This is a genomic window from Bradyrhizobium sp. Ken51 (assembly GCF_055807435.1).
Genome location: NZ_JBVVPB010000018.1, coordinates 1 through 55,318 on the forward strand (window position 1 = coordinate 1; position 55,318 = coordinate 55,318).

Annotated in this window: 58 protein-coding genes, 1 tRNA gene and 1 pseudogene (1 of these 60 cut by a window edge); 24 read left to right on the forward strand and 36 right to left on the reverse strand. The window is 62.4% G+C overall.

Annotated elements, in window-relative coordinates:
- Positions 1 to 261 (reverse strand): annotated as a pseudogene (locus tag AC0L27_RS26795) (ABC transporter permease); the annotation flags it as partial.
- A gap of 109 nt (positions 262 to 370) precedes the next feature.
- Entirely contained in the window at positions 371 to 1,174 is an 804-nt protein-coding gene (locus AC0L27_RS26800; protein ID WP_354205872.1) for an ABC transporter ATP-binding protein, read from the reverse strand.
- Between the two features lie 105 nt (positions 1,175 to 1,279).
- Between AC0L27_RS26800 and AC0L27_RS26805 the strand changes: the two genes are divergently transcribed.
- Both AC0L27_RS26805 and AC0L27_RS26810 read left to right on the forward strand, forming a co-directional pair.
- Positions 1,280 to 2,590 carry an ActS/PrrB/RegB family redox-sensitive histidine kinase gene (locus AC0L27_RS26805; protein WP_354064539.1) on the forward strand — a complete coding sequence of 437 codons (1,311 nt, stop codon included), beginning with the start codon at positions 1,280 to 1,282 and terminating at the stop codon, positions 2,588 to 2,590.
- Between the two features lie 103 nt (positions 2,591 to 2,693).
- Entirely contained in the window at positions 2,694 to 3,248 is a 555-nt protein-coding gene (locus AC0L27_RS26810; protein ID WP_007598178.1) for an ActR/PrrA/RegA family redox response regulator transcription factor, read from the forward strand.
- A 156-nt stretch (positions 3,249 to 3,404) separates the two neighbouring features.
- Here the strand turns inward: AC0L27_RS26810 and AC0L27_RS26815 are convergent, their stop codons facing one another.
- Positions 3,405 to 3,893 (reverse strand): MmcB family DNA repair protein, encoded by a 489-nt coding sequence (locus AC0L27_RS26815; protein WP_354206428.1) that lies wholly within the window; start codon positions 3,891 to 3,893, stop codon positions 3,405 to 3,407.
- Positions 3,894 to 4,170: 277 nt separating this feature from the next.
- On the opposite strand from AC0L27_RS26815, the gene AC0L27_RS26820 reads away from it, so the two are divergent.
- Positions 4,171 to 5,868, forward strand: a complete 1,698-nt coding sequence (locus AC0L27_RS26820) for an alpha-amylase family protein (protein ID WP_354205869.1) — start codon at positions 4,171 to 4,173, stop codon at positions 5,866 to 5,868.
- Between the two features lie 162 nt (positions 5,869 to 6,030).
- Here the strand turns inward: AC0L27_RS26820 and AC0L27_RS26825 are convergent, their stop codons facing one another.
- The gene (locus tag AC0L27_RS26825; protein WP_354205867.1) at positions 6,031 to 7,629 is read right to left on the reverse strand and encodes an alpha-amylase family glycosyl hydrolase; all 1,599 of its coding nucleotides are present in this window, start codon (positions 7,627 to 7,629) and stop codon (positions 6,031 to 6,033) included.
- Positions 7,630 to 7,801: 172 nt separating this feature from the next.
- Between AC0L27_RS26825 and AC0L27_RS26830 the strand changes: the two genes are divergently transcribed.
- A complete protein-coding gene (locus tag AC0L27_RS26830; RefSeq protein ID WP_354064534.1) occupies positions 7,802 to 8,482 on the forward strand; it encodes an MBL fold metallo-hydrolase in 681 nt (226 codons plus the stop codon).
- A gap of 3 nt (positions 8,483 to 8,485) precedes the next feature.
- Here AC0L27_RS26830 and AC0L27_RS26835 read toward each other — a convergent pair whose 3' ends face one another.
- Positions 8,486 to 8,866, reverse strand: coding sequence for a winged helix-turn-helix transcriptional regulator (locus AC0L27_RS26835; RefSeq protein ID WP_354205864.1), 381 nt, complete (start codon positions 8,864 to 8,866; stop codon positions 8,486 to 8,488).
- 132 nt (positions 8,867 to 8,998) lie between these two features.
- Here AC0L27_RS26835 and AC0L27_RS26840 point away from each other — a divergent pair, with 132 nt between their 5' ends.
- Entirely contained in the window at positions 8,999 to 9,301 is a 303-nt protein-coding gene (locus AC0L27_RS26840) for a hypothetical protein (RefSeq protein ID WP_354205862.1), read from the forward strand.
- Position 9,302: 1 nt separating this feature from the next.
- Here the strand turns inward: AC0L27_RS26840 and AC0L27_RS26845 are convergent, their stop codons facing one another.
- Complete coding sequence (locus AC0L27_RS26845; protein ID WP_354205860.1) at positions 9,303 to 10,469, reverse strand: extracellular catalytic domain type 1 short-chain-length polyhydroxyalkanoate depolymerase; 1,167 nt, start codon at positions 10,467 to 10,469, stop codon at positions 9,303 to 9,305.
- A gap of 554 nt (positions 10,470 to 11,023) precedes the next feature.
- On the opposite strand from AC0L27_RS26845, the gene AC0L27_RS26850 reads away from it, so the two are divergent.
- A complete protein-coding gene (locus AC0L27_RS26850; protein WP_354205858.1) occupies positions 11,024 to 12,259 on the forward strand; it encodes an LLM class flavin-dependent oxidoreductase in 1,236 nt (411 codons plus the stop codon).
- Positions 12,260 to 12,322: 63 nt separating this feature from the next.
- Positions 12,323 to 13,699 (forward strand): cytochrome P450, encoded by a 1,377-nt coding sequence (locus AC0L27_RS26855; protein ID WP_473320818.1) that lies wholly within the window; start codon positions 12,323 to 12,325, stop codon positions 13,697 to 13,699.
- Between the two features lie 117 nt (positions 13,700 to 13,816).
- On the opposite strand, the gene AC0L27_RS26860 is transcribed toward AC0L27_RS26855, so the two are convergent.
- Entirely contained in the window at positions 13,817 to 14,656 is an 840-nt protein-coding gene (locus AC0L27_RS26860) for an SDR family NAD(P)-dependent oxidoreductase (protein ID WP_354205854.1), read from the reverse strand.
- A gap of 195 nt (positions 14,657 to 14,851) precedes the next feature.
- Between AC0L27_RS26860 and AC0L27_RS26865 the strand changes: the two genes are divergently transcribed.
- From AC0L27_RS26865 to AC0L27_RS26905, 9 genes are all read left to right on the forward strand, one after another.
- Positions 14,852 to 15,817 (forward strand): sensor histidine kinase, encoded by a 966-nt coding sequence (locus AC0L27_RS26865; RefSeq protein WP_275168660.1) that lies wholly within the window; start codon positions 14,852 to 14,854, stop codon positions 15,815 to 15,817.
- Positions 15,818 to 16,025: 208 nt separating this feature from the next.
- Positions 16,026 to 17,762, forward strand: coding sequence for a putative bifunctional diguanylate cyclase/phosphodiesterase (locus AC0L27_RS26870; protein ID WP_354064520.1), 1,737 nt, complete (start codon positions 16,026 to 16,028; stop codon positions 17,760 to 17,762).
- Positions 17,763 to 17,982: 220 nt separating this feature from the next.
- Positions 17,983 to 19,167: a substrate-binding domain-containing protein gene (locus AC0L27_RS26875; protein WP_354205851.1), complete on the forward strand. Its 1,185-nt coding sequence runs from the start codon at positions 17,983 to 17,985 to the stop codon at positions 19,165 to 19,167.
- A 164-nt stretch (positions 19,168 to 19,331) separates the two neighbouring features.
- Positions 19,332 to 20,108, forward strand: a complete 777-nt coding sequence (locus AC0L27_RS26880) for an ABC transporter ATP-binding protein (RefSeq protein WP_275168664.1) — start codon at positions 19,332 to 19,334, stop codon at positions 20,106 to 20,108.
- The gene (locus AC0L27_RS26885; protein WP_275168666.1) at positions 20,105 to 20,827 is read left to right on the forward strand and encodes an ABC transporter ATP-binding protein; all 723 of its coding nucleotides are present in this window, start codon (positions 20,105 to 20,107) and stop codon (positions 20,825 to 20,827) included. The genes AC0L27_RS26880 and AC0L27_RS26885 overlap by 4 nt, the downstream gene beginning before the upstream one ends.
- Entirely contained in the window at positions 20,824 to 21,834 is a 1,011-nt protein-coding gene (locus AC0L27_RS26890) for a branched-chain amino acid ABC transporter permease (RefSeq protein WP_027566072.1), read from the forward strand. The genes AC0L27_RS26885 and AC0L27_RS26890 overlap by 4 nt, the downstream gene beginning before the upstream one ends.
- Positions 21,831 to 22,916, forward strand: a complete 1,086-nt coding sequence (locus tag AC0L27_RS26895; RefSeq protein WP_473320820.1) for a branched-chain amino acid ABC transporter permease — start codon at positions 21,831 to 21,833, stop codon at positions 22,914 to 22,916. The genes AC0L27_RS26890 and AC0L27_RS26895 overlap by 4 nt, the downstream gene beginning before the upstream one ends.
- Before the next feature lie 136 nt (positions 22,917 to 23,052).
- Complete coding sequence (locus AC0L27_RS26900; protein ID WP_473320821.1) at positions 23,053 to 26,163, forward strand: bifunctional diguanylate cyclase/phosphodiesterase; 3,111 nt, start codon at positions 23,053 to 23,055, stop codon at positions 26,161 to 26,163.
- 262 nt (positions 26,164 to 26,425) lie between these two features.
- Positions 26,426 to 26,502, forward strand: a tRNA-Arg gene (locus AC0L27_RS26905).
- A gap of 562 nt (positions 26,503 to 27,064) precedes the next feature.
- Here AC0L27_RS26905 and AC0L27_RS26910 read toward each other — a convergent pair.
- The 5 genes from AC0L27_RS26910 to AC0L27_RS26930 all read right to left on the reverse strand — a co-directional run bounded on the left by AC0L27_RS26910 (position 27,065) and on the right by AC0L27_RS26930 (position 29,778).
- Positions 27,065 to 27,319, reverse strand: a complete 255-nt coding sequence (locus AC0L27_RS26910) for a hypothetical protein (RefSeq protein WP_473320822.1) — start codon at positions 27,317 to 27,319, stop codon at positions 27,065 to 27,067.
- 25 nt (positions 27,320 to 27,344) lie between these two features.
- Positions 27,345 to 27,605, reverse strand: coding sequence for a hypothetical protein (locus tag AC0L27_RS26915; protein ID WP_473320823.1), 261 nt, complete (start codon positions 27,603 to 27,605; stop codon positions 27,345 to 27,347).
- 754 nt (positions 27,606 to 28,359) lie between these two features.
- A complete protein-coding gene (locus AC0L27_RS26920) occupies positions 28,360 to 28,623 on the reverse strand; it encodes a hypothetical protein (RefSeq protein WP_473320824.1) in 264 nt (87 codons plus the stop codon).
- The gene (locus tag AC0L27_RS26925) at positions 28,620 to 29,162 is read right to left on the reverse strand and encodes a hypothetical protein (RefSeq protein WP_473320825.1); all 543 of its coding nucleotides are present in this window, start codon (positions 29,160 to 29,162) and stop codon (positions 28,620 to 28,622) included. Before AC0L27_RS26925 ends, AC0L27_RS26920 begins: the two co-directional genes overlap by 4 nt.
- 307 nt (positions 29,163 to 29,469) lie before the next feature.
- Positions 29,470 to 29,778: a hypothetical protein gene (locus AC0L27_RS26930; protein WP_473320826.1), complete on the reverse strand. Its 309-nt coding sequence runs from the start codon at positions 29,776 to 29,778 to the stop codon at positions 29,470 to 29,472.
- A 78-nt stretch (positions 29,779 to 29,856) separates the two neighbouring features.
- On the opposite strand from AC0L27_RS26930, the gene AC0L27_RS26935 reads away from it, so the two are divergent.
- Together AC0L27_RS26935 and AC0L27_RS26940 are read left to right on the forward strand one after the other, a co-directional pair.
- Complete coding sequence (locus tag AC0L27_RS26935) at positions 29,857 to 30,102, forward strand: helix-turn-helix domain-containing protein (protein WP_304550148.1); 246 nt, start codon at positions 29,857 to 29,859, stop codon at positions 30,100 to 30,102.
- A gap of 180 nt (positions 30,103 to 30,282) precedes the next feature.
- Entirely contained in the window at positions 30,283 to 30,840 is a 558-nt protein-coding gene (locus AC0L27_RS26940; RefSeq protein WP_473320828.1) for a thermonuclease family protein, read from the forward strand.
- Between the two features lie 595 nt (positions 30,841 to 31,435).
- Here AC0L27_RS26940 and AC0L27_RS26945 read toward each other — a convergent pair.
- Complete coding sequence (locus AC0L27_RS26945) at positions 31,436 to 32,212, reverse strand: hypothetical protein (RefSeq protein WP_473320829.1); 777 nt, start codon at positions 32,210 to 32,212, stop codon at positions 31,436 to 31,438.
- Between the two features lie 58 nt (positions 32,213 to 32,270).
- Here AC0L27_RS26945 and AC0L27_RS26950 point away from each other — a divergent pair, with 58 nt between their 5' ends.
- Both AC0L27_RS26950 and AC0L27_RS26955 read left to right on the forward strand, forming a co-directional pair.
- Positions 32,271 to 32,894 (forward strand): hypothetical protein, encoded by a 624-nt coding sequence (locus AC0L27_RS26950; RefSeq protein ID WP_473320831.1) that lies wholly within the window; start codon positions 32,271 to 32,273, stop codon positions 32,892 to 32,894.
- 9 nt (positions 32,895 to 32,903) lie between these two features.
- Positions 32,904 to 33,767, forward strand: coding sequence for a DUF4339 domain-containing protein (locus tag AC0L27_RS26955; RefSeq protein ID WP_473320832.1), 864 nt, complete (start codon positions 32,904 to 32,906; stop codon positions 33,765 to 33,767).
- A 1-nt stretch (position 33,768) separates the two neighbouring features.
- Here AC0L27_RS26955 and AC0L27_RS26960 read toward each other — a convergent pair whose 3' ends face one another.
- The 7 genes from AC0L27_RS26960 to AC0L27_RS26990 form a co-directional block, all read right to left on the reverse strand.
- Complete coding sequence (locus tag AC0L27_RS26960) at positions 33,769 to 34,032, reverse strand: HGGxSTG domain-containing protein (protein ID WP_473320834.1); 264 nt, start codon at positions 34,030 to 34,032, stop codon at positions 33,769 to 33,771.
- On the reverse strand, positions 33,944 to 34,477 hold the full coding sequence (locus tag AC0L27_RS26965; protein WP_473320836.1) for a hypothetical protein: 534 nt from the start codon (positions 34,475 to 34,477) through the stop codon (positions 33,944 to 33,946). Before AC0L27_RS26965 ends, AC0L27_RS26960 begins: the two co-directional genes overlap by 89 nt.
- Before the next feature lie 152 nt (positions 34,478 to 34,629).
- Entirely contained in the window at positions 34,630 to 35,640 is a 1,011-nt protein-coding gene (locus tag AC0L27_RS26970; RefSeq protein ID WP_473320838.1) for a tail fiber protein, read from the reverse strand.
- Positions 35,641 to 36,045, reverse strand: coding sequence for a ribbon-helix-helix domain-containing protein (locus AC0L27_RS26975; protein WP_473320840.1), 405 nt, complete (start codon positions 36,043 to 36,045; stop codon positions 35,641 to 35,643).
- Between the two features lie 225 nt (positions 36,046 to 36,270).
- Entirely contained in the window at positions 36,271 to 37,011 is a 741-nt protein-coding gene (locus tag AC0L27_RS26980; RefSeq protein ID WP_473320841.1) for a sulfite exporter TauE/SafE family protein, read from the reverse strand.
- Between the two features lie 204 nt (positions 37,012 to 37,215).
- On the reverse strand, positions 37,216 to 37,539 hold the full coding sequence (locus AC0L27_RS26985) for a YnfA family protein (RefSeq protein WP_473320843.1): 324 nt from the start codon (positions 37,537 to 37,539) through the stop codon (positions 37,216 to 37,218).
- A gap of 60 nt (positions 37,540 to 37,599) precedes the next feature.
- Positions 37,600 to 38,316 carry a hypothetical protein gene (locus tag AC0L27_RS26990; protein ID WP_473320844.1) on the reverse strand — a complete coding sequence of 239 codons (717 nt, stop codon included), beginning with the start codon at positions 38,314 to 38,316 and terminating at the stop codon, positions 37,600 to 37,602.
- 88 nt (positions 38,317 to 38,404) lie between these two features.
- Here AC0L27_RS26990 and AC0L27_RS26995 point away from each other — a divergent pair, with 88 nt between their 5' ends.
- Positions 38,405 to 38,857 carry a MerR family transcriptional regulator gene (locus AC0L27_RS26995; protein ID WP_473320846.1) on the forward strand — a complete coding sequence of 151 codons (453 nt, stop codon included), beginning with the start codon at positions 38,405 to 38,407 and terminating at the stop codon, positions 38,855 to 38,857.
- Positions 38,858 to 38,918: 61 nt separating this feature from the next.
- Here the strand turns inward: AC0L27_RS26995 and AC0L27_RS27000 are convergent, their stop codons facing one another.
- The 9 genes from AC0L27_RS27000 to AC0L27_RS27040 all read right to left on the reverse strand — a co-directional run bounded on the left by AC0L27_RS27000 (position 38,919) and on the right by AC0L27_RS27040 (position 47,835).
- Entirely contained in the window at positions 38,919 to 39,128 is a 210-nt protein-coding gene (locus AC0L27_RS27000) for a GDCCVxC domain-containing (seleno)protein (RefSeq protein ID WP_473320848.1), read from the reverse strand.
- A 725-nt stretch (positions 39,129 to 39,853) separates the two neighbouring features.
- Positions 39,854 to 40,228, reverse strand: coding sequence for a hypothetical protein (locus AC0L27_RS27005; protein ID WP_473320850.1), 375 nt, complete (start codon positions 40,226 to 40,228; stop codon positions 39,854 to 39,856).
- Between the two features lie 1,117 nt (positions 40,229 to 41,345).
- Entirely contained in the window at positions 41,346 to 44,141 is a 2,796-nt protein-coding gene (locus AC0L27_RS27010) for a DUF927 domain-containing protein (protein WP_473320852.1), read from the reverse strand.
- On the reverse strand, positions 44,141 to 44,452 hold the full coding sequence (locus AC0L27_RS27015) for a hypothetical protein (protein ID WP_473320854.1): 312 nt from the start codon (positions 44,450 to 44,452) through the stop codon (positions 44,141 to 44,143). Before AC0L27_RS27015 ends, AC0L27_RS27010 begins: the two co-directional genes overlap by 1 nt.
- The gene (locus AC0L27_RS27020) at positions 44,449 to 44,640 is read right to left on the reverse strand and encodes a hypothetical protein (protein WP_473320855.1); all 192 of its coding nucleotides are present in this window, start codon (positions 44,638 to 44,640) and stop codon (positions 44,449 to 44,451) included. Before AC0L27_RS27020 ends, AC0L27_RS27015 begins: the two co-directional genes overlap by 4 nt.
- 85 nt (positions 44,641 to 44,725) lie before the next feature.
- Positions 44,726 to 44,980: a hypothetical protein gene (locus AC0L27_RS27025; protein ID WP_473320856.1), complete on the reverse strand. Its 255-nt coding sequence runs from the start codon at positions 44,978 to 44,980 to the stop codon at positions 44,726 to 44,728.
- Between the two features lie 134 nt (positions 44,981 to 45,114).
- The gene (locus AC0L27_RS27030; protein WP_473320858.1) at positions 45,115 to 46,014 is read right to left on the reverse strand and encodes a hypothetical protein; all 900 of its coding nucleotides are present in this window, start codon (positions 46,012 to 46,014) and stop codon (positions 45,115 to 45,117) included.
- An 88-nt stretch (positions 46,015 to 46,102) separates the two neighbouring features.
- Positions 46,103 to 47,371 carry a tyrosine-type recombinase/integrase gene (locus AC0L27_RS27035; RefSeq protein WP_473320859.1) on the reverse strand — a complete coding sequence of 423 codons (1,269 nt, stop codon included), beginning with the start codon at positions 47,369 to 47,371 and terminating at the stop codon, positions 46,103 to 46,105.
- A gap of 254 nt (positions 47,372 to 47,625) precedes the next feature.
- Positions 47,626 to 47,835 (reverse strand): hypothetical protein, encoded by a 210-nt coding sequence (locus AC0L27_RS27040; RefSeq protein WP_275168672.1) that lies wholly within the window; start codon positions 47,833 to 47,835, stop codon positions 47,626 to 47,628.
- Positions 47,836 to 47,957: 122 nt separating this feature from the next.
- Here AC0L27_RS27040 and dinB point away from each other — a divergent pair, with 122 nt between their 5' ends.
- Entirely contained in the window at positions 47,958 to 49,058 is a 1,101-nt protein-coding gene (dinB, locus tag AC0L27_RS27045) for a DNA polymerase IV (RefSeq protein ID WP_354254640.1), read from the forward strand.
- Between the two features lie 112 nt (positions 49,059 to 49,170).
- On the opposite strand, the gene AC0L27_RS27050 is transcribed toward dinB, so the two are convergent.
- Together AC0L27_RS27050 and AC0L27_RS27055 are read right to left on the reverse strand one after the other, a co-directional pair.
- Positions 49,171 to 49,464, reverse strand: a complete 294-nt coding sequence (locus tag AC0L27_RS27050) for a hypothetical protein (protein ID WP_007598221.1) — start codon at positions 49,462 to 49,464, stop codon at positions 49,171 to 49,173.
- 213 nt (positions 49,465 to 49,677) lie between these two features.
- Positions 49,678 to 50,364: a DNA-3-methyladenine glycosylase I gene (locus tag AC0L27_RS27055; protein WP_354254642.1), complete on the reverse strand. Its 687-nt coding sequence runs from the start codon at positions 50,362 to 50,364 to the stop codon at positions 49,678 to 49,680.
- 219 nt (positions 50,365 to 50,583) lie between these two features.
- Between AC0L27_RS27055 and AC0L27_RS27060 the strand changes: the two genes are divergently transcribed.
- Complete coding sequence (locus tag AC0L27_RS27060) at positions 50,584 to 51,411, forward strand: metallophosphoesterase family protein (RefSeq protein WP_354205820.1); 828 nt, start codon at positions 50,584 to 50,586, stop codon at positions 51,409 to 51,411.
- Here AC0L27_RS27060 and AC0L27_RS27065 read toward each other — a convergent pair.
- From AC0L27_RS27065 to AC0L27_RS27085, 5 genes are all read right to left on the reverse strand, one after another.
- Complete coding sequence (locus tag AC0L27_RS27065) at positions 51,350 to 51,835, reverse strand: Crp/Fnr family transcriptional regulator (protein ID WP_354205818.1); 486 nt, start codon at positions 51,833 to 51,835, stop codon at positions 51,350 to 51,352. The genes AC0L27_RS27060 and AC0L27_RS27065 overlap by 62 nt on opposite strands.
- A gap of 58 nt (positions 51,836 to 51,893) precedes the next feature.
- Entirely contained in the window at positions 51,894 to 52,439 is a 546-nt protein-coding gene (locus AC0L27_RS27070; protein ID WP_354205816.1) for a GNAT family N-acetyltransferase, read from the reverse strand.
- Positions 52,440 to 52,560: 121 nt separating this feature from the next.
- Positions 52,561 to 53,301 (reverse strand): di-trans,poly-cis-decaprenylcistransferase, encoded by a 741-nt coding sequence (locus AC0L27_RS27075; protein ID WP_354064492.1) that lies wholly within the window; start codon positions 53,299 to 53,301, stop codon positions 52,561 to 52,563.
- A gap of 32 nt (positions 53,302 to 53,333) precedes the next feature.
- A complete protein-coding gene (locus AC0L27_RS27080; protein ID WP_354064490.1) occupies positions 53,334 to 53,708 on the reverse strand; it encodes a transcriptional regulator in 375 nt (124 codons plus the stop codon).
- Positions 53,695 to 54,312, reverse strand: coding sequence for a hypothetical protein (locus AC0L27_RS27085; RefSeq protein ID WP_354064488.1), 618 nt, complete (start codon positions 54,310 to 54,312; stop codon positions 53,695 to 53,697). The genes AC0L27_RS27080 and AC0L27_RS27085 overlap by 14 nt, the downstream gene beginning before the upstream one ends.
- A gap of 201 nt (positions 54,313 to 54,513) precedes the next feature.
- Here AC0L27_RS27085 and AC0L27_RS27090 point away from each other — a divergent pair, with 201 nt between their 5' ends.
- On the forward strand, positions 54,514 to 55,318 hold the 5' portion of the coding sequence (locus AC0L27_RS27090) for a S1C family serine protease (protein WP_354205813.1). Its footprint extends 440 nt past the window's final position; the window shows 805 of its 1,245 coding nt (coding positions 1–805); its start codon is at positions 54,514 to 54,516; its stop codon lies beyond the right edge, outside the window.

The following is a 55,318-nucleotide window of genomic DNA, read 5'->3' on the forward strand; positions in this document are numbered from 1 at the left end:
GATCGAAAAGCCGAGCTGCCCGCGAAACAGGATGTCCCAGAGGATGACGGCGCCGATCAGCGTGCCGCCGGCACGCGCGAAGAAGTTTGCATTCTGCGCGATATAAAGCTGAAGAAAGCCCCAGGTGATGACTTGCAGCGCCGGCCAGTAGAGCAGCTCGAGCAGCCGCGGCCAGGACGACAGCAAGAGGTACCAATAGCGCAGGATCATCGCGCCGATGCGATGCAGGGAGATGCCGCGGTGAACGGTGAGCTCGCTCATGGCGGCCTCCCGTAGCCCGGATGGAGCGTAGCGCAATCCGGGGCCGGTCGGGCCAGATGCGCGAATCCCGGATTACGCTGCGCTCCATCCGGGCTACGAATGCAGTCACTCATCGTGCGTCCTCCTGCGCGCCGTTCACCCGGCCGCGCGCGACGTCCAGAAACACCTCTTCCAGCGTGGTGCGGTTGTAGCGCGCCATGATGGCTTCGGGCGTATCGTCGTCCTCGATGCGGCCGCGCTTCATGATGATGACGCGGTCGCAGAGCCGCTCGACTTCGAGCATGTTGTGCGAGGCCAGGAGGATGGTGGCGTTGTTCGCCTTGCGATAACGCTCCAGATGACCCCGAACCCAGTCGGCGGTGTCGGGATCGAGCGAGGCGGTCGGCTCGTCCAGCAACAGCAGCTCGGGCTGGTTGATCAGCGCCTTGGCAAGCGCAACGCGCGTCTTTTGTCCTGCGGAGAGCTTGCCGTTAGCGCGGTCGATGAACTCGGTGAGATCGAGATCGTCGGCGAGCTCAGCGATGCGCTCGGAGAGGTTCTTCACCGCATAGAGCTTGCCGAACACGGTGAGGTTCTGACGCACCGTGAGCCGCATCGGCATGTCGACATAGGGACTCTCGAAATTCATCCGCCCCAGCACGGAAGCACTTTCCTCCGGCATTCGATGCCCGAGCACCTGCACGCGGCCGGAGGTCGGCAGCACGAGGCCCATGATCGTCGCGATGGTCGTGGTCTTGCCGGCGCCGTTGCCGCCCAGCAGCCCCGTGATGCTGCCGCGCGGAAGCGAAAAGGAGATGTCGTCGACGGCGCGGGTCTGCTTGTACACCTTGACGAGGTGATCGACCGCGATTGCCGCGGAGAGGCTGCGATCCGCGACAGTCGGCCAGCTTGAAGCTTTGTCATTCTCGGTCATGCTGGGCGTTCTTCTGCTATTGCAGCAGAGAGCGCAAGGCTTGTAATCCGGTGGTTCCGTGAGCCGCGCGCTTGTGATCGAGAAGGCACCGCCCCATTGGCCGAAATGACCGAACTTGCCGCTTCCGACTTTCGCCCCGCGCAGCGGCATATCCGCCTGGATACCATCCTGCGGCTGCGCTGGCTCGCGGTGCTGGGCCAGCTCGCCGCGATCTTCATCGTGGCGCAGGGGCTGGAATTCAACGTCGAGATCGTCCCCTGCGTCAGCATCATCGCGCTGTCGGCGGCGCTCAATCTGGGGCTCCAGACCGTGTCCAATCCGCTGCAGCGGCTGGAGCCGATGCAGGCGGCCGGACTGCTCGCGCTCAACATCGTGGAGCTGGCCGGTCTCCTGTTTTTCACCGGCGGACTCCAGAACCCGTTCTCGTTCCTGTTCCTCGCACCCGTGCTGATCTCGGCGACCGCGCTGCCGGCCCGCTTCACCTTCGGCCTCGGCGTGCTCGCTGTCGCCTGCGCCTCGGTCCTGTTCTTCTTCCATCTGCCGCTGCCCTGGGATTCCGACGATCCGCTGGTGCTGCCGCCGATCTATCTCGTCGGCGTCTGGCTCTCGATCGCGCTCGCGATCGGCGTCACCAGCCTCTACTCGTTCCAGGTCACCGAGGAGGCGCGCAAGCTCGCCGACGCGCTGGCCGCGACCGAGTTGGTGCTGACGCGCGAGCAGCATCTGACCCAGCTCGACGGCCTGGCCGCCGCCGCAGCGCACGAGCTCGGCACGCCGCTCGCGACGATCTTCCTGATCTCGCGCGAGCTGGAGAAGACAGTGAAGGAGCCCAATTTTGCCGCCGACCTGAAGACCCTGCGCGAGCAGACGCAGCGTTGCCGCGACATATTGAGCAAGATCACCCAGCTCTCCTCCACCGGCGCACCGTTCGACCGCATGAAGCTGTCGGAGCTGATCGAGGAGGTGGTGGCGCCGCACCGCGATTTCGGGGTCGATATCAAGGTGCGCATCGCCGTTGCCATCGTGGCCGAGCCGGTCGGCTCGCGCAATCCGGCGATCCTCTACGGCGTCGGCAACATCGTCGAGAACGCGGTCGATTTCGCCCGCACCACCGTCGAGGTGAATGCGTGGTGGAACAAGGACACGATCGAGCTCGTGATTTCCGACGATGGTCCAGGCATTCCGCCTGACATCCTGAACCGGATCGGCGAGCCCTATTTGTCGCGGCGGCGCAACCGGGACGAAGGCGGCGGCCTCGGACTCGGCGTGTTCATCGCGCGCACCTTGCTGGAGCGCACCGGCGCCAAGGTCTCGTTTACCAACCGGACCTTTCCGGATCATGGCGCAGTGGTCCAGATCACGTGGCCGAGAGAGCGTTTTGAGACTATCGAGACCTTCGAAGAAACAATAGGATAGGCCGCGACCTTGCGTCGCACAACGGGGCCGATCGACTATTGGCGCACTTGGCACCGCCCGATTGCGCCGCCATATGTAGACGCGCTGGAGAGAGGACGACACCTTGAACGCCATCGCCGAACTGAACGAACAGACCGACCGCTCGCTTCTGATCGTGGAGGACGACAAGCCGTTTCTGGAGCGGCTGTCGCGCGCCATGGAAACGCGCGGCTTTGCGGTGACGTCATGCGACACCGTCTCGGACGGTCTGGCGCAGATCGGCAAGGCGGCGCCGGCATTCGCCGTGGTCGATCTGCGGCTCGGCGACGGCAACGGTCTCGACGTGGTCTCGGCGCTGAAGAAGAAGCGTCCCGACGCCCGCGCCATCGTGCTGACCGGTTATGGCAACATCGCCACTGCCGTCACCGCGGTGAAGATGGGCGCGGTCGATTATCTCTCAAAGCCCGCGGATGCCGACGACGTCGTCGCGGCGCTGCTGTCGACCGGCTCGGACAAGTCCGAATTGCCGGCGAATCCGATGTCGGCCGACCGCGTGCGCTGGGAACACATCCAGCGCATCTACGAGATGTGCAACCGAAACGTCTCGGAAACCGCGCGCCGGCTCAACATGCATCGGCGTACGTTGCAGCGGATCCTGGCCAAGCGCGCGCCGCGCTGATAGTCATGCCTTCCGTGCCCCGGACGCTGCGCAGCACGAAGTGATGCGCTGCTGAGCCGGCGGGGCCCATGCCTCAGCTCGAATCGTCGCCTGCTGGGTCCCGGCTCTGCGCAGCAACGCTGAAGCGTTGCAGCGCGTCCGGGACACGAGACCGGCCTATTCCCAAAACTCCGCATGCCCCTGCGGATCGACCAGCCGGTTGATCCGCAACGCCGCCGCCATGGCGAAACGCACCGTCATCTGCTTGCGCGTGGCCGCAGCGAGCTTGTGCTCGGGCGCCTCGCATTGCAGGTGCGCGCCATAGGCGTCCGCGATGATCAGGCCGGTATCTTGCGGAAAGATCTCGCAAGGCAGGTCCTGCGTGAAGGCGAAGAACAGCCGGTCGCAATGCGCCCGGTATTCGTGCCATTTCTGATCGGCACGCAAATCCTCCACCGACGACTTAATCTCGACGATCCAGATCTCGCCGCGCTCGTTCAGCGCGACGAGATCGGCGCGCCGCCCCGAGGGCAGCGGCAATTCGCTGATGCAGGTGAAGCCGAGCGAGCGCAACAATCGCGCAGTGCCGCGCGCGATCGCCAGCGCCGTCTCGGATTGACGGCGGTCGGGTGGTGGCACGAGGGCAATGCGGGCGGGATTGTCCATGGCGGGAGGATAGCCGATTCCTCCGAACGCGGACACCTTGCTCCATTCTCAAATGTCGTCCCGGCGAAGGCCGGGACCCATAATCACGGAAAGGAGTTTAGCGAAGGCTAATGGTTGCGGCCCGCGGTACGTGCACCGCGCCTCACGGAGAAATCACCCGGTATGGGTCCCGGCCTTCGCCGGGACGACACCTGAGTAAAAGCGGGGAACCTCAGGTCTCCCTCGCACTTATCACGCAGCCGCCACACCTCGGCGGAACCACCGAGGCTGCGCGCGCATGATCGACGATCTCTGGTACAAGAACGCCATCATCTATTGCCTGTCCGTCGGCACCTATATGGACGCCAACGGCGATGGCATCGGCGATTTCAAGGGCTTGCTGCGCCGGCTCGATTATCTGCACGGCCTCGGCATCACCACGATCTGGCTGATGCCGTTCCAGACCTCGCCCGGCCGCGACGACGGCTACGATGTCGCGGATTATTACAGCGTCGATGCCCGCTACGGCACGCTCGGAGATTTCGTCGAGTTCACCCATGGCTGCAAGCAGCGCGGCATTCGCGTCATCATCGATCTCGTCGTCAACCACACCTCCGACCAGCATCCCTGGTTCAAGGCGGCGCGGAGCGACAAGAACTCGCCCTACCGCGACTGGTATGTCTGGTCCGACAAGAAGCCAGCCAACGCCAATCAGGGCATGGTGTTTCCCGGCGTTCAGAAATCGACCTGGACGCGCGACAAGGAAGCCGGCGCCTGGTACTTCCACCGCTTCTACGATTTCCAGCCCGATCTCAACACCTCGAACCCGCGCGTGCAGGCCGAGATTCTGAAGATCATGGGCTTCTGGATCCAACTCGGCGTCTCAGGCTTTCGCATGGATGCCGTGCCTTTCGTCATCTCGACCAAAGGCGCCAAGGTGAAAAAGCCGGCCGAGCAATACGACATGCTGCGGACGTTTCGTGAATTCCTGCAATGGCGGCAGGGCGATGCCATCATTCTCGCCGAGGCCAACGTGCTGCCAAAGACGGACATGGAATATTTCGGCCGGGATGCCGACCGCATGCATATGATGTTCAATTTCCAGGTCAACCAGCATCTGTTCTATGCGCTGGCCTCGTCCGATTCACGCCCGTTGGGGAAAGCGCTGAAGGCGACCAAGCCGCGGCCCGCCTCGGCGCAATGGGGCCTGTTCCTGCGCAATCATGACGAACTCGATTTGGGGCGGCTGACCAAGGCGCAGCGCGAAATCGTGTTCAAACGCTTCGGTCCCGACAAGGACATGCAGCTCTACGACCGCGGCATTCGCCGTCGCCTGGCACCGATGCTGGGTGGCGACCGCCGGCGGCTCGAGCTCGCCTACAGCCTAATGTGCACGCTGCCGGGGACGCCGGTGATCCGCTATGGCGACGAGATCGCAATGGGCGATGATCTTTCGCTGCCGGAACGCAATTGCGCGCGGACGCCGATGCAATGGTCGACCGAGCCGCATGGCGGATTCACCACCAGCGACAAGCCGGCCCTGCCCGTCATCGACGAGGGACCTTATGGTTTCGAGCACCTCAATGTCGCAAAACAACGGCGCGATCCCAACTCCATGCTGAACTGGACCGAGCGCATCGTCCGCATGCGCAAGGAGGTGCCGGAGATCGGCTGGGGCGATTTTACAGTCATTCCGACGCGCGATCCCGCCGTGTTCATCATGCGTTACGACTGGCGCAACAATTCCGTGCTGTTCGTGCACAATTTCGACGAGAAGCCGCGCGAGATCGCGTTCTCGGCGGGGCTGCCGGGCGAGGCCGGCAAGCACCTGATCAATCTGCTCGCGGAAGACCACAGCCATGCCGACAAGCGCGGCCAGCATCGTGTCGTGCTGGAGCCCTACGGCTATCGCTGGTACCGCGTCGGCGGATTGGATTATCTGCTGAAGCGGAGCGATATCGACAAAACGATACGGGGCAACAAGCATCCGGGGTGATGTGGAGATGCTGGAGTTGCGCCGCTTCCACGATCGTCATTGCGAGCGCAGCGAAGCAATCCAGACTGTCACCGCGGGAACATTCTGGATTGCTTCGCTGCGCTCGCAATGACGAGGAAAGTGCGTCGCCCATCTCTGCGCTTCGCTTGTCCAGGACGACGGTCATGGCGGCGTGATGATCACGCCCTCGTTGCCGCGCAAATCCAGCACGCCTTCGAGCCGCTCGCCCTCGCGATCCAGGAATGTCGACAGCAGAATCTCGCTGCCAAACTTGATCGCGCTGGTGGTGACCGGGATCGGCTCAGGGCCGAGATTGAGCACCACGATCACCGCCCTGCCCTCGGCCTCGCGGCGATAGACCAGGAGATCGCCTTGCGCCGCGATCGGATGATAGTCGCCCGCAACCAGCGGCGGACACCCCTGCCGCAACGCGATCAGGCGCTTGTAGAGCGTGAGGATCGAACGTGAATCGGCTTCGAGATCGACGACGTTGTTGTGGATGTGATCCTCCGGCAGCGGCAGCCATGGCCTGACGTCCGAGAAGCCGGCGAAGTTGGAGGAATCCCACTGCATCGGCGTGCGGCAGCCGTCGCGACCGACACCGATGCCGGGTACGTTCTTCTCGAAGGGGTCGCGCACGAACTCGGGGGCGATCGCGAGCTGATGCATGCCGATCTCGTCGCCGTAATAGAGCGTCGGCGTGCCGCGCAGCGTCAGCAGCAGCATGGCGGCGATTCGGGCCTGCTCCGGCCCGACGCGGCTTGCGACGCGCGGGCGATCGTGATTGCCGAGCACCCAGTTCGGCCATGCGCCCTTCGGCAGCGCCTTCTCGTAATCCTCGACAATCTTCTCGATCGATCGCGCGCTCCAGAAGGTCGAGAGCAGCGCGAAATTGAACGGCATCTGCGCGCCGGTGAGATCGTTGCCGTAATAGGCCATGAGGCGGTGCAGCGGCAGATAGATCTCGCCGATCAGGACGCGGGCAGCATAGGCATCCGTGACGCGGCGCATCTCGGCGATGACGTCGTGCACCTCCGGCTGGTCGGTGGAATATTGCGTCAGTATCTTTTCGTTCGGCGGCCGGCTTTCGACATAATGCGGATTGGGCGGGTTGTCGCGGAAATCGGCGTCCTTGATCAGATGCCAGATCACGTCGACGCGAAAGCCGTCGACGCCCTTCTCCAGCCAGAACCGCATCACGTCATAGATCGCCGCGCGGACATCGGGATTGCGCCAGTTGAGGTCCGGCTGCTGGGCGAGGAAGGCGTGATAGTAGTACTGACCGGTCGTCTCGTCGAACTGCCACGCGCTGCCGCCGAACTCGGACAGCCAGTTGTTCGGCACGCCGCCACCCCCGCCCGGGTCGCGCCAGATGTACCAGTCGCGTTTGGGATTGTCGCGCGAGGAGCGGCTTTCGACGAACCAGGGATGCTGGTCCGAGGTGTGGTTCGGCACCAGGTCGAGGATCAGCTTGAGGCCATTGTCGTGCGCGGCGGCAAGAAGCGCATCGAAATCCGCCATCGTGCCGAACAGCGGCTCGATGCCGGTATAGTCGGAGATGTCGTAGCCGAAATCGGCCATTGGCGAGGGGAAGATCGGCGACAACCAGATCGCGTCGACGCCGAGCGACTTCACATACGGCAGCCGCTGCAAAATGCCGGCGAGATCGCCGACACCGTCGCCGTTTGAATCCTGAAAGGAGCGCGGGTAGATCTGATAGAAGATGCCGTCGCGCCACCAATTGCTGCCGCTCTGAGCCATGCGGGAAATCCATCCAAAAACTGCTTCTCGCGCGGGAGAACGCGGAAGGAGCGCCCCGGTTCAAAACAGCAGGCGAATTGGGACAGCTGTGTGACGATGTCCGCGACTGTTCCCGAGCCATGGGGACAAATCTTTTGCTTGGCGACATGGCAAAAATCGGCATTGTGGCGCCATGACCGAGCAAAACGAGACACAGGCCCAAGCCGGCGCGAAAGCGGGCGCGATCATCGTTCCCGTGACGCTGTTTGAGCAGAATTGCACCATCATCTGGGACGAGCCTTCCAAGAAGGCCGTGGTGATCGATCCCGGCGGCGACGTGCCGAAGATCCTGGATGCCATCAAGCAGACCGGCGTCACCGTGGAGAAGATCTGGCTGACTCACGGCCATATCGACCATGTCGGCGGCGCGGACGAACTCCGCGACGCGCTGAAGGTGCCGATCGAGGGCCCGCATCTCGCGGACAAATTCCTGCTCGACAACGTGGTCGAGAGCGGCGCGCGCTTCGGCATGACGGGGGTGCGCAATTTCGAGCCGGACCGCTGGCTCGATGAAGGCGACAGCGTGGCGATCGGCGATCTCCAGTTCGAGATCTATCATTGCCCCGGCCACTCGCCCGGCAGCGTGGTGTTCTTCAACAAGGATCTGCGCTTCGCCCATGTCGGCGACGTCCTGTTCGCCGGCTCGGTCGGACGCACCGATCTGCCCGGCGGCAGTCACGCGACGCTGATCGACTCGATCAAGACCAAGCTGCTGCCGCTCGGCGACGATGTCGGCTTCATCTGCGGCCATGGCGCCGGCTCGAGCATCGGCCAGGAGCGGATGACCAATCCGTTCATCACCGGCGAGATGTAGGCCCTACTCGGCGGCGTCCGCCAGCACTTGGGGCGCACTCAGGTTACGGTCGCCCCAGTCGCGGATCGCCGCCACGACCGGCACGAAGCTCTTGCCTTTGCGGGTGAGGCGATATTCGACCTTCGGCGGCACCTCGCCAAAATCCTTGCGATCGATCAGGCCGCTCGCCGTCAGCGCCTTCAACTCGCGACTCAGCACGCGCGGGGTGATCTCCGCGCTGCCTTCCATGCCGCGCAACAGGCCGGTCCTGATCTCGCCATAGCGGCGCGGACCGTCCTTGAGGTCCCAGACGATGCGCAGCTTGTACTTGCCGCTGATCATCTTCTGAAAGGCCGCGACCGGGCAGCTGCGCGCTGGAACTGTCTTTGTCCTTTCCTTGGCCATGTCGCTTCCTCCATGTGCGAGATGAAGAATAAGAGCGGCGCCGAAAAAGTCCATACTATCAATTTTGTCCATACTTGCGGGATCGCATCCAGCACGCAGATGATGACGCACAATGCCAACAGGGAGCGTCACATGAAGCACTTCATGATCCGGTACGAATTCAAGAACGGCACGACGGAGGCCTGGCACCAGGAGGTCGGCCGCTTCATCAAGGCGATCGACGGCGATCCGGAACTGAAAGGACGGATCGGCTATCGCGTCCTGAAGAACCGCGACAATGGCAGCTATTTCCATCTCGCCAGCGTCAGCGACGATGCCGCGCAAAAGGCGCTGCAATCGCGCGACTTCTTCAAGGCCTATCAGGAGATGACGCGCAAGGTCGCCGGCGGCGAGGTGACGGCGATGCCGATCGAATGGATCGGCGCGACCGCCTGAGTTACTTCATCAATCCCGCGGCCGTGAGCGCGCGCGTGATGATCTGGCCGAGATCGAAGCCGCGGGTCTCCTCGCGCTTCGGCTCGGCCGGCTGTTCGGCGACCGCGGCGCGGATCGAGCGTGCGAGATGCGGCGCGGACGAGCGGGCCGGCGTCGGCTTTGGCTCGACCTTCTTCGCCGCGTCCGGAATCCAGCCGGTGAGGCCGAAGAATTTTGCGATGTGATAGGACGAGGAGATGCCGGCCTCGATCAGGAACGCGCCTTCCACGCCATAGCGCTGGTCGTTGTCGGCCAGGCCGAGCGGCGTGCCGTGGGCCATGTCGGTGATGGCGTAGGACTCGACGAGCGTCTCGCCGTCCTTGTTCCACCAGGCCTGGCGCGGATAGCCGTCGATGTCGGTTTCCGCCATCGGCGCCTCGGGCAGATCGTGCAGGTCGAGCCATTGCTTGACGATCTCGTTGGCATTGCCGGGATTGACTGTGCGATCGGCGCTGCCGTGCCACACCGAGATCCGCGGCCAGGGCCCGCGATGAGTCGAGGCCCGACGCACCAGATCGCCAAGTTCGCGCGCCGGCCGCTCCGGGGAATGAAACATGCCGTCGAGCGCCTCGCGCAGATTGGTCGCGATGCCGTAGGGCAGTCCAGCGATGACCGCGCCGGCCGCGAAGATTTCAGGGTAGGTCGCGAGCATCACCGACGTCATGCCGCCGCCCGCCGACAAGCCAGTGATGAAGATACGCCGGGGATCGACGCGATGCGTTTCGATCATGTGCGCGATCATCTCGCGAATCGAACACGCCTCGCCGCTGTCCCGTGCCGTGTCTTCCGGATTGAACCAGTTGAAGCAGGTGTTGCTGTTGTTGATGCGCTGCTGCTCGGGCATCAGCAGCGCGAAGCCGTAGTGCTCGGCGAGCGTCGACCATCCGGCGCCGAGGTCGTAGCTTGCCGCGGTCTGGCCGCAGCCGTGCAGCACGACGACGAGCGCGCGCGGCTTCTGCAGTTGCGGCGGCACGAACGCGAACAGGCGCAGATTGCCGGGATTGTCGCCGAAGCCCGTGACCTCTTGCAACGGACTGGACGCATCGGCGCTCCGGCCAAACTCGGCGAAGCGCAATCCGTCCAGCTTTGGCAGACGTCTCAAGAGATCGACATTTCTGGTTAACGACACGGCAGCTCCTGGCAGGCGACGTTCAACGTCCACCCAAACCAAATAGTTGCTGCAGCGCAAAATAAAAAGACCGTGTGCTGTCGATGACGCGCTAAATCGCGAGAAAAGCTGCAGAAATCCGCACGTATTCACCGCAATGCCTCAACTTCGTGCAGATGAACGGCGCATCCACGCCGGGAATGCGGCGCAGATCATGATTAACGTTAGGAACCGCGCGAGCGAGACGAGCATTCCTGCGCGCGCCGATTGCACCGCTTCGACGGCAAAGTCAGGGCGAAGCCGGAGCAGGCCGGCCAGAAGGACGTTTTGGTGCCCGGATGTCGCTCACCAGCTCGCGCGATGAATCGATCTGCTTTGTGACGGTTTGATGCATCGGCACGCGAACGCGCGATGACCTGCGAGCACGAATCGCGAGGCCTTACGTCTTCCACGAGAGAGCGCTCCATCGCATGGCTGCATTCCACCGCGCGGGACATCGCGTGATTGCGCTCGCTGCGTTCAGCACGTAGCTTCGCGCCACAAACAAACAAAAAATGTAAGCTGGAGAGAATGCCATGGCGCGCCTGAAGTTCGGAGCCTTCCTTGCCCCGCATCATCCGATCGGGGAGCATCCGATGCTCCAGTTCCGGCGCGACCTCGATCTGGTCGAGCAGCTCGATGCGCTCGGCTATGACGAGTTCTGGTGCGGCGAGCATCATTCCTCCGGCTGGGAGATGATCGCCTCGCCGGAGATGTTCCTGGCTGCGGCCGGCGAGCGCACCAAGCGGATCAAGCTCGGCACCGGCGTGGTGTCGCTGCCCTATCATCATCCCTACAACGTCGCGCAGCGCATGGTGCAGCTCGACCACATGACCGGCGGCCGCGCCATCTTCGGCTCCGGCCCCGGCGCGCTCGCCTCCGACGCGCATACGCTCGGCATCGATCCGATGACGCAGCGCGATCGCCAGGACGAGGCGATCGGCGTGATCCGCCGTCTCTTCGACGGCGAGCGCGTCACCGCGAAGAGCGACTGGTTCACCATGAACGACGCCGCGTTGCAGCTCCTGCCGTTGCAGGAAGAGATGCCGTTCGTGGTGGCCTCGCAGATCTCGCCCTCCGGCATGACGCTCGCCGGCAAATACGGCATCGGCATCATCTCGCTGGGTTCGATGACGACGCAGGGGCTGATGTCGCTGCAGCAGCAATGGCAGTTCGCCGAGGACGCGGCGAAAAAGCACGGCACCAAAGTCGATCGCGCAAACTGGCGCGTGCTGCTGACCTGGCACATCGCCGAGACCCGCGAGCAGGCCCGCCGCGAGGCCGGCGCCGGTCTGATGCGCTGGCACAACGAATATAATGTCGGCACGCTGCAACGGCCGGGCCTGACGGCGTTCGCCTCGCCGGACGAGGCCGTGGACAAGACCGCTTTCGTCGACGGTGCGGCCTCCGTCATCGGCACGCCCGACGACCTCGTCAAGATGATCAAGAACGTGATGCAGGTGTCCGGCGGCGTCGGCGCCGTCATCGGCTTCGTGCACGACTGGGCCAATCCGGAAAACACGCGGCGGAGCTGGGACCTTGTCGCGCGCTACGTCGTGCCCGAGATCAACGGCTACATCGACGGCTTGCGCAAGTCGCAAAAATTCGTGATCGAGAACCGAGCGATCTTCGAACGCGCGGGCCAAGCCGTGATGGCCAAGATCATGGAAAACGAGAAGGCCGCCGAGGCGCTGAAGGTGACCGGCGCCGGCCGCGTCGCGATTCCGGCCGTCAACGCCCCGGATTTGCAGAAGGAAGCGGCGAAGCGGTAGCGCGGAGTCATCGTCACCGGATTGTGCTATGTTGGCCGGGTCCAGCCAACCGGAGCAATCGACATGTCGATGCAGAATGTGGCCGCCCCTGTGCTCGGCTTCACTCCGCCCAAGCGCAACGAGCTGACACATATCCCCGGCGACGAAGGCTGGCCGATCATCCGCAAGACCTTCCAGGTGCTCGCCGACCCCAAGGGGCACATCGAGGCGAACGGCGCCAAATACGGCCTGATCTATCGCACGCACTTCTTCGGCGAGACCAATGTCGTGCTGCTCGGCCCCGAGGCCAACGAGCTCGTGCTGTTCGACCAGCAAAAGCTGTTCTCCTCGACCCATGGCTGGAACAAGGTGCTCGGCCTGCTGTTTCCGCGCGGATTGATGCTGCTGGATTTCGAGGAGCACCGGCTGCACCGCAAAGCGCTATCGGTCGCGTTCAAGTCCGGCCCGATGAAATCGTATCTGAGCGATCTCAACCGCGGCATCGGCGCCCGCGTCGCGCAGTGGAAGGCCAAGCCCGGCGAGATGCAGCTTTATCCGGCGATGAAGCAGCTCACGCTCGATCTCGCCGCCGCGTCCTTTCTCGGCGCCGACATCGGCCCGGAGGTCGACGAGATCAACCGCGCCTTCGTCGACATGGTCGCCGCCGCCGTCGCCCCGATCCGCCGACCGCTGCCCGGCACGCAGATGGCGGCCGGCGTCAGGGGACGCAAGCGCATCGTCACTTATTTCCGCGAGCAGATTCCGCTGCGACGCGGCAATCACGGCGGCGATGACCTGTTCTCGCAGCTCTGCCGTGCAACCCACGAGGACGGCGCGCTGCTCTCGGAACAGGACATCATCGACCACATGAGCTTCCTGATGATGGCGGCGCACGACACGTTGACCTCGTCGCTGACGTCGTTCATCGGCGAGCTCGCGGCAAATCCCGACTGGCAGGACAAGCTTCGCGCGGAGGTCATGGCGCTGGGGCTCGCCCCTAATGCGCCGAGCAGCTTCGACGATCTCGAAAAGATGCCGCTGTCGGAGATGGCGTTCAAGGAAGCGCTGCGGATCAAGCCGCCGGTGCCCTCGATGCCGCGCCGCGCCATGCGCGATTTCACCTTCAAGGGCTTTTCGATTCCGGCCGGCACCGCGATCGGCGTCAATCCGCTCTATACGCACCACATGAAGGAGATCTGGCCGGAGCCGAATCGATTCGATCCGCTGCGCTTCACCGAGGAGGCCCAGCGCAACCGTCACCGCTTCGCCTGGGTGCCGTTCGGCGGCGGCGCGCATATGTGCCTCGGCCTGCACTTCGCCTACATGCAAGCCAAATGCTTCGCGCGGCACTTCTTGCAGAACATCGAGGTATCGCTGGAGCCCGGCTACAAGCCGGACTGGCAGATGTGGCCGATCCCGAAACCGCGCGATGGATTGCGGGTGCGGGTGAAGGCGGTGTGAGCATCGCTCTCGTAGGGTGGGTTAGCCGAAGGCGTAACCCACCTCTCGGTGTCCGCAGTGACAGAAGTGGTGGGTTACGCTTCGCTAACCCACCTACGGCTTCGTCGCCCGTGGCGCCTACGCCCTCTGATCGAACGCCTTGCGCAGAGCCACGTAGCCCTGCTGCTGCTGGCTCCAGTTGCGGCCGCCGGTCATCGCGCCGTCGATGACGAGGTCATGGCCGTTGATGAAGCTGGACTCGTCGCTGGCCAGGAACACGGCGGCATGGGCGATGTCGTCGGGAAGGCCCGCGCGCGGGATCGGCTGCGCAGTCTTGTAAACCTCGCGCATCACCGCCGGCGTCTTCTCCGCCGCGTCGGTCGAAAGCCCGAGCGCCTTGCCGAAAATGCCGGTCGCGATGGCGCCAGGCGAGATCGAGTTGACGCGGACGTTGGATTCGCCGAGCTCCATCGCCACGCATTTGGTGAGATGAATCACCGCCGCCTTGGCCGCACCATAGACCATCGAGGACGAGAAGCCGGCGAGACGGCCGGCGATGCTGCCATTGTTGATGATGCTGCCAAAGCCCTGCTTCTTCATGTGGGGCGCGGCGTGCTTCATGCCGAGCATGACGCTGCGCAGCAGGGTCGCCATCGCCGCGTCGAAGCGCTCGACCTCGAGGCCTTCGATGCCGCCGGTCTGCGCCGGACCGCCGGCATTGTTGAACAGGCAGTCGATGCGGCCGAATTTGTCCACCGCGAGCGCGATCAGCGCCTGCATCTGCGCTTCGACCGTCACATCCGTCTGGCGGAAGACGCAATTCGGCCCGAGCTGCTTCGCCAGCGCCTCGCCTTCCGGTATGCGCCGGCCCGCGATCACAATTTTGGCACCTTCGGCAACGAAGACTTCAGCAGTCCGCAACCCGATCCCGCTCGTCGCGCCCGTGATCACCGCGACCTTGCCATCCAGCCTGCCCATGGAATGTCCCTGTTTTCGAACCCCTTGACGCCAAATGGCGGACACCAATCGACGACTGCGCCGCGACGGTCGGCGCCGCAGCAGGCATTATTCCTGCCGACTTCCGACAAGGCAAGCTTTGCTTGGGGCCGGCGACATGCGTAACATTCCTGGCGACCGCTCGATTGTCGAACGCATATCGCGACCGGACTGCGCATGGGGAAGCTGATCGACGAATTCCGCAAGGGCTGGCACGGCGCAGCACCGCCGTCGCTCGGCCTGAGCCTTGCGTTTGCGGTCGCCTGCCTGCTGGTTGCGACGCTGGCGCGCTGGGCTCTCGCCCATGTGCGGCCCGACGTCTATTTCACGCCGTATTTCCCGGCCGTGTTCTTTGCGGCCGCGTTCGGCGGCTTCCGCATCGGCATCATCACGGCGCTGGTCGGCGGCGTGCTCGGCGTCGTCGTGAATTTCGGCGATGCCTTTGCCGATAACGCGCGATTCGCCCTGCTGGCGCTGTATTGGACGGTCTGCGCGCTCACCATCTGGGGCGTCGAGCACTATCGCTCGCTCCTCGTCGAGCAGCGCCGGATTTCCAGGCGCCTGATCGAGGAAGAAGACTACCGCAAGCTGCTGGTCGACGAGCTCCAGCACCGGCTGAAGAACAAGCTGTCGACGGTGCATGCTGTGCTGCATCAGGTGCTGCACGATCAGCCGCAAATCTGGGCCCGGATCGATCCGCGGCTGCGGTCGCTTGCCGCGACCGACGATTTGATCTCGCGGATCGACAAGGCCGGCTGCGACATTCGCGACCTCCTGATCTCCGAGCTCGGCCCTTATGGCCATGTCCGCTTCACGCTCAACGGCGAACGGCTGTTCCTGCCGCCGAAGCTTGCGGTCACGCTGTCGCTAATGTTTCACGAGCTCGCCACCAACGCAGGCAAATATGGCGCGTTCTCCGCGCCGCGCGGGTTGTTGCAGGTGTCATGGACCGTCAGCGACGACCGTCTGACCGTGACCTGGGATGAAACCGAGGGCCCGAGCGTCGACAAGGTCTCCGAGCCAGGTTTCGGCACCAAGCTGTTGAAGTCGGCGCTGTCGGCCTTCGACGGCAAGACGGAGGTCTCCTATCTCAGGACCGGACTCCATTGCACCATGCAATGCCGTATCCCCAAGGACGGTTAGACACGGCGCAAACGAAACCCGTTCGCGCGCGTCGTTCGCGGTTTCGCCGAGCGCGTTGACGCCCTGTTAATGACGATGGGCTGCGCGCGTCGCATCGCCGCAAAACACCACCGTAATTCTCCGGACCCCTTAACCAAACTTAAGAGGGAACCGCGCAAGATCGCGGCCATTGCAAAGTCGCGCTGAAACAACAAGATTCATGACTTCTATGAACGACAACAAATATTCCGGCGCGAGTGAAGCCGAACTCGGATTCCTCAAGGAAATCGTTAGAATGCTGCCTGCCGGCTTGACCGTGCAGGACGCGCAGGGCGAACTTCTCCTGGTCAACGATGTCGCGGCCGCCCAGCTCGGCATGGACGGCAGCCGCCCCTCGCGCGATCTCGCATCGCGCCTGGAAGCCTGCCGGCAGGCCCTGAGCTCCGGCCAGGCGGTCGTCGCCGAGGAAGCGCTCCACGACGGAGCCGCACGCCAGGTGCTGCTGACCACTCATCGTCCGATCCGCCTCGACGGACGCGAGCTGCTGATCTCGGCCTCCTCCGACATCACTGAGCAGAAGAATTTCGAGGACCAGCTGTTCCGCTCGGCCTATTTCGACGAGCTGACCGGCCTGCCCTCGCGGCGCGTTATCGAACATCGCGCCACCAGCCTGCTCGCGCAGGGTCGCGTCGGCGAGCGCTTTGCGCTCGCCTTTCTCGACGTCGACAATTTCAAGCACATCAACGACTATTACGGCCACGCGGTGGGAGATGCGCTGCTGGTCGAGCTGTCGAAGCGGCTTGGACGCGGCTTGCGCGATTCGGACATGCTGTCGCGCATCTCCGGCGACGAATTCCTGCTGCTGCTGTCGCCGATCCAGAGCCAGGAGGAAGTCGCCGAATTTATGCAATCGACGCTGGAGCGGCTGACGGCGCCGTTCTTCATCGACAATTCGGAAGTGTTCGCCTCAACCTCCGTCGGCATCAGCCTCTACCCCGATCACGGAAGTAGCTTCGAGACACTGCGTCAGAACGCCGACATCGCGATGTACCGCATCAAGAATGACGGCAAGGGATCGGCGGCCTTCTTCGACTCCAGCATGGAGCGCGAGGCGCTGGCGCGAATGAAGATCGAGCAGTCGCTGCGGCTCGCCATCCTCGAGAAACGCTTCTGCTGCGCCTTCCAGTCCAAGGTCGACATCCGCACGCAGGACGTGAAGGGGATCGAGGCTCTGGTACGGCTGCGCGACGACGAGGGCGTGATCCAGGCGCCGGGCTCGTTCATCAATCTTGCCACCGAACTCGGATTGATCGACGAGCTGACTCATCTCGTGCTCGCCGAGATCGTCAAGTCGATCGACCTGATCAACGAGACGTTCGGTGCGGAAGCGACCATCAGCATCAACGTCGCGGCCAAGCAGGCCGGCAACCCCGAATTCATGCGCAGCTTCGCCCAGGCGCTCGACGACACCGGCTTTCCGCAGCGCTTCATGATCGAGGTGACGGAAGACGCCTTCGTCGCCAAGAATCATTTCCAGGCCGAGATCCTGCCGATGTTCCGCAAGCTCGGCGTCGCCATCTCGATCGACGATTTCGGCACCGGCTATTCCTCGCTCTCGGCGCTGGCCGACATCACCGCGGACGAGATCAAGATCGACCGGTCCTTCATCACCGATATCCATAAGCGCCCACGCAACCAGGGCATCCTGCGCGCGATCGAATCCCTGAGCGAAGCGCTCGGCATGACCGTGATTGCCGAAGGCATCGAATCCTACGAGGAGCTCGCCTACCTCCAGGCTGCGACCAAAATCCGGTACGCGCAGGGCTATTATTTCTCACGGCCGATCTTCCTGGAGGAGCTGAAGCTCGCAACGCCCATCTCCAGCGAAGCACGCGCCGGCGTCACAAACCGCTCGACCCAACAGAACCGGCAGGGCTATTCCCGGGCGAACGGATACAGGCGGTAAGCCCCGGCCTTGATCGTTGATTTCCAAAGCTTGAGCAGCCCGTTCCACGGGTGAGGTCAACAATTGCATCTGCCGATTTCCTCGGCAGAAGCGATCCGGCGCGGCCGGGCGGGACAATGTCACACATGCCCTTCGCGTGGTCCCGCCGGAAGGTGGAATTGCAATGTCTGCACGGTTGTGCAAATCGCTATGGCCAAAGAATTTACCAGGAGGGACCATCGTGCGCCGCTCGCTCATCTTAACAACAACCATCCTCGCCCTCGCCGCGGGCACGTCCGCACAGGCCGACGATCTCAAGGTCGCGCTGATCTATGGCAAGACCGGCCCGCTCGAGGCCTATGCCAAGCAGACCGAGACCGGCCTGCAGATGGGTTTTGAATACGCCACCAAGGGCACCATGACGCTCGACGGGCGCAAGATCGTCGTCATCACCAAGGACGACCAGGGCAAGCCGGATCTATCCAAGGCCGCGCTCGCGGAAGCCTATCAGGACGACAAGGCCGACATCGCGATCGGCACGACCTCGTCGGCCGCGGCGCTCGCGATCCTGCCCGTCGCCGAGGAAAACAAGAAGATCCTGATCGTCGAGCCCGCGGTCGCGGATCAGATTACCGGCGAGAAGTGGAATCGCTACATCTTCCGCACCGCGCGCAACTCGTCGCAGGATGCGATCTCGAACGCGGTCGCGATCGGCAAGCAGGGCGTCACCGTCGCGACGCTGGCGCAGGACTACGCCTTCGGCCGCGACGGCGTAGCCGCCTTCAAAGAGGCGCTCGGCAAGACCGGCGCGACGCTCGCCGCCGAAGAATATGCCCCGACTTCGACCACGGACTTCACGGCGGTCGGCCAGCGCCTGTTCGACGCGCTGAAGGACAAGCCGGGCCGCAAGGTGATCTGGGTGATCTGGGCCGGCGCCGGCAATCCGCTGGCAAAACTCCAGGACATGGATCCGAAGCGCTACGGCATCGAACTGTCCACCGGCGGCAACATCCTGCCGGCGCTCGCCGCCTACAAGGGCCTGCCCGGCATGGAAGGCGCGACCTATTATTTCTACGAGATCCCGAAGAACCCGGTGAATGACTGGTTCGTCGCCGAGCACCAGAAGCGCTTCAATGCACCGCCGGACTTCTTCACCGCGGGCGGTTTCGCCGCCGCGATGTCCGTCGTCGCCGCGGTCACCAAGGCGAAATCGACCGACACCGAGAAGCTGATCAGCGCCATGGAAGGCCTGGAGTTCGACACGCCGAAGGGCAAGATGATGTTCCGCAAGGAAGACCATCAGGCGCTCCAGAGCATGTATCACTTCAAGGTCAAGGTCGATCCGAATGTCGCCTGGGCCGTGCTCGAGCCGGTGCGCGAGCTGAAGATCGAGGACATGAACGTTCCGATCAAGAACAAGCGGTAGGTGCTTCTTCACCTCTCCCGCTTGCGGGAGAGGCCGGGAGAGGGCTCTGTCCTCTTGGGGGCTCTCGATTGCGGAGACACCCTCTCCCCACCCCTCTCCCGCAAGCGGGAGAGGGAGCGCGGCGCGATCGCGGAAATATTCCTCTCTCACCATTTGCTAGACCCATGACGCTGACCCTTGAAACCCGCGACCTCACTATCCGCTTCGGCGGCCATGTCGCGGTCAACAGCGTCACCTGCAGTTTCCGGCCGGGCGAGCTCACCGCCATCGTTGGGCCGAACGGCGCCGGCAAGACCACTTATTTCAACTTGATCTCCGGTCAGCTCCGCGCATCGAGCGGCAGCATCCTGTTCGACAGCACCGACATCACCCAGCATTCCGCGCCGATGCGGACGCGTGCCGGCCTGGGGCGCGCCTTCCAGCTCACCAATCTCTTTCCCAATCTCTCGGTGGAGGAAAACGTCCGCCTCGCCGTGCAGGCCGCCGACGGCACTCACTACGACATGCTGCGGCCATGGATGGTCCGCCGCGATCTGATCGCCCGCGCCGATGCTATTCTGGATCAGGTCGCGCTTGGCGGCCGCCGTGGCGTCGCCGCGACCGCACTGTCGCATGGCGATCAGCGCAAGCTCGAGGTCGCGCTGATGATGGCGCTCGAACCGAAGGTGTTCATGTTCGACGAGCCGACCGCAGGCATGAGCATCGACGAGGTGCCGGTCGTGCTGAACCTGATCGCGCAGCTTAAGCAGGACAAGAGCAGGATCATTCTCCTGGTCGAGCACAAGATGGATGTGGTGCGATCGCTCGCCGACCGCATCATCGTGCTGCATAACGGGCAGCTTGTTGCGGACGGCAGGCCTGCCGAAGTGATCGCGTCACCGATCGTGCAGGAGGCCTATCTCGGTGTCGCGCCCAAGAATGTTGCAGGGAGCGCCGCGTGACCGATCTATTGAGGCTCTCCGGGGTGCACACCCATATCGGCCGCTATCACATCCTCCAGGGTATCGATCTCGCTGTCGCGCAGGGGCAGACCACGATGCTGCTCGGCCGCAATGGCGCCGGCAAGACCACGACACTGCGCACCATCATGGGCCTCTGGAAGGCCTCTTCCGGCGAGATCAGTCTCGCCGGCGAGCGCATCGAGAGCCGTGCGACGCCCGACATCGCGCGGCTCGGCGTCGGCTACGTGCCGGAGAGCATGGCGGTGTTCTCCGACCTCACGGTGAAGGAAAATCTCGTGCTGGCGGCGCGCGACGGACCGCTCGACGACGCCCAGCTCGACTGGATTTTCGGCTTCTTCCCCGCGCTGCGCCGGTTCTGGCTGTCCCGCGCGGGAAGTCTCTCGGGCGGACAGAAGCAGATGTTGTCGATTGCCCGTGCCATCGTCGAACCGCGCAAGCTCCTGCTGATCGACGAGCCGACCAAGGGCCTGGCTCCGGCAATCGTGATGGCGTTGATCGAGTGCCTGAAGGAGATCAAGCGCAAGGGCGCCACCATCCTGATGGTCGAGCAGAATTTCTTTGCCGCCCGCGAGCTCGGCGACGACGTGCTGGTGATGGACAACGGCACCATCGTTCATCGCGGCGAGATGGCGGCCTTGGCCTCCGACGTGCCGCTGCAGGAGCGACTGCTCGGTCTGAGCCTGGAGACGCATCAATGACCGAGCTCGCCGCAACCGATCCGCTGCCGAAGCCGAAGCGCGACATCGCGCCGATCCTGCTGCCGATCGCCGTCGCCCTCGTGATGATCCCGCTGATCGGCTCACCCAGCACTTGGCTGACGCTGACGGCCGCGAGCCTCGCGATGGGCATGATGATCTTCATCATGGCCTCGGGGCTCACGCTCGTGTTCGGCCTGATGGACGTGCTCAATTTCGGCCATGGCGCCTTCATCGCGGTCGGGGCCTATGTCGCGACCCTGGTGCTGGCGCCGTTCGCGGCCTCCCTCCAGGCTGATTCGCTGTGGATCAACCTCGCGGTGCTGGCGCCGGCGGCCTTGCTGTCGATGGCAGTGTCCGGCGCGCTCGGCCTGATCGTCGAGCGGGTGCTGATCCTGCCCGTCTACGGCCAGCATCTGAAACAGATCCTGATGACGACGGGCGGCCTGATCGTCGCCGAGCAGACGCTCTATGCGGTGTGGGGGCCACAGATCATCCCGACACCGCTGCCGACGTCGCTGCGCGGCTCCTTCATCCTCGGCGACGTCGCGATCGCGAAATACCGCGTGCTGGCGACGCTGATCGGCCTCGCCGTCTTCATCGCGATCCAGCTCGTGCTCAACCGGACCAAGCTTGGCCTTCTGATCCGTGCCGGCGTCGAGAACCGCGAGATGGTCGAGGCGCTCGGCTATCGCATCCGCCGTCTGTTCCTCGGCGTGTTCATGACGGGATCGGCGCTGGCCGGCCTCGGCGGCGTGATGTGGGCGCTGTATCGCGAGCAGGTCCACGCCTCCATGAGCGACGACCTCACCGTCCTGATCTTCATCGTCGTCATCATCGGCGGCCTCGGCTCGATCGGCGGCTGCTTCATCGGCGCGATCCTGGTGGCGATGATTGCCAATTACGGCGGCTTCCTGGTGCCGAAGCTCGCCCTCGTCTCCAATATCCTGCTGATGGTCGCCATTCTGATGTGGCGGCCGCGCGGCCTCTATGCGGTGACCAGCCGATGATGATCCTGTCAGGCGATCCGCCGCGCAGCCGCGTGCTCGCGCTCGTTCTCGTCGTCATCATCCTGGCGCTGGTGGCGACGCCGTTCCTGTTTCCCGGGGCGAAGGCACTGAACGTTGCGGCCAAGATTTGCGTCTTCGCCGCGCTCGTCGCCTCCTACGATTTGCTGCTCGGCTATACCGGCTCGGTGTCGTTCGCACACACCATGTTCTACGGGATCGGCAGCTACGCGATCGCGATCGCGCTGTACGGGATGGGCCCGAATTGGGGCGCGGTTGCAACCGGCATCGTGGTCGGCCTGCCGCTTGCCGCGCTGCTTGCGCTTGCGATCGGACTGTTCTCGCTGCGGGTGGCCGCGATCTTCTTTGCCATGATCACGCTCGCGGTCGCATCCGCCTTCCAGGTGCTGGCCTCGCAGCTGTCCTGGCTGACCGGCGGCGAAGACGGACGCAGCTTTCAGCTGCCCGAGCTGCTCAGGCCCGGCACGGTGCTGATCTCGAAGAACGTGCTCGGATTCGAGGTCAACGGCCGCATCCTGACCTATTATCTGGTGTTCGCCGTCTCGACCCTGATGATCCTCGCTTTGCTGCGGGTGGTGAACTCGCCGTTCGGGCGCGTGCTGCAGGCGATCCGCGAAAACCGCTTCCGCGCCGAGGCGCTCGGCTTCCGCACCGTCTTCCACCTGACCTACGCCAACTGCATCGCCGCACTGGCCGCCGCCGGCGCCGGCATTCTCAATGCATTGTGGCTGCGCTATGCCGGCCCCGATACCTCGCTCAGCTTCTCGATCATGCTGGACATTCTGCTGATGGTCGTGATCGGCGGCATGGGCACGATCTACGGCGCAATCATCGGGGCAAGCATCTTCATCCTCGCCCAGAACTATCTGCAGTCGCTGATGGGCGTCGCCTCCAAGGCGGCGTCGGAAGCCGGCCTGCCGCTGCTGCCGGGACTGTTGCATCCCGACCGCTGGCTGCTGTGGCTCGGGCTGCTCTTCATCGCCAGCGTCTACTTCTTTCCGACCGGCGTGGTCGGACGGCTGCGCAGTCTCGGCGGCGACAAGAGTGCGGGCAGCTCGCATTAACGCGCGATTCATGATGCAGCGCAGCGGCTCGCTGAACACGATTGCGATCACGCAACGAGATTAACGCTCAGGTAACTGGCTTTCCTAAGCTTTACGCCATTTGTGTGGTGTATCCCTGTCCCTCCAGGGAGGGGGAATGCGCCAGGTCTTTGCAGGGATTGCAGCCGGAATGTTCCTAGCCGCGAAGCACGGCTGGGAGGCGGCCATTCGGCGCGGACCGGTGCTGTGGCTCACCCTGTGCGGCGTGTTGCTGGTCGCCGGGATCTTCGCCGTGACCGCCATGGCCGTCGGCGAATTTCGCGAACGTACCCTGGTCAACCGCGAGCGCGAGCTGGAAAATACGGTGCAGCTGATCGCGCGGCACTTCGATCAGCAATTCGAAGACTCCGACGTCGTCGCTGCCGATGTGATCGGGCAGATGAATCTGCCGGAGATCAGTTCGGCCGCGATGTTCCGCGAGCGCATGTCCGGACCCGCGACGAACCAGATGCTGCGCAGCAAGATCGGCCCGGTGTCTTACCTCGGCGACATCGCGATCTACGATGCCGACGGCGAACTGATCAACTGGTCGCGGGCCCAGCCGCTGCCCAAGATCAACATCTCCTCGCGCGCCTACTTTCAGACCTTCAAATCGAATCCGATGGCCGAACCGGTGGCGCTGGAATCGGTCCGCAGCTTCATCATCGGAAAATGGACCACGATTGTCGCGCGTCGGCTGAGCGGCGCGGACGGCAGCTTCTTCGGCACGATGGTCCGCCGGATCGATCCGGACAGCTACCAGAACTATTTCGCGTCCGTTGCGCTTGCAGAGGGCACGGCGATCTCGCTGTTCGACCGCAATGGCAAGATGCTGTCGCGCTACCCGCATGTCGAAGAGCTGATCGGCAGGGACTTCAAGGACGCGCCGCTGATGCGCAAGATGCTTGCCGAAGGTGGCCGGCACACCCTGCGCGTCAAGGGCCCGATCGACGGCGACGAGCGCCTCGGCTCCGGGGCCTCGCTGTCGCATTTCCCGCTGGTCATCGTCGCGACCAACACCACGAGAGCCGCGCTGGCCGACTGGCGGCAGCAGACCGGCTTCATGGTCACCACCGCCGCGCTTTCGGCCACGGTGATTGCGCTGATCCTGTTTCTGATCGTTCGCCAGATCAACCGGCAGAATCGCGAGGCGCAGCAACGGCTGGAGGCGGAGCGCGGGCGGCTCGACACCGCCTTGAACAACATGTCGCAAGGGTTGATCCTGTACGATGCCGCCGGATTCATCGTCACCTGCAACCGCCGCTACGCCGACATGTTCGGCCTCTCTCACGATGTCATCAAGCCCGGCTGTCACATCCGCGAGGCGATGTATCATCGCAGGGAGCGCGGCGCGTTCGACGGCGATGTCGAGGCATTTTGCGCCGACGTCATGAGGATCGTCGCCGAGGGCACGGTCTCCACGAGAACCCATCAATTGCCGAGTGGCCGCGCTTTCCAGGTCATCAACACCCCGCTCGCGCAGGGCGGATGGGTGGCCACGATCGAAGACATCACCGAGCGCCGCAAGCTGGAGCAGGAACGCGACCGCAATTACATGTTCCTGCGCGAGATTATCGACCACATCCCGTCGCAGATCACGGTGAAGGATGCTCACACGCGGCGATATCTGTTGGTCAACCGGACCGCCGAAGAGCAATTCGGCCAATCAGGCGAAAACATCGTTGGCAAGACCCCCTTCGACATATACCCGGATGCCTCCGCCAAAATCGTCACCGACGACGATAGCAAGGCGCTGAAGGCGGGAGGGGGCTTGTTCAAGGACGAGCATGCCTGGCAGAGCCAGGCCAAGGGGCTGCGCTACATCACCTCGACCCGGATCGGAATCCGCGACGAATCCGGCGAGCCGCGCTACCTCATCAATGTGGTCGAGGATGTCACCGAACGGCGGCGCGCTGACGAGAAGATTGCGCATATGGCGCATTACGATGCGCTCACCGACCTGCCGAACCGGGCGCTGTTCCGCGAGCAGATCGAGCGTGAACTGGAGAAGGTCGGCGGCGGCAGTCAGTTCGCGCTGCTCTATGTCGACGTCGACGAGTTCAAGGGCATCAACGATTCGCTCGGTCATCACGTCGGCGACGAGCTGTTGAAGGGCATTGCGGCGCGCATCCGCGGCTGCCTTGGACAGGGCGACTTGATCGCGCGGCTCGGCGGCGACGAATTCGCGGTGATCCAGACCGGGATCAGTTCATCCGCCGACGTGGTATCATTCGTGACGCGGATCTTCGAGGCGATCCGCCGGCCCTATCACTGCTTCGGCCATCAGCTCTCCACCGATGCCAGCATCGGCATCGCGATGGCGCCGCAGGACGGCACCGATCTCGACCAGCTCATCAAGAATGCCGATCTCGCGATGTACGGCGCCAAGGCGGAAGGACGCCGCACTCACCGCTTCTTCGAACCGGAGATGGATGCGAGCGCCAAGGCGCGCCTGAGCCTGGAGCAGGATCTGCGCCAGGCGCTGGTGAACGGCGGTTTCGAGATCCACTATCAGCCGCTGGTCGACCTGCGCACCAACGATGTCACGGGCTGCGAGGCGCTGCTGCGCTGGCGGCATCCCGAGCGCGGTATGGTGTCGCCGGCAGAGTTCATCCCGATTGCCGAGGACACCGGCTTGATCAACGAGCTCGGCGACTGGGTGCTGCGCATGGCCTGCAACGAGGCCGCGACCTGGCCGGCGCATGTGCGCGTCGCGGTCAACGTCTCGCCGGTGCAGCTCAAATGCGAGACGCTGGCGCTGCGGATCGCCGGCGCGCTCGCGGATTCCGGACTTGCTCCGTGCCGGCTCGAACTCGAGATCACCGAGGCCGTGCTGATCCGCGACGACGAGGCGGCGCTCTCGATCCTGCACCAGCTCCGCGCGATCGGCGTGCGCATCGCGCTCGACGATTTCGGCACCGGTTACTCCTCGCTCAGCTATCTCAAGCGCTTTCCGTTCGACAAGATCAAGATCGACCGCTGCTTCGTCGCCGATATCGCCGAGGCGAGCGGCGCGCCCGTGATCGTGCAGGCGGTGGTGAACATCGCCGCCGCCAGCAACATGACCACGGTCGCGGAAGGCGTCGAGACCGAGGCGCAGCGCGAGATGCTGCGCGCGCTCGGCTGCACGGAGATGCAGGGTTATCTTTTCAGCAGACCGAAGCCGGCCAGCGAAGTGCGAAAGCTGTTCGGCCCAAACCATGCCTTGCCGGTGGCGGCGGTGGCCTGAGATGGGGAAGCCGGGGAAAACGTCAGCCAGACGGTCGACGTTGCGGATTCCTATGCCGTGCGGCTGACCGGCGTCGCCGCCTCCGAGGTGATCGGCACAATAAGCACTGGCAGGCCTTCTACGAGGCCAGGCGCCCTTGCCTCGCCGACCTCGGGCGGGACGGCGTGCCGGTTCCTGGCCGCGTCGCCCGCAAATCAGCCGAGCCGGAAACGGCGGAAGCGGTTGCCCGCCCCTCGCCAATCGGCTAAATGAACCTCGACTAGCACCCGTAGCTCAGCTGGATAGAGCGTTGCCCTCCGAAGGCAAAGGTCACACGTTCGAATCGTGTCGGGTGCGCCAGTGAAATCAGTTACTTACCCCGTTTCTCTGTTTTCGACTGCTAGCCGAGGTAAGCACTGGGTAAGCAGGCGCGCAATCATCTGACTGACATCGCGTCATCCAGCCCGGGTCGTTGCCTTCAATACGTCGTTGGCCGGACGATGTTCGCTTGTCTGACCATCGAGCCGCCCTTGGTGTGCGCCGGATACAGCAACCGAGGGGCCGACGTCAGGCCGGATTTGAGCAGCGGTAAGCCGCCTCAATTTGCGAGATCGAGCGCTCGTTAACCAGCCAGCGTGACACGAACAGGCCGCGGGTTTCCGCCTCCTGTGCACCGCCGTTCACTAACCTGGGTTAATCAATTTCAGAATTTTTTGGGGGGGGGTAATCTACTTAAATGGCGCCCAGCTCAGGCGGCGGCATGGTCGCTACATGTCTGATTCTGTATCTGCGCGCATCGAGCGAGTCTTCTGCGAATCTCGGGCTATTCGCGAGCAGCGGCGTGCATTGTGCGAGGAAAGCGAACGGGCAATTCTCGCACTAAGACGTTCGATCTTTGAGAGTGCTTCCGTTCGCGCAGAGATCAGGGCGCAGCGTGAGAACCGGAAAGAATAAGCCCGGGCTCTTGCGTTACCTGAACGGCTTCTAAGCGGCGGCGCTCGTTCGCTTGCGCCGCATCGAGGATCCGCTGCGCTTGCCGAGCCAACTTTTGGTAGTTTTCGGCAACCTTCCGAAGAGAGTCTCTGGTTTGCTGGTACTCGCAGTGGTCGGCCTTGGTGCGAAACTCCTCTGCACGCATAAGCCAGTACTTCGGCGAGTGCATTCGCTCCACGCCCATGGCCAATCCCCTTCAATTGGACCGTTCACTGATTAATGGACGTTGAGGCTATTTGGTTCCCTGCGTGCACCTGAGCGGGCACAGCCCGGCCGGGAGAGGCGGCCGCGTCGCGTTGGAGGATCGCGACTTCAACAAGTCGCTGATCCCTCGGCGCAGGGCTGCGGAGCAGCGCCAGCGATGCGGCGATCTGTTCCCGAGATCGGCGGAGCATTTCGACCGTCATCTGGTGGCTGCCGAATTGAGGCGGCGCGGCCGGATACGTCTCAAGTTGCTTGTTTGCGAGCATGGCAGGGTCCGCCTTTGCCATCTTAACCTAGGTTAAGGATCGCGTGGACACTGACCAAAAGTGAACTTAAGTCACCGCCGAATAGAATTTTGATAAACAGCCGGCAGCGGCGGATTGCGGGACGGCCCCCAAGAAGGACCCAGGCGCCCCCCTAGCGTGCCACTTGCCTCGGAATTGACTATCTATTCTCGTGGAACGAGCGCCTAGTGGATCCATCACCGGCCCATCACGGCCTCTATCGGTGACTGAGAGCCCCGTGCTCCCGCCATGATATGCGGAGCCATTTATGCCCATGCTCACCCCATCCCTGACAGAACGCCTCACCCAAATGGCGAGCGCCGCTCGCAGCCGGGCAGAGGCAACACCTCCGGGCCCCAAGCGGGAAGCTTTGCTAAAAGCCGCGCGCCTGAGTGAGAACGCCCTGCACATTCAGCAATGGCTGAGCTCCACGGGCTTGCGCAAGCCAACGTAACGATGGCGGCGCAAAGGCCCGCGGGTGAACCGGGGGGCCAATGCACGCAGAGGTGCACTGAAACTTCGCGCGCTTCTGTTCGTAGTATCAGTATCCGGGATTTTGTTGATCCCTCTCGGGGCTGGACTAAACCCATCGCCGCCGGGACAAGGTATTGTTTGCCCGGCGGCGCATTTGTGGGCCTAGAACCGATGTAGCCGCTGACCTAGCTCAGCAAGCCCCATGCTCAGCCGGAAGCAACGGCGAGCCCATCTAAGCCGCTGGAGTGCCCACAGGCTCGGATCAGTCGCATGTGGGCTCCCCATGCCAAGCGGCTCGGTAGTTACGCTCCAGCTTGTCCAGCATCTCGGACAGGTGAAACACGGCAAAGCACAGCTCTGGCCGTGTGCCGTCGTCTGCTTCTGAGATCATTTGCGCCGTGATCCTGCCCATCATCACGCAATGGCCGATCGGCGTCTCCAGGTCGCGGAAGGCCTTTCCGTGGAGCGCCGCTGTTTCTTCCTGGGTGATCGGCCGGGTGGGCAGCAGTTCAACGATGTTGCTCATGCCATTACCGCCAGAGTGAAAGCGCGGATCTCGCGTTCGAGCTCCTCGATCGGCTCCCGCTTGCAGAGCAGTTCACCATTGGTTGTGATGACCCTGCTCCTGACCAGAAGGCCGGGGAGCGTCTGCGCCTTGATGCGAAGGATCTTGCGCCCAATCTTCCTAGTGCGCCTGCATGCTTCGCACCAAGCTTCCCAAGCCTTACGGTAGCCCGTCTCGTCGCCCGCCGTTTCCCAGGCTTCGTTCCACTTGCGAAATTCTTCTTGGTTAGAGGTACGCCTGCGCTCTGTTTCGTCTGACCGATCGAGCCCCAATATCTCGCATCGGCGCATCTCGGTTGCCTCGAAGAGCCGATGGCTCCTACGGCGAAGCGGGATCTCTTTCCGAAGGAGCTGCTCGTACTCCCTCCCAAGCTCAATGAGGGCGGCGTCGGGGTCTGAAGATGTTAAAGCGACCTCCCTCACATTAGGCGCGGGAAGCTCCTCAGAGTGGGCGGGAATGGCGGCTCCGGCGAGCGTTGCAGCGCCAACGAAAACGTTCATGAGAGACCTCCTGCTGAACTGTGCCCCGGGTCCAGGAATGCTTGAGCCAGCGGATGGTTCTGGCCGTGCTGATCCGGGCTGGCATGCGCCGCGCCGGCTTTCCTGGTTGGGGGAAGATGATGAAAATAGTCCGGCGCCCGTGGCGCCCTTAGCTGCCGCGCTGCTCATGTTGCCTCTCTTGATAGACGTGAATGGTTCTTCAGACAGCCGCGGAGCAGAGTCCGCCCCGTGCTCCACTGCTGTCGGGGTTGGAAAGACAGCCGGTTGCTTCACCTCCTTCGGCTTGCCGACCAGACGGGTGGGCTTCTCAGAAGGCCGAGCGGCGCACGCCATCGCGGGCGGTGCCGTAGGGGGTGATGGTGGACATTGCGACGGGCAGCCCGTGGCGCTGCCGCCAAGCGCACTTCATCTCGGGAATCGTATCGGCGATCATGCGGACGGCGCTGCGAAGGGAACGAGGGCTAATCTCGCCCCAGGTCAGCATCGCCTCCCGATAGGCGAGCCCCTTCAGGACCCATATCTTCACTTCGCCGGTTTCCTCATCGATCAAGTTGCGGATGGTGAGGGTGGCCGCGGGCGCAGCTCCGCCGTTCACCGGGAAGGTGTTGTTTCTCATCTGGGTTGCCTTTGGGCTTCTGTCTTGATACAAAATGGATCATAGTCATGATCCAAAAAGTGTCAAGCGAGATTTGCAATGATTTCCATCGAACAGATAAGAGCGGCTCGCGGTCTGCTCGGCTGGTCTCAGACGCAACTGGCAGAAGCGGCGGAGCGTTCTCTACCCACAATCAAGCGCCTGGAACGTGAGGCGGAGGATGGCCCAGCTGTCTCCGACGATGTCCGGGAAGCGGTTCGGAGAGCGCTAGAGAAAGCCGGGATCGAGTTCATCCCCGAGAATGGCGGAGGCGCCGGTGTCAGGATGAAGAAGCGAAAGCGCTGATTTTTTATTCGGAAGTACCCCACCCCTTTTGGGGCCCCCACCTTCCTACTTGCGAGCCCTAAAAGGGCATTTCCGCGGTGTGCAGTCAGACGGAAATCCGGGCGAACTTACGCATCCCATAAAAGGGCGAATTAATTTGCACCGAAAATGCTCGATTCTCCTGTTTTCATAGGTCGAAAAATGACCTGGAAAATCCAAATAAATCGATTTATCGGCTCGGCGGCTGTCTTTTTCACTCTCCTCGCCACGGCGGCTCGCGCAGACAACATTGTCGGGCAGGCCAGCGTGATCGACGGCGATACGATCGAGATCCACGGCACCCGCGTCCGACTTTGGGGGATCGACGCGCCCGAGAGCACTCAGCTCTGCCGAAACGACGATAGCAACCTGTACCAGTGCGGAGGGACCGCAGCGGCGGCACTCGCCGGACTGCTTTGGGCCATCAAGCGCCCGGTTACCTGCGCTCCGGTTGCCCAAGACCAGTATGGCCGCACGGTAGCTACATGCTCACTCGGAACACCCGGCCCCGACATCGGACACTGGCTCGTCGCCAATGGGCACGCACTCGATTGGCCGAAGTACTCTAAGGGCAAGTACGAGGACGCTCAGCGGAGCGCCGAGAAGGCCGGCCGCGGGATCTGGGCCGGAAGCTTTGTCGAGCCTTGGCAGTACCGCGCTTGCGTCAAGGCTGGCGGCAGGCCGGCCACCTGTTCTGATGATGCGGCCGACCATCGGTGAACGCTAGATTTTGAGGATCTGCCGCACACGCGCCTGTTCTTCCGACCTCACCAATATCGGCAAGCGGGTTACTCCCTTCGCCCTTGCTACAGCTAGTCTGTGGTTGCCGCCGGCAACGGACAATTGCCCGTCCCTGGTGGGAACAAGCAGGGGCGGAGTCATTGGATTGCCTTCTGACCAATGCACTATAGCCCGGGCCGTTTTGTTGGGGTCTCCGACACTCCAGACTTGGGCAGCGGTTCGATGCCACCAAGGAGTAAGAGCTGCATCTATATTCGCCAGCGGGACATCGGGGATGACCGCACATTCATTCTCCTCAACGCTATCGGGATCCGCCCCGTCGAAAACGCGGTAGAAGTGCGCTGGAGAGAGATCCCACCATAGGTCAAATGTGGGCCAAGCTTCGGGTGGGCGCCCCTTAATCCGGTCTGCGGCGCTTCTGATTCTAGCCCTCTCTTGAGAGCGAGATTTTGCTTCTTCGTATGTGCAGTTCGTGTTCAGGATTTCTAGCATCTCTTCGGAGGTGAGGGGACGGCCAACTGTTGCATCAAGGAAAGCTTGCCGGTCTCTAACTTTTTTTGCCATGAGCGGGCTTCTACTTATCGCTAGGGTCTTCGAACTTAGGTCTTCCAATCTTCGCCGTGAGCTCGGCAACTCGCTTGTCATCTCTCGCCTTGATCGCCTTCCGAAGTTCCTTCAGATCGTCTACATCGAAGCCGGCGCCTCGGCGAGTCTTCCTAGGGGCAGAGGCCGTGGACGCCGGCCCCAGTCGCTCGCCAAACCTGCGTTTGGGTTTCTCTACAGTCCGACTGAGGCCAAGATTGTCCCAATTACCGGCCGGCTTCTTTGTCTGGCTCGGTCGCGGTTTGGGTGGCGGAAGAGGGCGCTTCAACTCCTCAAGCGTCTTAATTCCCTGCTCGATTACTCTTTCGGAATGCATCCCGCCGAAGGCCGGCTCCTCCCCGAGAACCTTGTGTGCCGCCAGGCGGAGCGCTCCTTTCACGATCACGTCCATCCCGTGATCACGAAGCCAGCGACGCTCCCGCCAATCATCGTCAGCCGAATAGTCCATTTCGGCTTCTGGCAGGCGTAGCGCTTGCTGCAATTCTGCGGCCGACATCCGCCGATCTGACTGCTTCTCGAACTTGTTGATCGCTTCCACGACGAGAGCAAGCCGACGGATGAGAAAGGCCGCCTCTGAATCATTGCCCGCCATCGTACGAAGCAGGGCAGCGGCGAATTGGGACAACGCACTCTGCACTTCGCTCTTCGTCCACTCAATCTGTCGATCGGCACGAGCGTGTGGGTTATCGCTAACGACCCTCAATTTGGGAGGCTTCTCGTCCCCGTTGTCATCGTGGTCGTCTGACACCGACGCTCCTCCTTACTCCTTGATTTACTTTACTAAAGCGATTTTACCCCGGTGCTTCTTGGCACAATCCATCTGGGAAGTGGCACTGCAGCCGGAACGGCTGCAGGCATTAGCTTCGCGTGCTCGGACAGGCGGAAAGCATCCAGAACCTCTTGCACTCATCTGTGAGTTGCGATTGTTTGTAACCTTTCTTGATGATCACCAGAAGAGACCGATGACCGAGATTCGCCCATATTACGCTGCACCGCCCCCTCCACTCACGGCCGGCGCCAGGTTTATCAGGGGATTTAAGCGGGTCGGAGCGGTGGTCGCTGGCTTGGTTTTGCTCATCGGCCTTTTCTTCTCGTATATGGTCGCCCGCGAGGCACAAGATCGCACCGAAAGACGCTTCAGTCAGGCAACCTGCATTGCTTCACTGGTGGGCAACAACCGCCCACTAGAGCGCAAGAGCTACGACCGTAATCAATACGACTACAGCGCGTCAGGTTGCCCAGGGTACTCTTTTGATTACGAGCCGATTAGCGCCGCCTTGGACGCCGCATCCGGCCGCGCCCCTGCGCCTCTGGAATATGCAATCGAGCCGTTTTCGATTGGAGCCGCGGTTTCGATTAGTCTTGCTGCGACAGCATTCCTTGGCTTCTGGATGCTCGGTTGGCTTTGCGCGGGCTTCACTCGCGACTGAGAGGTGAAAGTGACCGACGTGATTTGGCACGCGCTGATCGGCGACGAGGAGCACGGGCCGATGAGCCAAGCACAGGTGCTGGCTTATCTGCGCGGAGGAACCCTTACCGGGAATGATCTTGTCTGGCGTCCTGGCTTCGAAGCATGGCTTCCCCTTCGAGAAATCCAAGAGTTTTGGCGCCCTCCGGCGCGCAACCAGCCACCTAGATATGATGCGATCCATCAACCCAACTCAAGCAAAGCCCACGTTCTCGCTCCGCCCCTTATTCCTGTTGAAGTCGAAGAGTCGGGAAATCAGCAGGACGAGAAGTGGACCTTGTGGGGGGCAGCGAGCGCGGGCCTAGTGCTCTCGGCCGCCACGCTCGCAATCAGCGCACTCTCGAAGGACGGCTATAGTCTGGCTAGTTATGCTCACACTCCAACCGTCGAGAGCATGGCGTACCTATTCGGACAGCTATCGTTTGCTCCCCTCTTGTTCGTGGTGATTGCGGCAATCCGGAATGGAGTGAAAGGATCTAAGCTGCGCGCGTCCAGCGCAAGCGCAGTTAAACGCGCCCTAGTCTTCTTGGCCATTGCGATCTCAGTCGTGGCATCACTGAAACTCTACGGGGAATATTACTTTTCTAGCCAGGAAATCATTCGTGGCGAAGCTCGCGCCGACATCGTAAAGTCCTTCATGTCTGGCTGCGTTCGCTCTCAGCAAAATATGGCCGCTAATGCCGGCGCAACAGAGGCGCAGATCACCGGCTATTGCAATTGTCTCGCGCCGGCTCTCGGCTCTCTTACCTATAAGCAGATCGGGATGAGCAACGCCATGGACTACATAAAGCGAGCGATCGAGCCGGTGGTCCCATCTTGCCAGATGAGGCGCTAAGTCAGGACAAAGCCTCAGCCTCCGAAGATCCTGCCGTCCTGCGCATCTCCCTCAATAACGCGGCGACTCGTCGCCTTTCAGCTATGAACCGAGCCGAATAGCGTCCATGCTTGAATGCATTCTGGTTGCCCTTCGGGGCGCCCGGCGACAGGCCTCCGTGCATTCTGCAGCGACCATTAGGCATTGCCGGCGATTGGCAGGGCTTCCCGCTTCTGCTCTTCGTCTTCGCACCGCAGCGGGCCGCGTTCTGCATATCCAATAGCATGAGGTTGAGCCTCCAAATTTTTCGTAGACCCCCCCGGGGTCACCTGGCCGACGATAGCTTGGCCGCCCTGGTAGACGTGCACATGCTCAACCGTGACCTTCTGCTGGCCCCGGTTGCGGTGCTTTGCCAACGCTTCCACTTGCGCAGCATTGGCCCGCGTGAGCTTGGCTGCCTGGGTAAGGTTCATCTGCCGCCCCTCTAGCGATTGATCCGGCAACATCGCCCGGCGGTAGCATTCCATTGCTGCGGCATGAGAGGCGAAGAGCTGGGCGGCCATCATTCCTTCAATTACGTCCTGAGGGTTTACTCCGGTCAAAAACGCCAGATGAGAGAAATACTGCTTTTTTCTTTCTTCGACGTCCCTTGGATACTTCGCAGCGTTCAGGACTTGATTGCAGAGAGCTTGATTCCAATCGTCGTGGATCGATCCGCCCAAGTGCTTCAACAGCGGTTCGCTGTTGTCCAGCTCGCCCGGGAGCGGGCAATAAGCGACGTCCCCCCGCGGCTCGCTCGGGATAGCAGCGTTTGTCCGGTCTGGGTCAGGTCGGTCTTGAGCGGTTGCGAGGCCAGTTATCCGCTGGGATCTTGCCCGCTTCATCAGATGATCCTCAGGAGCTTGTTCAGGATGATGGTGGGCTGCGCAATGGCGAACGCGGTGCTCGTGCCGCCCTGTGCAGTTCCAGTGAAAGATCCAGAGGCTGACAGCGTCGCCCCATAAGCTCCAAGGTTGTTCGGATCACTCGGCGACTGCGCAACAAATATGGCCGATGCGCCCGCTTGATAACTAACTCCGGACCTTGCCAAGAGCGCCGTTCCAGAAACTGAAACACTTCCCGCGGGGGTGTAAGCCGGGAGGTTCGCAGTGATGAGTGCTTTGGTCTCCGTGCCGCCGCTGCCGCCCAGAGTCGTTGCGCCGCCCGTCGTGATGCTGGTGCTGCTCAGCCGCGAAGCCGCAGAACCTCCCATATCGTCTTTGCCCGCGACAACGCGCCCGCGGAGGTCGGGAATATTGAAGGTCGTGGAACCGTCGCCAGTACCGAATGTCGTGCTCACCAACCCGAAATAGGTGCTGTACGCGGCCCGGCTGATGGCCTGCCCATACGGCAGCACAAAGCTCGAATTGGGCGCGGTCGATCCGGTGAAATCCATCAGGGCGCCGATTGGCACGCTGTAAGGGTTGCTGAAAAAGCCTTGAAGGTAGAACGCGGAATCGCTGCTATTGTAGACCGCAACGTAAGGCGTGCCCTGGACCAGCACGCCAGCCGGTAACTCTACGCTGGGGGCAGATCGCAGGGGCTTTGCCCCGAGACCATCGACGTTGAGCGTAACGGCCGCCCCGCTGGTGGTGTGCGGAGTGAAAGCAACCATCTGGTTGGCGAGCCGAGTCAAATTATCGAACGTCTGGTAGCTCGTCACGGTAAAAGCCGTGCTTGTCCCGCCGGTCGCGATAGCTCCGGTGATGTCATCGCGCCACTTGGCAGCGGAAGCCATCAGAGCGCGGGCCGAGTCGTTAATAGAGCTAGGCGCCTGTCCTTCAGCGAAATTGACAGTGCTGTCCTGGGTGGCGTTGCTCGCCGCGGTCTGAGACCACCATGCAAGGCCGACCATCTAGGCGTGCTCCTGCGACTTGGCCACTACGGGATAACCCCGGACAACGCGGGCGCCATCGACGCGCAAGGCTTCGGGCTTCAATCGCCAGTGCTGCGCAGGGTCAAAGGGGTGGCTGTCAACGTTCTCGATCGGCACCCACTCGCCGCGCTTATCGGCGTCTGGTTTGAAGGTTAGGGTTGGGCCGTTTCCTAGTGCCTGAACGAGCTGACCATCTGAGACCAGCGCATATTGAGTCTCCGCGCCGAGAGGTATCCCTTCTTTCCGGAGACGTTCAATGACTGTCTGTCGAATAAACTCAGACCGCGACTGACAGCGCTGCTTCGCTGCCGTATCAATCGCCTCTGACAGGTTTGCCGGCGCACGAAATTGCACCAGCTGCTCGAAGTTCACGGGATCGTCCATCTCTCGTCCTCATGCAATTTGCATGCGGTTGTAAGTACGAAAGGCAGGCAAGCAGCGCCATTTCAAGGCTGCGGGTCCTGAGACTTAGGTGGAAGTTGCGGACTTTGCGGGGCGCATGCGCCCGCTCAACACTCACAAGCAGACATATTTGACGGGTATCGCGTCCACGAAGGGCCAAGGGGCGACCGCGCGCTTGGTTTCGAAAGGCCCTCCGTCTTGTCATCATCAATAAACGCCTATCAGCTTCAGCCCCGCGACGATCAGCACGCAGCCAAGAGCCTTCAGGATCACTCCCGGATGCCATCTGATGCCGAACGCCGTTCCAACAATTGCACCTAGGCCAGCGGCGACGGCGTAAATCCATAGGTCGGAGGGCAACGATTGCACTATGGCCACGTTTCCGAGCAGACCGGCAATCGAATTGCAAAGAATGAAGACAGCCGCGACGCCGGAAGCGGTACGTGCGTCGGACCATCCGAGAAAAAGCAGAAGCGGAGAAAGGAAGATGCCGCCGCCGGTGCCCGTGAGGCCGGAGAGAAAGCCGATGCCGATCCCACAAAGCACCCCAGCCCAAATCGGCGGATCGCGCGGATCGACGCTCGGCTTAAGCTCACGTGGCCACAGCAACCGCGCGCCGCCTAATATCAGCACAACGCCTACCAGGGGACGGTAGTACGCGCCTGGCAGGTGTACCGAGCCCCCTAGTGCTGCGAATGGTATCGCGCCAACCAAAAACGGCCAGAGCGTGCGCCAACGGAATAGACCAGCGCCCACAAAACGGAATGAAGTGAACGCCGATACCAAAATGTTGAGGGCTAGCGCGGTTGGCCTCATCACGGCGGGAGAGATGCCGAACAGCGCCATCAAAGCGATGTAGGCCGATGCCCCTGCATGGCCGACAGATGTATAGAGCACCGCACCAAAAAAAATGCAGGCGGCAAGCAGCAATACCGAAAGCTCAGGCATGGCACGACTCAGGTGGCGTTGAACTAAAACCCGAACCGTCGTGCCGGTCTGCTTCGCGGCTCTGCTTACGGCAGGCTGCGGGGCTGGTCTTTCCTAGACTAAACGCCTTGGAAAATCAAACTGACGCCGACGCCGATGCACTGCATAGGGTCCTCGACCGGTTGCGCGTGGCAAGTCAGCTATGGGCCACAAGTGTCTCACCGCTTAACTGCGTGGGCCCCAGAGGATAATAGCGGCTCCAACAAGACATATGGACGCTCCGGTTAGGTCCCACCTGTCGGGGCGTATGCCTTCAATTGCCCAAAGCCAAGCCAGCGAAGCTGCGATGTAGATGCCGCCGTATGTTGCATATGCGCGCCCTGCGGCGTCGCTTTCAACCAAAGTCAACAAGTAGCCGAATGCGATCAGGGACAATAGTCCGGGACACAGCCACCAGATGGGCTTCTGAAGACGTAGCCAACCCCAGAAGGCGAAGCAGCCCGCGATTTCGGCGACAGCTGCACTGACGTAAACAATGCCGGTCTTCATAGAGTTGACGTTTCCACAAGACCCGCTGCTGTTCAAGTCAGCGGGTCGCCTCGCGGCCTATCAGGCTCGGAGCGCTCGAATCAGCGGCTTTTCTATCAATGGCCACATCAGCGAAATTGTCATGAAGACTGTTGAGGCGATCATCATGACTAGGGTAGCGGCAGCCGGTTTGCGCCCGGTCCGACGTACCTGCCAAGCCAACCAACCCCATGCCCCAGTCACGGCGAAGATAGAGAGTACGGTGACCCACAAATGCATATGGACCAGCGACGACAACAACGAGCCGGTGCTGGCGAGAATGGTCGCCGGCAGGGTGAACGGCAAAACGCAACAGGCACCGCATGCGACCGCGCTGGCCGATAAGGTGATGGCTGTGGCGCCGGCAGCCTTGGCGCCGGGCGGCTCATTCGGAGCCGGCTTGGGGGCGGAGCATGCGCAGGAGGGGGGCTGAGCTGACCGTGTCGGCACCTCGGTAACGAATTTCTCGAATAGCACGTCCGCCGCCTCTCTCGCCTCCTCGGGGGCGGTGATGGTCAGATGAATTTCGTGCGTCGTTTCCTTGAGGTCGAACTGGAGGAATGCGCAGCACGCCTGTTCGCCTCGCACCATCTCGCGGACACGGGACACCGCCTCGGGCGCGAACGTTAGCTTCAGCACCAAATCTTCGCGTTGATACCCGATGAGGGCGTCCTTGTTGAGATTGGCGGTCCAGGCTAGGCGGTCTTGCATCTCTCTAGACGTTAACGTGCAGGCGATTGGTGCGGCTACTATGGACATCGGCTTCTCCTTTATGTGAGTTGCCGCGACCCTACATGTTCAAGTAACTTGAGGTTCAAGCGAAAAGTACGGCAGGAAAGCCAAACAGATGAAGCCGCTCAAGATAGGAGCCCTGGCAAGACAGACGGGCACGACCACTCCGACCATCAGATACTACGAGGAGATCGGCCTGTTGCGCTCGGCTGGGCGCCAAGCCGGCAACCAGCGGATTTACGACGAGGAGGATGTGAGAAGCCTGACTTTCATCCGGAGGTGCCGCGACTTCGGCTTTTCAATCGAACAAGTCCGAGAACTCGTTGCGCTCGTTCAAAATCCCAAAAGTTCGTGCGTCAGTGCACGCAATCTCGCGCAGGAGCACCTTCTCACGGTGCGCGCCAAGCTTGTTGAGCTGCGGGCGCTTGAGCGAAGCATCGCCGCATTCGTCGCGAACTGCGACGCCTCCTGTGCCGGTGGTCCCGGTCCCGAATGCGTGATCCTTGACGATCTATCAAAGCGCCAATCCGGTACACCCAAAGCCGCGAGGCAAATTGGGTGTGGTTGAGGACGCTGCTCTTGAAGTCTGCTTCGGGAAGTGACTGGGATTTAATCTACATCAAGTACCCTCAACCGCAGCACGCTCCTTGCCGTTCCTCTTGGATCGGCGGGCACGGCACCGCGCCGTAGGAGCAGAACACGCAGCAGTCGCCAGCGAGCGGCTTCAACCGAGTTCCGCACCCCTTGCAGTCGTAGAAGAACTGGCAGGCGTCGGTCGGCATGGTCTCGGTGGATTGGTGCTGGCGGTTCGGACAGGTCAGGGTCGATTGAAGTTGCATTCGGCCACTATAGCTGAACGGGCCGCCAGCAACAGCTTTAGGGGCAAGCTCAGGCGTGGAGAACATTGGCGCCCAGTTGTGCCGCGTCGCCTTGGGCCTGTTCGCGTTGTCGCTCTTCACCAACGACTTCGGCTGGTTCGCGAGCTTGGCTCGGTAAAGTCACCGCACAAGTCCGGTTTAGCGCCGACAGCGGCCGAACCGGAAAGATCGCCGAAGGTCGCCGATGGGCCAAAAGGCGACATGCGATCCTCCCGCCCTGCTTGAAACATCAATGGAGTATTCATACTGTGACAACTTGTGGGCGATTACTTACTGCTGCCTTCAGGAACGAAACGCGCGGCTCGATCGCTCAACGCTGACTGTGACACAATGCTTTCTAGAACCCCTGAACACCTGAACGACGTGACGGTAAAGCTGCTCAAAAGTCCTCGGGTATCTGCTGCAGGGGATTGCCGGCATCGTCGCTGTGTTGTGGCTTTCAACGCTCGGGTTAGCTCAGTACCATTGTTCCGTCATTCCGAGGGTCGGAAGCTGCGACAAACTTAACAATGCCTGGCTTTTGCCGGTCTTATTCGCGCCGATTGGCTTTCCCGCGTTGATCGCATCGATCGTCATTCTCGCGATCAGATGGATTGCCCGCTCAAGTGATTAGAAGCCGATTTACTGATAGAAGTGTGGCAACTTCCGCTGTGGGTCCAACTGCGGACTTCGTCCACCTCGCAGCTTCACTTGCCTCCCCAAGCGACACAGGCAACTCCGGCAATGGCTCCGGGCAAACTTCCGAGTGCAATTCCCGGGTTAGTAAGACCGAGCGGGAGAGGAACGAAGTAAAATAAAGCTATCGAGAGCACGCCACCCAAGAGCAGAGAGGCGATGCTCCTCGACCAGAAAGGCAATGATCCATCTATCATCTCGCGATCAACGCAATAGATGAGAACCGCAAGGGGAAGCCCAAACAGGTAGATGAATGGCCAACCGACCAAGGTGCCGATCACGAGCAAGCCTGGCTTTCCGAGCACGAAACAAAGGACGACCCAGCCGATCAGCGGCCCTGCCAGAGCGAAGATGTATTGTCGGCGAACTTGTCCAGCATCGATCATGACGGGCGACGGTACTCGCGTTGCACCAAACGTGCCCTTTTCTCATCCGCTAGAAACGCCCGGTCTTAATTAGGACATCGGCAACCACCTATGACCCGCGTCGGGTCAAAGGGCGGCCCTACTTCCGCTATGGGTCACAAGCGGTCCTCCTGCTTCTGCCGAGGAATGTCCGCTTCGCCTCGAACTGCGGACTGTCTAGGGCACGGCAGAGCGAAGCGATCAAAGTACTGCCGCACACGCGGGCTTGAGAGATCGCCGGAATGGTAAGCCGCGAGAGCCGACGCATCGCCATCTAGAAACATTGCCAGAGCGACCTGGCTGACAACCCACACGCCACCGCCGACGCGGCGGCCAAGACCGTGCTGCGGGCACCAATTGCGAATGGTGGTTTCCGACTTGCCGGCCCTCTTAGCGGCCGCGGCAAGACTGATCCCTTCCCGAGGATCATACGGGGTGAGGACCCTCCAGGCAGATGCTTCAGCCGATCGCATGATGACCTCCGCAAAGAAGGACAGCGCCCGACATAGGCTTCCGCGTGTAAGTAAGAGTTGCACCCGAGCGCCGTCGGATAGCTGCTGTCCGCCCAGTCAGTGCGGAGACTTGGCCGCCGCTCAGAAGTGGCACGAGGCCCATCAGGTCGTAGCGGCATCCAGGCGCAACGGGATGCACCCCGAACAGCTCGAGCGCCGTCCAATCGAGATCATGAGCGGCGGCGTCCCAGGCCGATAGGAAGGCGTCGGCGTCTCCGATCATCTGAGACCACCGATCCGCTCCAGCCCACTCAGGCTCCGGCATCTGTTTCAGCTCTTCGGAAATTGCATGCCATCCGACGGGGTTGTCGCCGAACATCCGCGCTGCTCGCCCCCCTTGGAAATTAGTGGTGGCAGTGGGGACACTGGGGACACTCGGCCCAACCGTTTCAAATCGTTTAGCTTTTCTGTCCCCAGTCGCCGGACGGGACTGTCCCCACTCGTTTTTGAGTGGGGACACCATCGGTTCGCGAGTGGGGACAAAATAGTCATTGTGCTGCAGGGACTTCTCGGATTTGTCCCCACTGCCACCACTGTCTCCACTCGTTTTGATGAGGGTCACGATCTCCCGGGAGAAGGCTTGCAAGTCATGCTTCATTTGCATCCTCCAGGAACGTCGAGCGGATGTGGTAGAGCCTCATCTTGCCGTGCTCGGGCACACGGACCGACCTCGCGATGTGGGGGCCTTCCCCCTCGATGTAGCCCTTCTGCCTCAACATCGCGGCGACCCGGCGCGGGTCGAGGCCGGCACAGATTTCCTTCCATGCCGTGGTGGTGACGTAGTAGTCCCAACCGTCGCCCATCTGCTCGCGGAAGCCGGCGACGTCACGGGCGTTCATGCCCTTTGGCGGGTTGTCCTCCCATGCGGGGATGAAGCGCGACATGCCATCCTTGAGGAGGAACGTCCTGACCTGCTCCAGACCAGCAGCGGTTTCGGCGGCTTCGTGCCCGCCCCGGGCGGAGAGCCACTGCTCGAAGCACAAGGCTGCGGCCTTCACCGCGTCTCCCCTGGCCCACGGGACGATCTCATACAAGGTCGCGATCTCGCCGCCGGCAGCGATGAGGCCGAACCGCTGGGCAACCCGACCGACCTGGCCGTCCGCTCCGGACGGCACGTAGGTCTCGCAGAAGGTCTTCACGACATCCTTCACGGTCTTCCGGATGTCTTCGATCTCCGGGACGATCGCGGACAGAAATTGCCGTGAGGCAACGCCGTAGTGCTGCTGGGTGGCGGTCCTCAGGTGAACTGCGAGTACCTCTGGCGACGCGAAGCCGTGCAGGTCCTCGAACATTCCCATGCCGGCCCCAGCATCGGCCGATACATCTACGATCCGGATCTGCTGGCCGGCTGCCAAGCGCTTGCCGCGGCCGTCCTCGGCGACTTTATCGGACAGCCCGATTTCACCCGACGACAGAAACAGGACGCGCCACTTGGCAGCCCGGCGAGCCGAGCCGTCGCGGGTGCTGCGCGATTTGCCCGAACCGTTCGCGAGCATGTAGGCGGCCTCGCCCGCGTCCTTGGCTGCCAACTGGGACAGTTCGTCCAGGCACAGCAAGGTGTCGCAGTGCGCCATCGAGACGCCCTCCAACCCGTTCGCCGTCGAGCGCCACGAGCGGATATAGCCATTCGTATCGCCACCACCCCAGACGCTGCCGGCGACATGCAGGGCGGTGCTCTTACCCGTGGATGAGGCGCCCTTGAAGTGGACGCCGCCACCCTCGGCGGCGCACGGGCCGACCAACGGGCCCGCAAAGGCCGCGGACAGTGCCAGCACCAGCCTGCTGTTGCCGACAGCGTAGCGTGCCACGTTCTGTTGCCAGCTCTCCAGGCTGCCGGCCTGGCGGAACGGATGCTCGTGAGCAGACGCGCTCTGCAGCAGCAAGAGATCTCGATCGTCAACGGCGAAGCACTCGTCCGGCATGACGAACGAGTTGCCGTGCCAGCCCACGCGCTGGGTAGCCCTGGCGCGCTTCGGCGTCTTCACCTGAAGCAGGAACGAGTTGAACAGGTTGCGAGCGGTGTTGCTGGGGGAGATGAAGAACCCGCCATCCATCAGGATCCGGCGGGCCTCCGAGCCGTCCCCAGCGAGGGTCGCTCGTGGCAAGGCGAACTGATGGTCGCGGCCATCATGATCCTTCCAATGCAACAACACGCCCCAGCTTGCCCCATCCGTGTCGCGGGTTTCAGCCACAACATCGAAGTGCCCAGCGACCAAGATCGCGGGCTTGTCCAGGTCATCCGGATTGCTCCACATCAAACCGCGATCGGAGAAGCTGTAGCCGACCGGCAATGACGACTTCTTCTCGGCCTTGGCGTGGATACGCTCCTCATCCTGGCTCAACTCTTCAGTTGAGGGCTTCCATTCCTCGGTCGTCCGCGCCCTCTCCTCGAGATCCTGAAACGAGTGCCCGGCTTCGAACCAGTCGGACACGTCCTGCTTATTCACCAGCTCTGGAAACCGCACGACACGGATGCTGGCGGCGACGCCGAATGCGAGCACCGCCTTCGCCTCGGCATGATCCGAGCCCTCTTCATCGTTGTCCGCTAGGATCACGAGATGCTTGCCTGCGAAATATTGCTCGCAGCCGGCCGGCAACCCGTCGCCGGCGCCGCCGAAGGTGACTGCGCATCCGCCGCGCTTCCCGACGGAGTCCACGTCCTTCTCGCCCTCGGGCCAGAAGACGGTCGAGGAGGCATTGAGGTCACCTGCCACGTAAGGCACAGACTTGTAACCCTCGGGCTTACGATATTGCCAACCCGTGCTGCCATCGACGTCTGCAACGCGATAGGCGTTGAAGGCGCGCTGCTCGCCGTTGGTCATGATCTTGATGCGAACGGGGACGCCGCCGCACTTGTAGATGTGGCGCCGCTTCTCGTTGTCCCGCTGGCGCGGTCCTTCGTCGCCCGCCACCATGAAGCGGGGCTTGCCCTCCTTATCCGGCTTGGTCCGCGCGGGAAACACGGGCACTTCCTTGGCTTCGGCCGGGCTGGCAGCAACGTTCGCGGTCGCCTTCGACTGGTGATCGCGGACGTTCCCGGTCAGGTTGGTCGTGCCCGCAGATTGGACGTTCAACATCGACGCGAGGTCTCGCGCCGCATCCAGCTTCGATTTGCCGTCCAGGTACGCCTTCAGATCGATGACGTCGCCGCCTTTGTCTCCGGTGGCGAAGTCACACCAGACGCCGCTCCTCAGGTTGACCTTGAAGCTGCCCGGCTTCGCATCATTGCGCGTGGGATTCCGCGCGACCCACTCGCCAGACTCGCGGCGTCCGCCAGGCAACAGCTGGGGGATGACGAAGTCCAAGGCATTGAGGGCCGCCGAGCTGACAGCCTTGAAGTCGACGCGCTGTGCGGTGTTGAAGCTGTTCATGATCATTCCCATCAGCGGGGTCCTCCCGCGGAGATCTTCGCGGCGCGCCAGCACTGGGCCGACATACCGGAGGTGTTCTTGCAGCGGCTACCGTCTGGTTCGATCTGGCCTTGCAGATGGAGCTCGGAAACCCGCGGCCTGACGCTCAGGAAGCTGATCTCGAGGCGATCGGCGATTTGGTCTGGCGTGAAACTGGCCGGATGCTGTGATCGCAGAAACTCAAGGACGCGCTCGCGAACGGTGGTCGCCCGCCGGGTCATCTCCTGAGCGGCCTCGCTGCTGGGGCCGACGGCTTTGAAGCCGGGGCTATCGGGATAGCTCATTGGCGCACCTCGCTTCCGAGGCCCGCCAGGTTGGCGATCAGGTCGGCGAAGGCCGGATGAACACGGTAGCGGCGGGATACGAACACGCCGGCGCGGCTGCTCGGCTGTAGGACCGTGACGCGCCACGAGAAGAGCGGCAGATCAGAAACCGATTGAGATGTCCGGGGACGTTTGATATGTGTTTTCACGCTAAGTTTCCTTGGAAGCCCGGTGCGCACGAACTGATCCTGGAAGACGGATCGTGCAGCCGGGTTTTCTTTTGAGGGGATGAAGTCAGGCGACGCGGCGAACTTCAGAGGTCGATCTGACCAGCGGGCCGATCTTCCTCTGTGCCCATGCGTCGAGGCCGGAGACGGGGTAAAGCGGGAAGCGTCCCGCGAGCCGAAAGGGCGGGCCCTCTGAGCTGATGCAGGCGAGCTTCGCGAGCGTTTTGGGTGAGCAGGGAACGTTGTACGTGTCTGTCACGTACTTGGCCGCCTCGTTGCGTCGGAGGTGGCGCTCAAGTGCACATGTTTCGTCGGTGTCCATTGTGGTCTCGCATAATCACGGATCAATCTCCGTGGGTGCGAGGTAAATGGAGCGTCGAGAAATCCGCGGTAAAGATACGCGACTGAAATCGCTGCGGATTTGATCCGCTCATTAGCCGCGGATTTGGCTGCGCGTTAGCCGGACTTTTTCTCACCACGTCCGCGGGTGGGGAAGCCTTTGCGGAGTTGGCGCACCTTGTCTCGGCCGACACCCAGCTGCTTCATGTGAGCGATATCTTCATCCTCGGTCGGGACATAGCCTTCGGGCTGCTGCTCCCGCCAGTGCCGGAACGCGGGCTCGATCTTTGCTTCGGCAAGACGGCGGGGGGCTTGTGCCGGCTCTTCATGCGGCGGAGCGGCGGCCAATGTCACGGCGGCGAGGTTGGGGGCTTGCTCGGCTTCGGCGAGGCCGCCAGGAGCGCAGCTCATGAGGCTCTCGCGAGTGACGAAAATCCATTGGAAGGGATCACTGCCGATCCCAAGATTATACGGATCATCCGGTCTCAACTGACACAGGTCGAACCGATCGCGAATGCGCTCTGAGTTCCACCATCGCCGCGGAATGAGGGTCGGATCACCGCCGGCCTTCTCGCGAGTGGCCGTAATAAGCAGGCCAGCCTCCGCCAAGTAGATGATCCGATCCCGCGCCTCGTGAAAGCGCCTGATGCCCGGCATCTGCTGGTCGTTGTGCTTCTTAACAATCATCACGGCGTCCATCCACTCTGTGCCCGTAAACTCGAACGAGTGCTGGTGCGGCTTTCGTGGTTGTCGATTGTATTCCGGGTGATGCTTCACGAGCAGATCGTGCGCGAGGCGGGCCCGCCAACCGGACCTCTCCGGGAAGACAGAGAGCTCCGTCATCACGTCGCGGCAAGGCTCATCGCCCGTCCAATCCGCCCCAAACATTGACCTGCCCATCGCGTGGACCGCGCGCCCCAAAAATACATATGAGGCGTTATCGTTGGGCCAACCTAGTGACTTCTTCCAGAACTCAGCCCGCATGCTGAGTTGTTTTTGTATCAGCTCGAGACTCATCGCACTTCCGCTTGTGCTCCGCATGTGAACGACACGGCAGGCTGGTGCGGACCAGCTTTTCGGGAGCTACCCTAGCCGCGCCGATTGATCAGGCCTTTCGAAGCTGGACGACCTTGCCTTGCTTCTTCCCGGCCATAGCATCGTCGATGTGTCTGGCGATCCGGTCGGCTGCCGCGAGGAGCGCCGAATCGATCTTATGAATATAACCTTCCGTGACACTGGCCCTCGAATGCCCGATCAGCGCCTTGATGGTCGGGATCGAATATCCGATATCCTCGGCCGTCGAGCTGAACGAGTGCCGCAGCCCGTGGCAGGTAATCCCCGGCACATCTTTGGCAGAGACCTTCTTCAACCAGCGGGTTAGACCAGTGTGGTGCTTTGAGTCGGTCGTGACGGCGGGGAAGACGAACTTAGATTTCGACTTGGCCATTGCCGCCTTCAGAACGGCAATAACGGCTGGCCCCACAGGCCGGATGCTTTTGCCGGTCTTGCTGTCGCCGAGTCGAAGTGCCAACCCGACAGGGTCTACTTCAGTCTTGAGCAGGCCTTCGACCTCATCCAGACGGCAGCCTGTCATCGCAGCGGCTCTGCTCGCTAGGATCGGCTGCCAATGCTCCCCATTCGCCTCTGCGGTGGTGAGGCATTTACCTAAGCGACGATAGCCCGCATCATCCAGGCGCCACTCGAGCGTTTGGTCCTTTGGCCGCCTAATGCCACTTATGGGATTGTCTGGCCGGTAGCCTTCATCAACAGCGTAGCTGAAGATCCCGCCGAGAAGGCCCATGGTCCGGGCAGCTGTCCCCTTTCCGCCCGTCACAATCGCGCGGCCACGCTTCTTGGTCTTCACGTCGGTTGCGGACCTCCCGGCGATGATGTCGCGCTGAAGGCCCTTGGCATCGGTGGGGGTGAACCCTTTCACCGTCTTCTTGCCAACGAGCTTGATGATGTGCCGCTCAATGCGCCCCTTGTCGCTGTAGAGGGTCGTCTTGCTCTTGGTCTCGCCCCGCCGCGTCAGGATCAAGCCGCGCTCGGCCTTCTCGAGGTATTCCCGGCAGAGTTCCTCTAGAGTCATGGCGCCGCGGGCGAGCTTTTTGCTTTCTACGGGATCCGAGCCCCTGACGACGTCCGCCAACGCGAGCTTGGCGTCCCGACGGGCTTCCTCAGGAGTCAGAACGCCATATCGGCCCAGCGTCAGCCGCCGGCTGCGGCCGTTGGCATTCCGGTACTGGAGCACAAAGGACTTCGCGCCGCTTTTTTTGACGCGCAGGCCGAACCCTGGCAATTCCTCTTCCCAGAGGAACAGGTCCTTGCCGGTCGTTTCCGCGGCATCGACGATGCGTTTAGTCAGCTTGGGCAATTTTCCCTCAGGTAAGCACCGGGTAAGCAGGCGCCGGAAAACGAGGGAAACTCGGAGCAACGACCGTAGCCCCCAAATCAGGCTGCTTTCAGCCTATATCTGAGGGCGATCAATTCCAAGAGATTTCAGGTAAGCAAGGGTAATTTATTCACCCTTGCCCTCCGAAGGCAAAGGTCACACGTTCGAATCGTGTCGGGTGCGCCAGTCTCTTCCAATGCAAGCTGGAGTCATCGCCTGCTCCACCGAGCCGACCCTCACGTCAGCATCGAGATGATCGCCTGGACCTGGTCGGAAGCCGACGTGACCAGTCCGTCGTAAGACGTCTGACCGTGTGCGGCCGTCTTCAGGATGCATTCGGCTACGGCCGCTTTCAGGCCGAAGACCGATTGATCGGGCGGCACGCTCGCCATCACGGCCTCCAGCGCCTGACGCATCGTTCGAATGAGTTCGGAGCTGTATTGCATGGGCTGTCCTCCGCAGGCTCATATTAGAGCGCATGCCCATGCTTGCCACTCACAAGCTTGAGATTGCTCTGTGAATCACCCCTCACCTCGCACTTCACGCCGCTCGATTGTATCATCCTGCCATGAGCGAATCCGACACGGCGACCGGCGAAGCCTCGCCCGTCCGCAAGATCATCCATATCGACATGGATGCCTTCTACGCGTCCGTGGAACAACGCGATCATCCGGAGCTGCGCGGAAAGCCGGTCGCGGTCGGAGGCTCCGCAGAACGTGGCGTCGTCGCGGCCGCCAGCTATGAGGCCCGCGAGTTCGGCGTTCGCTCCGCCATGCCATCCGTGACGGCGAAGCGACAATGTCCCGATCTGGTCTTCGTCAAGCCGCGCTTCGAGGTCTACAAGGCGATCTCTAGGCAGATCCGCGACATCTTCGCGGAGCACACCCCGATCATCGAGCCGTTGTCGCTCGACGAGGCCTATCTCGACGTGACGGAGAATCTGCAAGGCATCCCGCTGGCGCGCGATATCGCACTTAGGATCCGCGAGAGGATCAAGGCCGAGACGGGCCTCAACGCTTCGGCCGGCATCTCCTACAACAAGTTCCTGGCCAAGCTCGCCTCCGACCATCGCAAGCCCAACGGTCAATTCGTGATCTCACCGGAGATGGGACCCGCCTTCGTCGAGACGCTTCCGGTCGGAAAATTCCACGGGATAGGCCCGGCCACGGGCGCGAAGATGAACGCGCTCGGCATGTTCACCGGTCTCGATATTCGTCGTCAGACGCTGGAGTTCATGAATGCGAATTTCGGCAAGTCGGGCGCCTATTACTACTGGATCGCGCGCGGTGTCGACGAACGGCCGGTCCGGGCCAACCGGGTCCGCAAGTCCATCGGCGCGGAGACCACGTTTTCAAACGATCTCACCGAATTCGACGCGCTGGTCGCCGAGCTCAAGCCGCTCGTCGACAAGGTGTGGCGCCACTGCGAGGCGACGGGCAGCCGTGGCCGCACCGTCACTTTGAAGATCAAATTCGCCGACTTCGAGATCATCACGCGCAGCAGGTCCGCCCCTTCACCGGTCGCAGGCCGGGACGATCTGGAGCGCCTGGCTTGCGGCCTGCTCGAAGTCGAGATGCCGCTGCCCAAGAGCGTCAGGCTGCTGGGGGTCTCGCTGTCTTCCCTCCAGGTCGGGGACGATGCGGAGCCGCAGCTGACTCTCGGCATCTGAACCGAACTGACGGGCTTTTGGCGAACGCCGACAGGCGCGCAGAGCGCGCTCGCCGTGAGTGTACGGTGGCGGGTTTTCAGACTCGCCACCGAAGGTCGATCCGACGGGCCGATCAATGCCTCACGTGCTCGAACACCACGATCACGCCGGTCGGCTCGGGCTCGTGCGCCATCAGGCGGGTCAGCTCGGAATCGCCCCAATCGGCGAGGCTGACGACTTCGCCGCTCTGGCGCTCCGTGCCGGGCGGTGCCGTGGGCTCGACGACCTTCAGCCCCGTCTCATCGACGAAGAAAGTGTGCTCGCCGAACATGCTGTTGAGCTGCGGCATGGCGGGATGCTCGTCGGGCAGCACCTGAGCGCCGAGCTGGTTGACGGTCTGCTTCACCTGTTCGGATGTGAGCTTCATGAGCTGCTCCGTTTCTGTCACGTCGGTTTCATTGAGCTGAGCCAGAGCGGGCGTTCCCTGCGCCGATGTTCGCCTGGCTCAATGTCCCGAACGGGTGCTGCGCACAAATGTTCCTGAGGAATGCATTTCGTGATCGCGCGTCGCGTCTGCCGCGCTTGCGGCACGAGATCGCCACAGGACGCACATGATTCGACATTCCAAGAGCCGAATTCGCTACTCGCTTCTGTTCTCGCCGACAGACAGCGCGCAGATGCGTGACAGATATGTGTAGGACAGCCCGGTCTCCTCGGCCCAGGCGTTGAACTGCGCCTGCACCTTGGCGAGATCGCCCTTCGACTTGACCTCTTCGCCAATGTCGAGACCGGCATCGCGCAGGCACGCCACGACGTCCCTGGACGTCACAAAGCCGTCCCAGCCGACGAACCGCAGCAGCATCTGGCCGGTATTCCCTCCTAACCGGCTGCCACGTTTGCTCAGGAGATCGAGCAGGCCGATCTGGTCGGACGGCGGCCATTTCGCCAAAAACCTGCCGAAGCTGCCGTGCTCTTTTGCGATCTCCTGGACGAAGGCGGCGTTGTCGCGCACTGACATGATCTTGGCACCGTTGCGCACGATGCGCGCGTCGCGCAGCAGGCCCTCCCAATAATCCTCCGGCTGAAAGGTGAGCTTGGCCGGCTGGAAACGCAGGAAGGCGTCTTCAAACCCGTCCCATTTCTTCTCGATCACGCTCCAGGCAAAGCCGGCGCAAAACACACGCTTCGTCATCTCTGCGAGGATGCGGTCGTCTCCACGTTTGGCGAGGCCCTTCAAGTCGGGCTTTTCGGGCATCAGCTTTTCGAGCGCCTTGGGCCCGCCCTTGCGTTTTTCGGCGCGAGCACGAATGGTCTTGAAGGAGGTCATTGGGAGACGAGCTGTTGGGGGCACGAGCTGTTGAGGATACGCTACGACATCAGAATTCGATGATCCGGTCCAGCCCGGCAACGCTTCGATGCTTGCACCCGCGGATGGGCCGCAGCATACTGCCCGCGTTGAATTGGCAAGAAATGCCACTGGTCCGCTTCTTGCGTTCAGATATTTTGCAATCCCGAACATTTTTGACGTCTCACCCGTGGATTTCCAATGCGCTGCCTGGTCGTGGCCGACCTGCACTATTCGCTGCCTCAGCTCGACTGGCTCGTCAGCGCCGCTCCGCAATTCGACCTCGTGATCTTCGCCGGCGATGCGCTCGACATTGGCTCGATGGTGGATTTTCGCGCGCAGATCGTGGTGGTGAAGAAATACCTCGCCCTGCTCGCCGCGAAGACAAGCGTGATCCTCTGCTCGGGCAATCACGATCTCGACGAGCGCAATGCGGAAGGCGAAAAGATCTCGCGCTGGATCTCGGAGGTGCGCGAGTTGGGCGTTGCCTGCGACGGTGACAGCCTCACCGTCGGCGACACGCTGTTCACGGTGTGCCCATGGTGGGATGGGCCGCTGGTCAAGCAGCGCCTCGTCGCGCAGCTCGCCGCCGCCGCGGCCGGCCGGCCGCAGCGCTGGATCTGGATCCATCATGCGCCGCCGGCGGATTCACCGACGAGCTGGGGCGGCAAGCGTTTTTTCGGCGACGTCGAGCTGGTGCAATGGATCATGCAGTACCAGCCCTCGATGGTGATCTCGGGCCATGTGCATCAGTCGCCGTTCATTACCGATGGCTCGTGGTTCGACCGGCTCGGCCAGACCTGGGTCTTCAACACCGGCCTGCAACCCGGCCGTCCGCCGACATATATCGTGCTGGACCTCGATGCGGACAGGGCGTTCTGGCTTGCGGCCGGTGAGGCGCAATCGATCGATCTTGGCGCGCCGCTGAAGCGGCCCGCCGCTCCGATCGAGGCGCCGCCCGACTGGCTCACATTCTTGGATCGGATTGCCGATCCGAGCCTGGCGAGACCTCGAGCGGCGGCAGGTTGATCATGCTCTGGAGCACCTCGCCGACCATGGCCAGATGCGTGCCGTGGCCGGCATATTGCTGCTTGAGATCGGCGAGATAGGTGTTGGCGACATTGAGCCGCTGCGCCAGCATCTTGGCGATCAGAAGCGCCACGCCCGCCTCCTGCTTGAGGAACGAGGCGGCATCCTCGAATTCGTAAACGATGGAGTCGGAGCAGGCCCGTACGGTCGCAGTGTGCGGCTGTCCCAGCAGCACCGACATTTCGCCCAGCACCGCACCGGGCTCGACCACGGTGGCGACCACCATCTCGCCCTTGAGCACTTCGAGCTTGCCCTGCATCAGCACATAAAGATGGCCGGTGGTGCCGCCCTCGGCGACGATAATCGTGCCGGCCACAACCTGCCGCTCTGTCCCACCGGTGCAATAATCCAGAACTGCGCGCATCCGACCAAAGCTCCCGCCGCAGGGAGATAGTAGGGCACGATCGGCGTCGCGCGCTTGCTCAAATTTGTGGCAAGCCCCGCAGCCGCGACAAACGCTTCGCCAGGTGGACCGACTGCCAGTCTCCCAGACCGGTATCCTCGAACCCCGCCTTCTTCGCAAGGCCGCGCATCTCGGCGTTCACGCGCGCGGTCTCTGCTGCAATCATCTCGTGACCGAGATCGCTCGCGTGCCTCTCCAAGGCCGTCATCATCCGGAGGCCGACGCCCTTGCGCTGAAAGCCATCGGCAACCGAGATGGCGAAATCACCATGCCGTGCAGCCGCATCGTAGGCGTATCTGGTTTCGCCGATGATCGTGCCTCGCCCTTCCTGCCTGATCTCGGCGAGCAGGGTGAACTGATCGGGATGGCTGGTCCTGGCGACGCATTCGGCCGCGACCACGGCAAAGTCCGCCCGCGCACCCATGAAACGCTTGTTGCGCGATGTCGTGGAGAGGCCCGTGAAATAGATCGAGAGGCTCTCGACATCGGACGCGCTGGCCGGCCTGATACGGACCGCGCCTCCTTCGACCGACTCGACAACGGCATCCAGCAATAACTGTGACATGCGCGAGGCTCTCGGCAGGTTGCATCGAATGCACACCTAACCGAGACCGCGCGCTGACCGCTTGGACATTGCCGCCAATCTTGCGGCCGAAAACGAACAGTTCGCTCCTCAGTGCCGGGCGTCACACGCGAGAGAGTGACGGCACCTCCTCCGGCACGATCGCCTGCAGGCCGCCGAAGCGGCGCTCGCGGCCGTGGAAGGAGGCCAGGGCCGCGGCGAGATCGCCCGCGTCGAATTCGGGCCACATCCGCTCGGTGAAGTGCAGCTCGGCATAGGCACCTTCCCAGAGCAGGAAGTCCGACAGCCGTTTCTCACCCGAGGTGCGGATGATGAGGTCGACGTCGCGCAAACCAGCTTCTCCGGTGACGAGCTGCGAGAACGCCTCGCGGGTGAGACTCGTCAGCGCCGCCGCCTTCGCGGCCGCGTTGAGGATGGCATCGCGCGCGGAATAATCGACGGCGATGCGCAGATGAAGCGTGCTGCCCTCCGCGGTGGCGCCTTCCGCTCGCGCGATCGCATTGGCAATGCCGTCGGGCAGGCGGTCGCGGCGGCCGATCACGGTGAGGCGCACGCCGTTCTTGACCAGGCTCTGCACCTCGTTGGCGAGATAGAAGCGCAGAAGCGTCATCAGCGCGCCGACCTCGGCCTTCGGCCTTCGCCAATTGTCAGTCGAGAAGGCGTAGAGCGTCAGCGTGCCGATGCCCTGCTTGGGCGCGGCTTCGACGATGCGGCGGATCGCCTCGACGCCGGCCTCGTGGCCGCGCACGCGCGACAGGCCGCGCCGCGTCGCCCATCTGCCGTTACCGTCCATGATGATGCCGACGTGAAGCTTCTCGTTGCGGGACGCAAGGTCACTTTGCATTGCAAAGTCTCCGGTCAAAAAAGGGAAGAGGATCAGGTCGAGACGATACCGAGACGGCCGAACGGCGCCGTCTCGCGGCCGGCGGCCTTGGCGGCGTCGCGCACCAGGCGTTCGAGCACGGCGAGATAATCGAGGAAGCGGCGGCGGCCGGCCTTGGTCAGGCGGCAGGTCGTGTGCGGGCGATTGCCCTCATAGCCCTTGGTCACCTCGACGAGGCCGGCTTCCTGGAGCACGGCGAGATGCCGGCTGAGATTGCCGTCGGTGAGGCCGCAGAGCTGCTTGAGATCGGCGAACGCCAGACCCTTCGGATGCGCCATCAGCGAGGTCAGAAGTCCGAGCCTCGCCTTTTCGTGGATCACGCGGTCCAGTCCTTCATAAGAGAAGGGTGCGCTGTCAGTCTTCGACATCATGGTCTCCGGATGCGAAATAAAGAATGCCTGCCATCACCGACTGCCCGATCAAGAAAGGCAGGCCCATGGTCCATGGCGACAGCGTGTGGGTTTGGCTCGCGAGCACGACCACCGCGAAGCCGGACATGAAGTACCAGGCGCCGGCGAGCGCAACGGTGCGTGGCAGCGAGCGGACGGAGGCGAAAATGCCGAGCGACACCAGGATCTGCCACAGGCCGGGCAGCAGCCACAGCGTTTCGCCCGCGAACTTCCACATCACCACTGCAAGCAGCACACCGGCAACGCCTGCGGGCAGGAACTGCTCGACTGCCTGGTGGATCATTGCATCGGCGAGGCCTGAATGATGGCGGCGCGAACGTGCGCGCATCTCGACGCCGATGATCAGGCCGGAGAGCGCGGCGGCTATGAACCACCCGAAGAAGAAACCGAGCGGCTCGCCGGTGGGATCATCGAGCAACCAGAATTGCAGGATCGCGGTGAGAAGCGCGACCGCGCCGGTCGCGGCCATCGTCGCCGGGCCGTAGCCGCGGAATGCCGTGCCGGCCGCAATCTGGCTGCGGATCGCCACGATGTCGGCCAGTGCCTTGTCGAGATCGCGCATTGGCAACGCCAAAACCTCGCTCCGCCCATGCTTGCCGGGAATATCGGCCCCGTTACTTTGTATTGCAAAGTATATCGGATCGCAAAGTAAAGGCAAGCCCGAACGTCGCCTCTCAACACTGGTCCCTCGCCGGACAACTGCCGGTTGCGCGTCACCTCCTGCCACAGATAAGATGCGCGCGAATGCGCTCTGGGGGAAAGTATGTGGCTTAAGTCATTCATCGTTGCGTCTTTATTGCAGCTTGGCGTCGTTACCGCAGCGCACGCGGCCGGGCCATTCGGCAGCGTAAAAATCGGCAACTGGGTCGGCGGCGCGTTCAGCAATGACGAAACGGGAGCCTTCTCGCATTGTGCCGCGACGGCGCCTTATGCCAACGGCGTCATCCTCGTCGTCGGCCAGAATTCTGGGGGCTCGTGGATATTGAGCTTTGCGAGTCCCAGCTACCGCTTCACCAAGGGCGAGAACGCCGCGATCGACGTCATCTTTGACGGACAGGAGCAGGCCAGACTGTTCGCCACGGCCAACCAGACGAACATGCTCAGCTCCGTCATGCCTGCCAACGTGGTACGAACGTTTCAGAAGGCGAGCCTGATGGTGGCGACGAGCGGCCGCACCGTCCTGAACTTCGACCTGACCTCAGCCGGGCCCGTGATCGCGGCGTTGGCCAATTGCGTCACCAAGGTCAAAGCCGACGGGCTGAGCAAGGCTGGAGACTTTACGAAGGTTGCGGCAAAGCCGCAGGCCGCGCCCGACAAACAGGCATCCCCGTCGGCGAGCAAGCCCGCCAGAGCCAAAAGCGGTACCGGCTTTGTCGTGAGTGCCAGCGGGCACGTCGTCACCAATAACCATGTGATCAATGGCTGCGTCGGCGACATCAAGGGCAATCTCACGGGTGAAGCCGGAATGGTGTTGCGCGTGGTGTCGAGCGACGCCAACAACGACCTCGCGTTGCTGCAGGCGCCGTCGACGACCACGTTCAAGGAGTTCGCCCGGATCCGCGACCGCT

Coding starts and splice junctions, on each gene's coding strand:
- AC0L27_RS26800 (WP_354205872.1), bottom strand. CDS start 1,174: ATGACCGAGAATGACAAAGCTTCAAGCTGGCCGACTGTCGCGGATCGC.
- AC0L27_RS26805 (WP_354064539.1), top strand. CDS start 1,280: ATGACCGAACTTGCCGCTTCCGACTTTCGCCCCGCGCAGCGGCATATC.
- AC0L27_RS26815 (WP_354206428.1), bottom strand. CDS start 3,893: ATGGACAATCCCGCCCGCATTGCCCTCGTGCCACCACCCGACCGCCGT.
- AC0L27_RS26820 (WP_354205869.1), top strand. CDS start 4,171: ATGATCGACGATCTCTGGTACAAGAACGCCATCATCTATTGCCTGTCC.
- AC0L27_RS26825 (WP_354205867.1), bottom strand. CDS start 7,629: ATGGCTCAGAGCGGCAGCAATTGGTGGCGCGACGGCATCTTCTATCAG.
- AC0L27_RS26830 (WP_354064534.1), top strand. CDS start 7,802: ATGACCGAGCAAAACGAGACACAGGCCCAAGCCGGCGCGAAAGCGGGC.
- AC0L27_RS26835 (WP_354205864.1), bottom strand. CDS start 8,866: ATGGCCAAGGAAAGGACAAAGACAGTTCCAGCGCGCAGCTGCCCGGTC.
- AC0L27_RS26840 (WP_354205862.1), top strand. CDS start 8,999: ATGAAGCACTTCATGATCCGGTACGAATTCAAGAACGGCACGACGGAG.
- AC0L27_RS26850 (WP_354205858.1), top strand. CDS start 11,024: ATGGCGCGCCTGAAGTTCGGAGCCTTCCTTGCCCCGCATCATCCGATC.
- AC0L27_RS26855 (WP_473320818.1), top strand. CDS start 12,323: ATGTCGATGCAGAATGTGGCCGCCCCTGTGCTCGGCTTCACTCCGCCC.
- AC0L27_RS26860 (WP_354205854.1), bottom strand. CDS start 14,656: ATGGGCAGGCTGGATGGCAAGGTCGCGGTGATCACGGGCGCGACGAGC.
- AC0L27_RS26865 (WP_275168660.1), top strand. CDS start 14,852: ATGGGGAAGCTGATCGACGAATTCCGCAAGGGCTGGCACGGCGCAGCA.
- AC0L27_RS26870 (WP_354064520.1), top strand. CDS start 16,026: ATGAACGACAACAAATATTCCGGCGCGAGTGAAGCCGAACTCGGATTC.
- AC0L27_RS26880 (WP_275168664.1), top strand. CDS start 19,332: ATGACGCTGACCCTTGAAACCCGCGACCTCACTATCCGCTTCGGCGGC.
- AC0L27_RS26890 (WP_027566072.1), top strand. CDS start 20,824: ATGACCGAGCTCGCCGCAACCGATCCGCTGCCGAAGCCGAAGCGCGAC.
- AC0L27_RS26895 (WP_473320820.1), top strand. CDS start 21,831: ATGATGATCCTGTCAGGCGATCCGCCGCGCAGCCGCGTGCTCGCGCTC.
- AC0L27_RS26900 (WP_473320821.1), top strand. CDS start 23,053: ATGCGCCAGGTCTTTGCAGGGATTGCAGCCGGAATGTTCCTAGCCGCG.
- AC0L27_RS26910 (WP_473320822.1), bottom strand. CDS start 27,319: ATGGGCGTGGAGCGAATGCACTCGCCGAAGTACTGGCTTATGCGTGCA.
- AC0L27_RS26915 (WP_473320823.1), bottom strand. CDS start 27,605: ATGCTCGCAAACAAGCAACTTGAGACGTATCCGGCCGCGCCGCCTCAA.
- AC0L27_RS26920 (WP_473320824.1), bottom strand. CDS start 28,623: ATGAGCAACATCGTTGAACTGCTGCCCACCCGGCCGATCACCCAGGAA.
- AC0L27_RS26925 (WP_473320825.1), bottom strand. CDS start 29,162: ATGAACGTTTTCGTTGGCGCTGCAACGCTCGCCGGAGCCGCCATTCCC.
- AC0L27_RS26930 (WP_473320826.1), bottom strand. CDS start 29,778: ATGAGAAACAACACCTTCCCGGTGAACGGCGGAGCTGCGCCCGCGGCC.
- AC0L27_RS26935 (WP_304550148.1), top strand. CDS start 29,857: ATGATTTCCATCGAACAGATAAGAGCGGCTCGCGGTCTGCTCGGCTGG.
- AC0L27_RS26940 (WP_473320828.1), top strand. CDS start 30,283: ATGACCTGGAAAATCCAAATAAATCGATTTATCGGCTCGGCGGCTGTC.
- AC0L27_RS26960 (WP_473320834.1), bottom strand. CDS start 34,032: ATGCTATTGGATATGCAGAACGCGGCCCGCTGCGGTGCGAAGACGAAG.
- AC0L27_RS26970 (WP_473320838.1), bottom strand. CDS start 35,640: ATGGTCGGCCTTGCATGGTGGTCTCAGACCGCGGCGAGCAACGCCACC.
- AC0L27_RS26975 (WP_473320840.1), bottom strand. CDS start 36,045: ATGGACGATCCCGTGAACTTCGAGCAGCTGGTGCAATTTCGTGCGCCG.
- AC0L27_RS26980 (WP_473320841.1), bottom strand. CDS start 37,011: ATGCCTGAGCTTTCGGTATTGCTGCTTGCCGCCTGCATTTTTTTTGGT.
- AC0L27_RS26985 (WP_473320843.1), bottom strand. CDS start 37,539: ATGAAGACCGGCATTGTTTACGTCAGTGCAGCTGTCGCCGAAATCGCG.
- AC0L27_RS26990 (WP_473320844.1), bottom strand. CDS start 38,316: ATGTCCATAGTAGCCGCACCAATCGCCTGCACGTTAACGTCTAGAGAG.
- AC0L27_RS26995 (WP_473320846.1), top strand. CDS start 38,405: ATGAAGCCGCTCAAGATAGGAGCCCTGGCAAGACAGACGGGCACGACC.
- AC0L27_RS27000 (WP_473320848.1), bottom strand. CDS start 39,128: ATGCAACTTCAATCGACCCTGACCTGTCCGAACCGCCAGCACCAATCC.
- AC0L27_RS27005 (WP_473320850.1), bottom strand. CDS start 40,228: ATGATCGATGCTGGACAAGTTCGCCGACAATACATCTTCGCTCTGGCA.
- AC0L27_RS27010 (WP_473320852.1), bottom strand. CDS start 44,141: ATGGGAATGATCATGAACAGCTTCAACACCGCACAGCGCGTCGACTTC.
- AC0L27_RS27015 (WP_473320854.1), bottom strand. CDS start 44,452: ATGAGCTATCCCGATAGCCCCGGCTTCAAAGCCGTCGGCCCCAGCAGC.
- AC0L27_RS27025 (WP_473320856.1), bottom strand. CDS start 44,980: ATGGACACCGACGAAACATGTGCACTTGAGCGCCACCTCCGACGCAAC.
- AC0L27_RS27030 (WP_473320858.1), bottom strand. CDS start 46,014: ATGAGTCTCGAGCTGATACAAAAACAACTCAGCATGCGGGCTGAGTTC.
- AC0L27_RS27040 (WP_275168672.1), bottom strand. CDS start 47,835: ATGCAATACAGCTCCGAACTCATTCGAACGATGCGTCAGGCGCTGGAG.
- dinB (WP_354254640.1), top strand. CDS start 47,958: ATGAGCGAATCCGACACGGCGACCGGCGAAGCCTCGCCCGTCCGCAAG.
- AC0L27_RS27050 (WP_007598221.1), bottom strand. CDS start 49,464: ATGAAGCTCACATCCGAACAGGTGAAGCAGACCGTCAACCAGCTCGGC.
- AC0L27_RS27055 (WP_354254642.1), bottom strand. CDS start 50,364: ATGACCTCCTTCAAGACCATTCGTGCTCGCGCCGAAAAACGCAAGGGC.
- AC0L27_RS27060 (WP_354205820.1), top strand. CDS start 50,584: ATGCGCTGCCTGGTCGTGGCCGACCTGCACTATTCGCTGCCTCAGCTC.
- AC0L27_RS27065 (WP_354205818.1), bottom strand. CDS start 51,835: ATGCGCGCAGTTCTGGATTATTGCACCGGTGGGACAGAGCGGCAGGTT.
- AC0L27_RS27070 (WP_354205816.1), bottom strand. CDS start 52,439: ATGTCACAGTTATTGCTGGATGCCGTTGTCGAGTCGGTCGAAGGAGGC.
- AC0L27_RS27075 (WP_354064492.1), bottom strand. CDS start 53,301: ATGCAAAGTGACCTTGCGTCCCGCAACGAGAAGCTTCACGTCGGCATC.
- AC0L27_RS27080 (WP_354064490.1), bottom strand. CDS start 53,708: ATGTCGAAGACTGACAGCGCACCCTTCTCTTATGAAGGACTGGACCGC.
- AC0L27_RS27085 (WP_354064488.1), bottom strand. CDS start 54,312: ATGCGCGATCTCGACAAGGCACTGGCCGACATCGTGGCGATCCGCAGC.